Below are 57671 nucleotides of genomic sequence, written 5' to 3' on the forward strand. Positions count from 1 at the left end.
AATCCTGTTAAATTAACGCACTCTTATCGCAGAACTCACCGCCCGCATTTATTCAACTCACCAATCTATTACTTATCCTTAATCTTAGATTCTCATTTTTGGGAATTGAGACCGCTTGTTTTGATGATGTCGCTTCGCGACATCTTTTTTAAGTTTATAGTTTTAAAGGATTTACAAATCACGAGGATTGCGCTTTGCGCCATCCTTCAGAGCTCCGCTCTGAGAATGCAAAAACCAAACAAAAAAGGCCTCAAGCAAGCTTGGGCCTTTTTTGTTTGGTTTTTGCATTCATTCGTGATCGCAGAAGGATTCGAACCTTCGACCGCCTGCTTAGAAGGCAGGTGCTCTATCCAGCTGAGCTATGCGACCTTTGTTTTAAAGCGGTGCAAATATAGTCAGGTTTATCGGGTTTGACAATAACAGATAAAAATAATTTGACAATACCTGTCATTTAAAACTTAAAGCGCTGTGAATCTGATATCTGAAATTTCTTATTCTGACTCAAAATGCTTTTCGATTCTCGATTTGGCAAATTTTCCATAAATCCGATAATTGATTACAACTTATTAACAGAAACATAAATTGAACCCAAGTATTTTGAAAATTCCCTAAATTCGCGCAACACAAACAAAAAAACCATCATGAAGAAAGTAGTTATCGTATCGGCTGTGAGAACCCCGATAGGAAGTTTTATGGGTGCTTTATCTACCGTTGCCGCTCCACAATTGGGCGCAGCTGCCATTAAAGGCGCTTTGGACAAGATAAACCTCAAACCTGAAATGGTCGACGAAGTCCTTATGGGTAACGTCGTACAGGCTGGCGTAGGACAAGCTCCCGCGCGTCAGGCCGCATTGGGTGCCGGTTTGCCGAATTCCGTAATAACGACTACCGTAAATAAAGTATGCGCCTCGGGTATGAAAGCCGTTATGCAAGGCGCGCAGGCCATACAGCTTGGCGATGCAGAAATCGTCGTTGCCGGCGGAATGGAGAACATGAGCATGATCCCGCATTACGTCCAGATGAGGACTGGCGTGAAGTTCGGGGGCGCGAATCTTATCGACGGATTGCAGAGAGACGGTCTTAGCGACGCTTACGACAACAACGCCATGGGTGTCTTCGCCGATGCATGCGCCAAGGAATACAACTTTTCACGTGAAGAGCAAGATGCTTTCGCAATTCAATCATACGAGCGTTCGGCCAAGGCTTGGGATGCCGGGAAATTCGACAACGAGGTCGTACCGGTTGCCGTTCCCCAAAGACGTGGAGAACCTGTAGTGGTTGCCAAAGACGAGGAATACACAAACGTAAAACTCGACAAAATACCGGCATTGAACCCTGCGTTTACAAAAGAAGGAACGGTTACGGCCGCAAACGCCTCTACAATCAACGACGGAGCCGCCGCTTTGGTGTTGATGAGCGAAGACAAAGCCAAAGAACTCGGATTGAAACCGCTTGCCTACATCAAAGGCTATGCGGATGCCGAACAAGAGCCGAAATGGTTCACTACTTCTCCGGCAAAAGCGCTTCCGAAAGCATTGGACAAAGCCGGAATTTCTAAAGACGACGTCGATTTCTTCGAATTCAATGAGGCGTTCTCTGTTGTCGGATTGGCGAACGCAAAAATCCTCGGATTGCCTGCAGATAAAGTAAACGTAAACGGAGGCGCGGTCTCTTTGGGTCACCCGCTAGGTGCGTCCGGAGCGCGTATCATCGTGACTTTGCTCAACGTTTTGGAACAGAACAACGCCAAAATCGGAGCGGCTGCGATCTGTAACGGAGGCGGCGGTGCTTCGGCAATCGTCCTCGAAAGAGCATAATTGGGCGAATCGCTTTTTTGATTTGGACTGAGTTCGTATTTTTGTAGCGAACCCTAGCCCTGATAGCAGCGGATAGCCTTTTGAAAAAAAGTACTGGTTTTGCAAGACGGTGACGGCGACCAACGGAAGCCGGAAGCGACTTTTGCAAAACCGTATTTTTTAAGAAAGCTAGCAGCGAATAGCAGGAAAAAGCTCCTACTAACAAACAACATTTAATGTTCGGAATCTGTAATCTAGCCATCATTCCTTTGCGAGCTGAAAACAGCGATCGCAGCGAAATTGTGTCACAAGTGCTTTTTGGCGAGCATTTCGAAGTGCTCGAGACCAAAAACAACTGGACGCGCATCAAGTTGGCTTACGATTCTTACGAAGGTTGGATCGATACGAAACAATACCAAAAGATTTCGCAGGCCGATTACAAACTTTTGTCGGATACGGCGATCGTGTTGAATTCGGATCTGATCGAATACGTGACGGGTGCGAACAATTTGCTGATGCCGATTCCTCTCGGGGCTTCGCTTTCGTTTTTGAATTCGGAAGAAATCAATACGCAGCAGTTTGATTTTGAAGGTTTGAAGGTTTCGGGAATCCGTCCGAAATCGAATTTGATCCCGACGGCTTTCATGTATCTCAACGCTCCGTATTTATGGGGCGGAAAAACCCCTTTCGGGATTGATTGTTCGGGACTAACGCAAATGGTGTACAAACTCAACGGTTATCAGTTGCCGAGAGACGCGTCTCAACAGGCTTTGGAGGGCGAACCTTTGAGTTTTATAGAAGAAAGCGAGCCTGGTGATTTAGCGTTTTTCGACAATGAGGAAGGCAATATCATTCACGTGGGTTTGATCATGGAGAACAATTACATCATCCACGCAAGCGGAAAAGTCAGGATAGACAGACTTGACCATTTGGGAATCTACAACGCGGAAACCAATCGCCATACCCATAAATTAAGGGTAATCAAGAAATACATATAAAACAAAAACCCGGACGCGAATCCGGGTTTTTTATTGAGTTTTGCAAACTTATTTACCTTGTTGCTTGGCTTTTAGCGCCTTGTACTTATCGGTCATTTCAAGATAACCGTAAACGCTCAATAGGTTGGTCACTACATTGCCGTCTTCTGGAGCAAGCTCGTGGGCTTTTTCAAGATACGGCAATACCGATTTGAAAAGCGCGATACGCTGGGCTTTAAGCTGGTCGTATTTTTTGTTGTCGGCCGCAGATGTTCCCAATTTATTCATTTGCTCGGTCAACGGCTTGTCGGCTGCGAGTTTTACCGCCGAAAGGTTCACGTAAGCATTGGTATAGTTCGGGTCGAGTTTGATGGTTTCGTCGAAATGCTTTTCGGCTTCGGCCATTTTTTTCTCTTGGAACGCCAAAACGCCAAGGTTGTAAGTAGCATTCGGATCACTTGTGTTGGCCACTTTTTTATAGTCTTCGTAATTCGCACTGCTCAAGACCATTTCAGACTGGAGCGTTTTGAGTGTGGCATCGTTAGGCAGGATCGCCATACCTTCGGCCAATGCCTTTTTGGCTTCCTCATCCTTTTTTTGTTGCAGTAGGATACGCACCAGGTTCGAATAAATTTCCGATTGCTTTGACGGTTCCTGCTCTTCTTTAGGCAAAACGTGCGTTCCGAGTTTTACGGCCTGGTCACGTTCCGCTTTAGAATTGAAACTCTCGTACTTGTCATTAAGTTTGCTCTTGGCAGTGTATACGGTTTTCTCACCCGTGTATTTAGCCGCATTCAGTTCTTTGTAATACGAGACTGCATTGTCGTAATCCTGTCCGTTCACCGCATAGCTGGCCGCGTAGTACAACACGTCTACATCGGTTTTATCCATTTCGTAAATAGAATGCAGGATTTTGGCAGCTTCCTTGTTTTTTCCGGCACTGCCTAAACCGACGGCGTAATTCAACAAAGTCGGCCTGAACGAGGTAACGGTCTCCTTAATGTCATCTGTATACACCTTTTTGTTCGTTTTCTCGTAGTCGAGCGTGGCGTTCAACGACTTGGCCAAAAAATCTACTCTTTCTGGCGATAACGCATTCATCACGAATTGTGGATTAGACGCATTTTCCTGTAGACCGATTTCAAGAAGCGGCAACATTCCTTTGTAAAAATTATAGTATACCTTATCTGCTGGTTCCGAAACCAAAGGTTCCGCTTTATTCAAAGCTGCCTTGTATTCGCTTATGTCCTTTGCCGACATCTGCTCGATGGCATACAGTTTCTTAAGTGTCTTAAGCTCATCCTTTTGTGCGCTGGCCGAAAGCGATACCGCCAGAATCGAGGCCAATGCTAAATTGCGTAATTTCATAATAGTTGTGTTTGTTATTCTTGGGATTCGTCGTTGGTTTCATCGGTTTCCACTGAAAGGTCGTCGTTTGCGATATCTTCATCGGAAATCGGACCGTTTGCTTCAACCGTTTCGGCATCCACATCGATGGCTTCTTCTTCCTTCATGACTTTCGTAACGGCCGCGATGGAATCGTTTCCTTTGATGTTGATCAGGCGCACACCTTGAGTGGCACGCCCCATGACGCGCAAATCCTCGACGGCCATGCGGATCGTCAATCCCGATTTGTTGATGATCATCAAATCATCGGCATCGGTCACGTTGTTGATCGAAACCAGTTTTCCGGTCTTGTCGGTGATGTTGAGCGTCTTCACTCCTTTTCCGCCACGGTTTGTGATACGGTAATCTTCGAGCGACGAACGTTTTCCGTAACCGTTTTCGGATACGACCAAAATTTCGGATTCCATATCGTTCACGGTCACCATTCCGATCACTTCGTCTTTGTCGTCGGCAAGCGTGATGCCTCGTACTCCAGATGCTGTACGACCCATCGGACGTGTTTTCCCTTCTTCGAAACGCACGAGTTTACCAGACTTCACGGCAACAAGAACCTGGCTGTTTCCGGTTGTCAATTTTGCTTCCAACAGCTCGTCGTCTTCGCGGATGGTAATCGCTGCGACACCGTTTGTTCTCGGACGTGAATATTGCTCCAAAGACGTTTTCTTGACCTGACCTTGCTTGGTCACCATGATCACGTAATGATTGTTCACGTATTCGGTATTCTTCAGATCCTGCGTACAGATGAATGCCTTGACCTTGTCGTCGTTCTCGATGTTGATCAGGTTTTGGATCGCACGGCCTTTGCTCGTCTTGTTTCCTTCGGGAATTTCGTAAACGCGCATCCAGTAACATTTTCCTTTTTGGGTGAAGAACATCATGTATTGGTGGTTCGTCGCCACATACAGATGCTCAAGGAAATCGGCATCGCGCGTCGCCACGCCTTTTTGTCCGACTCCACCTCTGTTCTGGGTTTTGTATTCCGAAAGCGGCGTACGTTTGATGTAACCCGCGTGCGAAATCGTGATGACTACGCTTTCATCGGCGATCAAGTCTTCTATACTTACGTCTCCGCCCGAATATTCTATCGTAGAACGTCTTTCGTCTCCGTATTTGTCGCGGATTTCTTCAAGTTCCTGCTTGATGAGTTCCATTCGGAGTTCCTTGCTTGCGAGCAAATCCTTCAAGCGTTGGATGAGCTTCATGATGTCTTCGTATTCCGCACGCAACTTATCCTGCTCAAGACCTGTCAACTGGCGCAAACGCATCTCGACGATCGCGCGTGCCTGGATTTCGGACAGGTTGAAGCGTTCGATCAATTTCGCTCTCGCTTCATCTCCGTCTTTCGACGCACGGATCAACTGGATCACTTCGTCTATGTTATCGGAAGCGATGATCAGACCTTCCAAAATATGGGCGCGTTCTTCGGCTTTGCGCAATTCGAACTGTGTACGGCGGACCACCACATCGTGACGGTGCTCGACGAAATAATGGATAAGATCCTTGAGGTTGAGCAACTGCGGGCGTCCGTTAACGAGCGCGATGTTGTTCACGCTGAAAGACGACTGCAATTGGGTGTATTTGTAAAGCGTGTTCAAAACGACGTTCGGAACGGCTTCTCTTTTGAGGATATATACGATACGCATTCCGGTCCTGTCCGATTCGTCGCGGATGTTCGAGATGCCTTCGATTTTCTTTTCGTTTACGAGGTCGGCCGTTTTTTTGATCATTTCGGCTTTGTTGACCTGATACGGGATTTCGGTCACGACGATGGCTTCGCGTCCGTCAACTTCCTCGAAATTCGCTTTGGCGCGCATCACGATCCGGCCGCGACCGGTCTTGAATGCCTCGCGAACGCCTTCGTATCCGTAAATCACACCGCCCGTCGGGAAATCCGGGGCTTTGATGTGGTTCATCAATTCGTCGATCTCGATTTCTTCGTTATCGATATAAGCAAGCGTTCCGTTGATGACTTCGGTGAGGTTGTGTGGCGCCATGTTCGTGGCCATACCTACCGCAATACCGGCAGCACCGTTTATCAGAAGATTGGGAACACGCGTCGGCATGACTTTCGGCTCCTCGAGCGTGTCGTCGAAGTTGAGCTGGAAATCGACCGTTTCCTTGTCGATGTCGGCCAAGATCTCTTCCGAAATCTTCTTCATGCGCGCTTCGGTATAACGCATCGCCGCAGGGCTGTCGCCGTCGATCGACCCGAAGTTACCCTGGCCGTCGACCAAAAGATAGCGCAAGCTCCATTCCTGGGCCATACGTACCATGGTATCATATACAGAAGAGTCACCGTGCGGGTGATATTTACCCAACACCTCTCCTACGATTCTCGCTGATTTCTTGTGGGCGCGATTAGACAAGACGCCCAACTCGTACATTCCGAAAAGCACACGGCGGTGTACGGGTTTTAATCCGTCACGCACATCTGGCAGTGCACGTGACACAATGACCGACATCGAATAGTCGATATAGGCCGTCTTCATTTCATCTTCAATGTTGATCGGGATTAATTTTGATCCGTCTGACATATTCCGTTTGTTAAAATTTACCTTAGTATTAAAATCCCGCTAATATAACGTTTCCGTAGGAGTTTTCGGGACACGCCACACCTAATTTTCCCCTTATTTTATTAACAATTTCAAAGAATTCAAGGTTGATAAATTAGTAGTTGTTTAACTCGATTATTGCTATATTTTTTGTCACTTAGCTGTGATTGGATTTGGGCTGGGAACGGTTTTTGCAATCGGCGTCCGTAATCCTTAACTTTATATACCGAATCCCGCATACTATGGATGATAATTTTTCACCAAGAGTCAAAGATGTAATAACCTACAGCAAGGAAGAAGCGCTTCGTTTGGGGCATGACTTCATTGGCACGGAACATCTTATGCTGGGCATTCTCAGGGACGGAAACGGAAAGGCGATCACGATACTGAACAACCTGTCGGTCGATCTTGAACACCTGCGCCGCAAAGTAGAAATCCTGAGCCCGGCGAATCCCAACGTAGACATGAGCAACGAAAAGAAAAACCTTCACCTGACGCGTCAGGCGGAGCGCGCCTTGAAAACCACTTTCCTCGAGGCCAAAGTTTTCCAGAGCACGTCTATAAGCACGGCACATTTGCTGTTGTGCATTTTGAGAAACGAAAACGATCCTACAACCAAACTGCTGAATAAACTCAAAATCGATTATGACGCAGCCAAAGAACAATACCTGAATATGACGCCAAACGAAGAAGAATTCATGGAAAACCTTCCGAGGAACGAGTCGTACAACGACGATCCCGGACAAGATGACAGCCTGAAAGAAGGCAGTTTCAACAACCCGCAAAGCAAATCGAACAAGAAATCGAAAACGCCTGTACTCGATAATTTCGGACGCGACTTGACCGAAATGGCCGAAGAAGGCAAACTCGATCCGGTCGTAGGACGCGAAAAGGAAATCGAGCGCGTGTCGCAAATCTTGAGCCGACGCAAGAAAAACAATCCGCTTTTGATCGGTGAGCCCGGAGTGGGTAAATCGGCGATTGCAGAAGGTTTGGCCTTGCGCATCATCCAAAAGAAAGTATCGCGCATCCTTTTCAACAAAAGAGTCGTGACGCTGGATTTGGCAAGCCTTGTCGCAGGTACTAAATACCGCGGCCAGTTCGAGGAGCGTATGAAAGCGGTAATGAACGAACTCGAGAAAAACGACGACATCATTTTGTTCATCGACGAGATCCACACCATTGTCGGTGCGGGCGGAGCTACCGGCTCACTCGACGCTTCAAACATGTTCAAACCCGCTTTGGCGCGTGGCGAAATCCAATGCATCGGCGCTACGACTTTGGACGAATACCGTCAATATATCGAGAAAGACGGTGCGCTTGAGCGTCGTTTCCAGAAAGTGATCGTAGAACCGACTTCGGTTGAAGAGACGATTACGATTCTGAACAATATCAAGAACAAATACGAAGATCACCATAACGTAACCTACACGCCAGAAGCGGTAGAAGCTTGCGTGAAGTTGACAAACCGATACATGTCTGAGCGTTTCCTTCCGGACAAGGCCATCGACGCCATGGACGAAGCCGGTTCACGCGTACACATCACCAATATCGACGTTCCGAAACAAATCCTTGAATTGGAACGCCAGTTGGAAGAAGTACGTGAGTTGAAGAATTCGGTGGTCAAAAAACAGAAATACGAAGAAGCGGCCAAATTGCGCGACGACGAGAAACGCCTCGAGAAAGACCTTGCCATCGCCCAAGAGCAATGGGAAGAAGATTCTAAAAGCAACCGTATCGTCGTTACCGAAGATAACGTGGCCGACGTCGTATCGATGATGACCGGAATTCCCGTAAACAGGATCGCACAGACCGAAAGCAACAAGCTTGCGAAACTACCCGATCTGATCAAAGACAAGGTCATCGGACAGAACGAAGCCGTCGCCAAAATCGCCAAATCGATCCAGCGTAACCGCGCCGGATTGAAAGACCCGAACCGTCCGATCGGATCGTTTATTTTCCTTGGACAAACCGGTGTCGGTAAAACGCAATTGGCGAAAGTGCTCGCCCGTGAATTGTTCGATTCCGAAGACGCTTTGGTTCGAATCGACATGAGCGAATACATGGAAAAATTCGCGATTTCGCGTTTGGTCGGAGCGCCTCCGGGATACGTCGGATACGAAGAAGGCGGACAATTGACCGAAAAAGTACGCCGCAAACCGTATTGCGTGGTGCTTCTCGACGAGATCGAAAAAGCGCACCCTGACGTATTCAACATGATGCTTCAGGTGCTCGACGACGGTTATTTGACCGATTCGCTCGGGCGCAAGATCGATTTCAAGAACACGATCATCATCATGACGTCGAACATCGGCGCACGCCAGTTGAAAGATTTCGGACAAGGTGTCGGATTCGGTACGTCGGCAAAAGTCAACCAAGCCGACGAGCATGCCAAATCGGTTATCGAGAATGCACTCAAAAAAGCATTTGCTCCTGAGTTTTTGAACCGTATCGACGACGTTATCGTGTTCAACCCTCTTGATAAGGAACACATTGACCAAATCATCGAGATCGAGCTCAAGAAATTGTACGCGCGTATCGCAGATCTTGGTTACACGTTGCGCCTTTCCGATAAGGCCAAAGCGTTCATCGCCGACAAAGGCTTCGACAAGCAGTTCGGTGCGCGTCCGCTAAAACGCGCTATCCAGAAATATGTCGAGGATGCGCTTGCCGAAGAGATCATCTCGTCTAAAATCGGGGCCGGAGACGAAATCTTCATGGATATCGAAGACGAAGCCTCGGACGAATTGACCGTCACCGTCCAGAAAGCCCAAGAGCCTACGAATTGATTGATAACAATTATTTGATATTGAAACCCGTCTAAATTAGGCGGGTTTTATTTTTTTAGCTGCGAATAACACGAATTTCACCAATTGTTGACTAGTGAAATTCGTGTTATTCGTGGTCAAAAACTACTCATAAAATTCCCAAAAAACATTCGCAGCTCAAAGTCAAATCTTTTACATTTGAATCCAAATACAACCCCAATGCAAGACCAAAAAGTCGTCATCGGAAGCGAGGAATGGTGCTCCTTCCCTGCTCTCGGAATTCCTAAAATAAAAGCTCGCGTCGATTCGGGCGCGAAAACATCGGCACTTCACGCAATCAACATCGCCCCATTCCGCAAAGACGAAGAAAACTGGGTGCGTTTCGACGTGAATCCGATCCAAAAAAACGTAAAAACGGTATTGCATTGCGAGGCGCGTCTCGTCGGAAGACGCATCGTCAAAAGCTCGAGCGGCTACAAAGAACAGCGCTATGTAATTTCGACCGATATATGTTTCGACAACCAAACCTGGCCGATCGAGATGACACTCACCAATCGCGATTCCATGGGATTCCGCATGTTGTTAGGACGAGAGGCGATGATCGGGCGCATGCTCGTCGATCCGAGTCAATCTTACCTATTGGGACAACCGACTTCCGAAGAACTCAAAACCGTCTACCGCGACGCCATTCAAGCCAAAAGCGGATTGCGCATCGGATTGTTGGCAAGCAATCCGGAGCTTTACAGCAACAAACGCATCATGGAAGCCGGAGAAAGCCGCGGGCACGACATGCACTTCCTCAACATCAAGGAATGCTATATGAAACTCGACGGACACAATCCCGAAATCCATTACAGAGGCGGGAAAATCCTTAACGATTTCGATGCGATCATCCCGAGAATTCGTCCAAGTATCACGTTTTACGGATGTGCACTGACACGTCAATTCGAAGCACTTAAAGTATTCTGTCTCAATTCATCGAAAGCCATTACACAATCGCGCGACAAATTGTATTCGCTCCAATTGCTGCTCAATCACGGCGTCGACATCCCGACGACAGGATTCGCGAATTCGCCTCTCGATACGGACGATTTGATCAAGATGGTCGGAGGCACGCCGCTTATCGTAAAACTGCTCGAAGGCACGCAAGGAAAAGGCGTCGTTCTCGCCGAAACCAAGAAAGCGGCCGAATCGGTGATCAACGCGTTCAAAAGCCTCAATGCGAACATTCTCGTACAGGAATTCATCAAGGAAGCCGACGGAAAAGACATCCGTTGTTTCGTGATCGACGGAAAAGTAGTAGCCGCTATCCAAAGGGAAGCCTTACCTGGCGAATTCCGCGCGAATATCCATCTTGGCGGCACGGCATCGATCATAAAACCAACGCAGGAAGAAAAAAGGATTGCGATAAAAGCGGCCAAAGCGATGGATTTGAAAGTGGCAGGTGTCGATATCATCCGCTCGTCCAAAGGCCCGCTTTTGCTCGAAGTGAACTCATCTCCGGGACTCGAAGGCATAGAAGGCGCTACGAATAAAGATGTCGCGGGCGAAATGATCAAAGCCATCGAAAAGAATTTTAAATTGCAGAAAACTTCGTAAAACGATGAATCCGTACGTCGATATCGTATTGAGAAGCACGGCCGTGTATGTGTTCATGGTCGTGGCACTGCGTATTTTCGGCAAAAAAGAACTCTCGCAGCTCAATACGTTCGACGTTATCCTGATTTTACTCATCAGCAATTCGGTCCAGAATGCCATGGTCGGGCCGGACACTTCACTTTGGGGCGGAATCGCCGCGGCTACGGTATTATTCGCGATCAATTTTATCGTAAAAAAACTGTCGTCGCGATCGATGTTTTTCGGAAACCTGCTTATCGACAAGCCCGAAATCCTTGTCCACAACGGGAAACCCGATTTCAAGATGTTGGCCAAGCTCGACATAAGCGCCGAAGAATTGGGCGAAGCGATGCGCGAACACGGCGTCGAACATTATTCGGACGTGAAACTCGCGATGCTCGAGCCAGACGGCAACATCAGTATCATTTCGGGAGAAAACACGTTGAAGCAAACCCATTACAAACGCCGACGAAACCGCAAAAACATCGTATCGGTCTAATTTTTCTTATCGGATTTCTGCCGTTTGTAATTTCTGATTTTGTCGCTGTCGTAAAACAGGAAAGTATTGAATCTGCCTTTTTTATCGGGAGTAAACCTGAATTCGACGCTCGAGCCTTCAAAAAGATAAAATGTCGTTTCGGATGCCGGTATAAACTCGATTTTTTCGTTCGGATTGTTGCCTCCGTAAATCATCAGCTTATCGTTTTCGACCAAAATCGTAATATCCTGGCTTCCGCTTGTCGTGGTGTACGTTCCCACATATTTCTGCAGATCAGAAACGGGTAACGCCACGCGCTTGAACTTGAACTTCGTTTGGGAAAGCATCCAATCATACACACTGTCGTTGCTGTATGTCGCGTCCCAACTGTTGTGATTGGCCTCGGGATACAACGTAAATTTTACGTCTTTGCTGTATTTTTCGAGCGAATCGATCATCACTTGGGATTCGGACGGAAGCACCACATCGTCTTTCGCTCCGTGAAAACACCAAACCGGAATGTGCCGCAAACGATAATTCATCGACGGGTCGCCACCGCCGCACACCGGAGCGATTGCTGCAAATTCCTCGGGAAATTCCTGGGCGATTTTCCAAGTGCCGTATCCGCCCATGCTTAAACCCGTCAAATAAATTCGGTCGGTGTCGATGCGGTATTTCGACTTGAGATCGTTGAGCATCTTCCTGATGATGTCGGGTTTGAAACCTTCGGCCTGCGGCGCCTGGGGCGAAACGACGATCATAGGGAACTTCTTTCCCTGATCGATGAGTTTGGGCGGGCCGTTCACCTTGACTTTATTGAGGTCGTCACCACTTTCGCCCGACCCGTGAAGAAAGATCATAAGCGGCCAGTTTCTGTTCTTATCCGAATCGTATCCGTCGGGCAAATACAACAGGTATTTGGTTTCAAGCACGAATTTTTCCGATGTCTGCTGCGCAAAAACCGAAAGCGCGAACAGAAAGCACAAAGCAAGCAACGATTTTTTCATTTTGTCAAGTTATGACAAAAAAGACGTTGCGTTCCACCCAAATGTTACAGCAATAAAAAACCTGCCGTGAAGCAGGTCTAAAAGTTCAAAAATTACCATCCTGTGTTCGTGTGCGGTTGGTCGCTCGCCGATGAGTGGTTCGAAAACGACCTGTACCTACCTATTCCATAGTGCTTAGGAAAATGCCTCTTTTCGTGGCATTCCTCCTGCTTAAATTCTCCGGATGATTCCCCTTGGGTGAGATTTTCGAATTCCGCATGGTTTTCCGGATTTTGGTAACCGGCGTCCTGATCATCCCGATCGGACGGGTAATTGGTGTGATTAGTTTCCATATTACCTAGTCAAATTGTTCCATAAAAGTACGACGAAACTCCTTGCCTTTGAGCAATTTAAGACAACGTTTGCAGAAATTTGGCAGCTTTTGAAAGTAAAACCCTAATAAAAATTTAATTCCGAAGTCAAAAAAAGAGCCCGAAAGCTCTTAATGATTTTACATATTTCCCGGACCGGTATTCGTAGTCGGCTGGTCATCGGCCGAGGAATGATTCGAATTCGATTCGTATTTCCTGTTGCCGTGGCCTTGGTGAAAACGCCTTTCCTCGCGCCCTTCCTCGACAATATCGTTTCCCGATACATCTTTGTCGGCACCGAGATATTCTTCTTTATTGTCGTTTTCGTTGCTGTGATCGCGTCCATCTTCCCGATGTCGCCAATCGTTTCGGTTGTTTTCCATACTAGTTGCGTGTTATCCATACAAGATACGCATCCCAAAACCGGAACCGAAGACGTTTAGCACAACCTTGACATAAGATGACGTTAATTTTTCGGACGTGATGCGGAACCACGCTCAAAGATTAAACCGCCGGTTCTTGCTGGCTCAAACAATGAAAACTGCCCAATCCCCAAATGATGTCGGTCGAATCGATTCCGATTACTTTTCTCGTCTTGAAACAATCCTGCAGGATCGACAACGCTTTATCGTCGTTCGCATCACGGAAAGTCGGTACGATTACGTTCTCGTTCGAAATATAAAAGTTCGCATACGACGCCGGAAGGATCTGGTCGTCGTAAATCACCGGTTTCGGCATCGGCAACTCAACAATGTTCAATTGCTTGCCCGTTTCCAGTCTAAGTGCTTTCAGGGTTTTGAGGTTTTCCTGAAGGATTTCGTAATTCTCGTCCGATTTGTTTTCCTCGATCACCGTCACGACAGTTTCCTCGTCGGTAAAGCGCGTGATATCGTCAATATGGCCATCTGTATCGTCGCCGATAATCCCGTCGCCTATCCAGAGAATATTGTCCACACCGTAAAAATCGACTAGATACTGTTCGATCTGTTTTTGGTTCAAGTGCGGATTGCGGTTTTTGTTGAGCAGACAGGCCGTCGTGGTCAAAAGCGTGCCTTTTCCGTTGAACTCGACGCTTCCGCCTTCCATGACGATTCCCGGATTGAAAACCGGAAGTCCGAGCGCTTTCCCGATTTCGGTCGGAATCACGTCATCCAGATCATACGGCGGATATTTTCCGCCCCACGCATTGTAACCCCAATCGACTATCGCTTTCTCACGCGTTTCCCTATTCACCAAAAACGCCGGTCCGTGATCGCGGCACCACGCGTCGTTCGTCGGATGGAAATAGAATTTCACGTTGTCCAACAAACTTTCGAGATTGCTCACCGATTTCGCGTAATCCGAATTGTAAAGGCTCAACAACGCAAACTCGCGCATTTGCTCACCGCTTACATTGATGCAGACTTTCTGGTGCGAAGCTACTCTCAAAATAAACTCCGAATACGGGTTGTAGATCGTATGGATTTTGCCCGGCCAAGACGCTTCTTTATGCGGCCAAGACAGCCAGAGCGCGGTTTGTTTTTCGAATTCTGCGGGAAAATGGAAGCCTAGTTGTTTGGGAGTCATGGTTTGTGCTTGAATGTTTAGCCACGAATGACACGAATTTCACTAATCCATTTGTATTTGTGCTATTCGTGTCATTCGTGGCTAACTAATTTTAATCTTCGTCGATGAATCTTCTCGTAATCGGCTGATAGCTGTCGATGCGTCGGTCGCGCAAAAATGGCCAGTGCATCCTGAAGAAATCCGATTGGGATTTGTCGATTTCAACTACAACCGTTTCTTCCTCTTCATGAGAGCCGAGGTAGAGCAGTTTGCCCTGTGCGTTGGTCACGAAGCTTCCGCCCCAGAATTTCATCGCGCCTTCCTGCTCGAAACCGACGCGGTTCACGCTTACTACAGGAACGCCGTTTGCCACGGCATGCGAACGCTGGATCGTCTGCCAGGCATTGTATTGATCTTTGTTAGTTTCTTCGTCCTGGTCGGTCGCCCATCCGATCGCCGTCGGATAGAACATGATTTCGGCTCCCATAAGTGCTGTGATGCGGCTCGCTTCGGGATACCATTGGTCCCAACAAATCAGGATACCAATCGTCGCGAATTTGGTCTTGAACACTTTATAGCCAAGATCGCCCGGCGTGAAATAGAATTTCTCGTAATAGGCCGGATCGTCGGGAATGTGCATTTTGCGGTATTTGCCGAGATACGAACCGTCGGCGTCGATGACCGCTGTCGTATTGTGATACAAGCCTTCTGCCCTTTTTTCGAACAGCGATGCGATGATCACCACACCAAGTTCTTTGGCAATTTCCTGCAAAGCCGAAGTGCTCGGACCCGGAATCGCTTCAGCCAGTTTGAAATTCTCGTAATCTTCTACATCGCAAAAGTAAAGCGACGTGAACAATTCCTGCAAACACACGATCTGCGCGCCTTTTTGGGCGGCGACACGGATTTCGCGTATGGCTTTATTCAAGTTGGCTTGTTTGTCAGCTTCACACGACATTTGCACCAAACCTATCTGGACTTTAGACATAGTTTTTGTTTTTAGGCTGCAAAATTAATCATTAGAAAATTAGTCGATGGAATCGATTAGATAATTTTATGATTGATAAGGTAGATTGTCTGATTATCAGATTTACAGATTATAAGATTTAGATTTTCTGACAATCTGATAATCTGTAAATCTGTGAATCCTTTACAACAATTCCTCCGCAATCCCGAAACTCCTCAAAAACACCTTCGTTTTCTCTATGTCGTAATGCAGGATACGGTCTTCGTTGACGTGCGGAACTTCTTCGCGATATGCCTTTATGAACGTCTCGATGAACTCGCTCGATTTGAGCGGACGCCTGAAATCCAAGGCCTGTGCGGCGTTCATGAGTTCGATCGCTAAAATCGATTCGAGGTTGTCTACGACTCTGAGCACTTTCGTTGCGGCGTTCGAGCCCATACTTACATGATCTTCCTGTCCGTTCGAGGAAACGATGCTGTCCGTACTCGCCGGATTCGCAAGCTGTTTGTTCTGGCTCACGATACTCGCAGCCGTGTACTGAGGAATCATGAATCCGGAATTAAGCCCCGGATTGTCGACCAAAAACGCAGGCAATCCGCGAAGTCCCGATATGAGCTGATAGGTTCTTCTTTCTGAAATATTGCCTAGTTCCGCCAATGCGATCGCAAGGAAATCCAAAGCCAAAGCAAGCGGCTGGCCATGGAAATTCCCGCCCGAGATGATCTGGTCGGCATCGATGAAAATGTTCGGATTATCGGTCACAGAGTTGATTTCGGTCTTGAAAACCTTGTGTACGTACTCGATCGCGTCTTTCGAAGCGCCGTGAACCTGTGGCATGCATCGGAACGAATATGGATCTTGGACGTGCTTTTTCTGTTGTTTTATGATTTCGCTTCCTTCGAGGAAAACGCTGATGCGCGCTGCCGTCACGATCTGGCCTTTGTGCGGACGTACGGCGTGGATGAGTTCGTTGAACGGTTCTTTGCGCCCGTCGAAAGCCTCGAGTGAAATCGTACCGATCAAATCGGACAAATAAGAGAGCTTGTTCGCCTTGATGAGCACGTGCGCACCGTAAGCCAGCATGAACTGCGTGCCGTTCAACAGCGCGAGACCTTCTTTCGACTTCAAGGCGATCGGCTGCCAATTGAAATGCTTGAGCACGTCGGCTGCCTGTTCCTTTTTTCCGTTGTACCACACCTCGCCTTCTCCGATCAACGGCAACGACAAATGCGCGAGAGGAGCCAAATCCCCGGACGCACCAAGCGAGCCTTGGTTATAGACGACCGGCAATATGTTTTCGTTGTAAAAATCGACAAGGCGCTCGACGGTTTCAACCTGAACGCCCGAATTGCCATAGCTCAACGATTGGATTTTGAGCAAAAGCATCAGTTTGACGATGTCCTGAGGCACTTCTTCGCCGGTTCCGCAAGCGTGCGACTTGACGAGGTTTTCCTGCAGTTTCGACAAATCAGCGGTATCGATCTTGATGTTGTAAAGCGATCCGAAACCGGTATTGATCCCGTAAATAGGATCGGTTTGGGAATCCATCTTGTTGTCGAGATATTCGCGGCATTTGCGGATGTTGACCACGGCCTCTTCTGAAAGCTCGAGTTTTTTATCGGAAGAAATGATTTCTGAAAGTGTATCCAGGTTCAGGATATCGGTGCTGATGTAATGGTGGGTTTCCATTTTAAGATTGTTTGGATTCCAAAATTCCACAATGACCTAAAGATACGCAAGCGATTTCGTCGAAACTTTTCAAGACGATCTGAGTCGAAAATTTGCATATCGATAAAAAATCATCTTTTCGAACCAATAGTTAATTTATTATCGAAACAATTCTTAAAATCAATTCATGATTCTTTAAAAATTTACACAACTTATATCCGAAAGGAAAAATCCGTATTTTTGACACATGCCGACAAAATTCACATACACTTCTTCGATCACGGCCTCATGGGTTGCGACTACAGTTGGCACAACCACAACCCTTCGGGGTTAATCTTTGCACATATCAGCCCTTTTAGGCTCCTTTTTTAAGGAGTGACTATCCTTTTCCCTTAACATTTTCATCATGAACGTATTGAAATTCGGCGGGACTTCGGTCGCCAACGCCAACAACATAACACAGGTATGCCAAATCGTGGCCGATAAAAGCAAAGAAGACAAACTGGCCGTGGTCATTTCGGCTTTCAGCGGCGTTACCGACCTGTTGCTTTCCGCTTCGTTAAAAGCCGCGGCAAAAGACGAATCCTATCGCGAATTGCTTTCCGAAATCGAGAAAAAACACTTCGACGCCATTAAAGAATTACTGCCGATCCAACAACAAAGCGCGCTTTTGAGCCATGTAAAACGCATCGTCAACCATCTTGAAACCTTGCTTGACGGTTGTTTCCTTTTGGGCGAGCGCTCGGCGCGGACTTCGGATACCATAATCGGTTTCGGGGAATTGCTTTCTTCGTGCATCGTGGCCGAAACCTTAAAGCAATCGGTTGCGAAAAGTACTTACAAAGACAGTCGCGAACTTATCCGCACCGACGACAATTTCGGAAAGGCCAATGTGGATTTTGCAAAGACAAATGTGTTGATCAAGGAATATTTCGCTTCGACCGATGCACACGTAATCGTGCTTCCCGGATTCATCGGTTCGTCCGAAAACGGCGACAATACCACGCTCGGACGCGGCGGATCTGATTATACGGCCGCCATTCTCGCCTCTGGCCTCAACGCCGATAAACTCGAAATCTGGACCGACGTGAACGGCATGTTTACCGCAAATCCGAAAATCGTGAGGCAAGCACAACCGATCGCGTCCATTTCGTACCAGGAAGCTATGGAATTGTCGCATTTCGGGGCCAAAGTGCTGTATCCGCCGACGATCCAGCCCGCACTTGACAAGAACATCCCAATTTTTATCAAGAACACGTTCGAACCCAATGTATATGGCACATTGATTTCGGCGAATCCGGAGAAATCTCAAAATCCCATAAAAGGCATCAGTCATATCGAAGGAATTTCCCTTGTCACGCTTGAAGGTTCGGGCATGATCGGTGTCGCGGGCTCGTCGAAACGTCTGTTCGAAGTTTTATCGGATAAAGGCATCAACGTCATCTTCATCACCCAGGCGTCTTCGGAACATTCGATTTGCATCGGGATTCTCGACAGCGACTCGGAAAAGGCACAAAAAGCGATCGACAACGCATTCGAAACCGAGATCTCACGTCACCGAATTGAGCCGTGTATCGTTGAGAAAGGATTGTGCATCGTAGCACTAGTGGGCGAAAACATGAAAAACCATCAAGGTTTGAGCGGAAAAATGTTCAGCACTTTGGGAAAGAACAACGTCAACATCAGGGCTATCGCACAAGGCGCTTCGGAAAGAAACATCTCGGTAGTCATTAACGAACGCGACGTTAAAAAAGCGCTCAACACGTTGCACGAACGCTTTTTTGAGGACAATACCAAACAGATCAACCTCTTCGTGATGGGCGTGGGTAATGTAGGCGAGAAATTCCTGGACCAGATCCATCAACAGAAAAAATTCCTCAGGGACAACCTCAAAATCAACCTGCGCGTGATCGCTTTGTCGAATTCGAAAAAAATGATATTCGACGAAGAAGGTCTCTCGCTCAAGGACTGGAAACAGCAACTCGAAAGCGGTGAAAATGCCGACATCGGCCGCTTTGTACAAAACGTGAAAACGCTCAACCTGCGCAACAGCATTTTCGTTGACATTACCACGAATCAGCATGTTTCCGACAGTTATCATCAATATCTCGAGGACAGCATTGCGGTGGTAACCTGTAATAAGATCGCGTGTTCATCGGTTTATGAAAATTATGTCGACCTCAAGAATACGAGCCGGAAATACGGCGCGCCTTTCCTTTTCGAGACCAATGTCGGAGCCGGATTGCCGATAATCGATACACTCAAGAACATGGTCGCTTCCGGGGATAAAGTCAACAAGATACAGGCGGTGTTGTCGGGAAGCCTCAACTTTATTTTCAATAATTTCGATGGAAATTCAAGTTTTCACGACGTCGTAAAAGAAGCAGGTATTCAAGGTTTTACGGAACCCGACCCGAAAATTGATTTAAGTGGCGTCGATGTGGCGCGCAAAATCCTGATCCTGATCCGCGAAAGCGGTTACGAGATGGAAATGCACGATATCGAGAACAAATCGTTCCTTCCGAAAGAATGTCTCGATACCCAATCCGTGCCCGATTTTTTCGTGTCGCTCCTCACCCATGCCAAACATTTTGACGACCTTTATGACCAAGCGAAATCGCAGGATTGCCGACTCAAATACGTCGCACAGTTCGAAAACGGGAAAGCGGCGGTAGGATTGCAATTCATCCCGAAAGACCATCCGTTCTATAACCTCGAAGGAAAGGACAACATCGTTTTGTTTTTCACGGACCGCTATTCGGACCAACCGCTTCTGATTCGTGGCGCAGGTGCTGGTGCGGCGGTTACGGCGAGTGGGATTTTTGCAGACGTGATACGTGCCAGCAATAATTAAAGGAACGCTGAAAACGCTGATTTCCGCAGATTGACACAGACAAAACCAAACAAAATCAACAGAAATCAGGTTATCTGCGCTATCTGTGTTCCAAAAAACCAAAACTATGGATTACATCAAAATATTCTCCCCCGCTACAATCGCGAACCTTTCGTGCGGTTTCGACGTACTCGGACTTTGCCTTGATAATGTCGGAGATGAAATGACGGTTAGGAAAATCGACGAAAAAACCATCCGGATCACCAAAATCGAAGGTGCCGATTTGCCATTGGAAACCGAAAAAAACGTTTCGGGCGTCGCAGCTTTGGCCCTACTTCATGAATGGGATACCGACTACGGGTTCGAAATCGAGATCACCAAAAACATAAAAGCCGGAAGCGGGATAGGAAGTTCGGCAGCCAGCGCGGCAGGCTCGGTTTTCGCGATCAACGAATTGCTCGGCAGGCCGTATGAAAACAAAGACCTCGTAAGATTTGCGATGCAAGGCGAAAAACTGGCATCGGGAAGCGCACATGCAGACAATGTCGCGCCTGCTTTGCTAGGCGGGATCACGCTCGTGAGAAGCTACGATCCGCTGGACATCATCAAAATCGAAGCGCCCGAGGAATTATTCGCGACTGTGATCCATCCACAAATCGAGTTAAGGACGGCCGACGCCCGATCGGTATTGAAACAACACATCACGTTGCAAAACGCCATTACCCAATGGGGAAACGTGGGCGGTTTCGTTGCCGGATTATACACGAGAGATTACGGCCTTATCGGACGCTCGCTCCAGGATAAGATCGTCGAACCCATACGCGGCCTTTTGATTCCCGGTTTCGACCGATTGAAAATCGCGTGCCAGACGCAAGGCGCTTTGGGTTCCGGAATTTCGGGAAGCGGACCTTCTGTATTTGCACTCAGTCGCGGTTTTGAAACGGCTCAAAACGCAGCATCGGCCATGAGCCAGGTATACGACGACATGAAATTGCCATACGAGATCCATATATCGGGAATCAATCCGGAAGGCATTAAAATCCTTGATAAAAAATAGCATGCGATACTTCAGTTTACACCACTATTCTCCTAAAATCGGTTTTCGCGAAGCCGTCATTCAAGGTTTGGCGCCCGATAAAGGTTTGTATTTTCCTGAAATCATTGCGCCTTTGGATTCCGACTTCTTCGATTCGATCGAAACCTTATCGGACTACCAAATCGCGTTTGAGGCGATCCGTCAATTCGTTGGAGACGAAATTCCCGAACACGAACTCAAAAATATCATAAATGAAACGCTTTCGTTCGATTTTCCGATCATCGAAATCGAAAAGGACGTGTATTCGCTCGAGCTTTTCCATGGGCCGACAATGGCTTTCAAGGACGTCGGGGCGAGGTTCATGGCGCGCTGCCTCGGCTATTTCAACAGAGAGCGCACACACGCAAGGAACACCGTGCTCGTCGCGACTTCGGGCGATACGGGTGGCGCCGTCGCAAGCGGATTTCTTGGCGTTCCAGGCGTGGATGTCGTGATTTTGTATCCGAACGGAAAAGTCAGCGACATACAGGAACGCCAACTTACGACGCTGGGCCAAAACATTACGGCTTTGCGCGTGGACGGTGTTTTCGACGACTGTCAGGATATGGTTAAACAAGCCTTCCTCGATAAAGATCTGCAACATTTGAACCTGACATCGGCCAATTCGATCAACATCGCACGTTGGTTACCGCAAATGTTCTATTTCTTCTTCGCCTACAAACAACTCAAGAAAAGCAGGAAACCGATGGTGGTTTCGTGCCCGAGCGGCAATTTCGGCAACATTTGCGCAGGCATTCTCGCTAAAAAGTTGGGATTACCGATTTCGCGTTTTGTAGCCGCGACGAACGCCAACGACACCGTACCGAGATTCCTTGAGAATTGGAAATACGAACCGAAAGCGTCGGTACAGACATTGTCGAATGCGATGGATGTGGGAAATCCGAGCAATTTTATCCGGATACGCGAATTGTATGGAGACGACAAGGCGACATTCGAAAAGGAATTCTCGTCTTATGCGTTTTCGGATGCAGAAACCCGCCAAGCCATGAAAAGTGTTTATGGAAATTCGGGTTATGTATTGGAACCGCACGGCGCAGTCGCTTATCTGGGATTGAAAAAAGAACTTGAAAAACACCCCGAGTCTATAGGTGTTTTGCTTGAAACCGCCCATCCTGTAAAATTCATCGACGTCGTGGAAGATGTCTTGGATTTTACACCGCAAATTCCCGATCAAATCTCATCGATTATAGATAAACAGAAAGTGTTTTCAAACATTTCGTCTTATGAAGAATTGAAAACGCTACTATTAAATAAAAAATGAAGAAAAGCGCACTTGAAATATTCAATGACAATGCATTGAAGTATCAGCATAAATTTATGTATCTGGATTTATACGACGATTCGTACGATGCTTTTTTGAGTAACCTGAAACCAAATGCGCATGTGCTCGAAGTCGGTTGCGGGCCGGGAAACATCACGCGTTATCTTCTCGAAAAACGTCCCGACCTTAATCTTCTCGCCACCGATTTTGCACCCAACATGATCGAACTGGCGCAAGCCAATAATCCAAAAGCAACCTGCAGATTATTGGACGCACGTCGAATACTTGACTTGAATGACCGTTACGACGCAATCGTATGTGGATTTGTCGCGCCGTATTTTTCGAGTGAAGAACTTGAAACATTCATCCAAAACGTTTCGAAGATTTCCAATAACGACGGATCGCTTTATTTGTCGGTGATCGAAGGCGAATATTCCCAGTCAGGCTGGCAGCATTCGAGCGACGGGAAAAGCAGCACGATGGTATATTTATATTCTGAAGCCGATTTGGAAAAAATGCTTTCCCGAAACGGTTTCGAAACCAAACACGTCTTCCGAAAAGCCTACGCCGAATCGACCCATCTTATTTTCGTGGCGGCGATTTCGCGATAGACAGGAACGCTTTTCCTAAATACCGTATCACATCGGAAGCCACGAAATATTCCGTTCCTGTTTCGGGCAATGCCAGATCGGCGGTCAAACCATGCAGGTATACGCCTAATTTCGCGGCATCCAGAGCTTCATATCCTTGAGCCAGCAAGGCCGTGATTATGCCGGTGAGCACATCTCCGGTTCCTCCCGTCGCCAAAGCGGCGTTTCCGGTCGTATTTTGAAAAAGCGAATTGCCATCGGTGATGAACGTAGGTGCGCCTTTCAAAACCAAAATGAGCTTATGCTGCCTGGCGAATCGGATCGCGTTTTCCTTACTGTCTTCTTCCGATGCAAATTCACCGATAAGCCGCGACAATTCTTTGGGATGAGGCGTCAAGATTGTATTTTTGGGCAAAAGTGAAATCCAGTCCTTTTTTTGGGAAAGGATGTTGAGACCGTCGGCATCGACGACCAAAGGTTTTCGTACACGTCTCAAAAATTCATGGAAAGCATGCTGCACACCTTGCTCCTGCCCGATTCCCGGTCCGATTCCGATAGCATTTGGCTCGATCTCGTATTGGATGTTGGACAGATGTTTGTGTCCCATATCGGTAATGACCATTGCTTCGGGAACCACGGTCTGCAAGATTTGATAGCCACATTCGGGGATGAAGGCCGTAACCAGTCCGGCACCCGAATGCAAAGCCGCTTTTACAGACAATGTGATCGACCCCATTTTACCATAACTTCCACCGATAAGCAACGCGTGACCCTGCGTGCCTTTATGTGTTTTCGGATTGGCAGGTCTGTAGATTTTTTGGATGTGGGATTTCGTCAGTCGCGTCGTCTTCATGTTTAAAGTTAGGGATTATTTGCCATTTTAAGGCGAATCACGACCTAGTTACGGCGGACGATGTCGACAGCATCAAAAATTCGTCAATCCGCTAATTATCGCGTTCGGCAATTCCTCATTTTTGACTATTTTAGCGCCGCTAAACCTAAACACTACGAATAATGAAAAATACGGCGCTGACGCACATTCACGAACAACTTGGGGCGAAAATCCTTCCTTTTGCGGGTTACAACATGCCGATCACGTACGAAGGCGTGAATGCAGAACACGAAACCGTGCGTAAAGGCGTCGGTGTTTTCGACGTGTCGCACATGGGCGAATTCTTTTTGGAAGGTCCGAATGCTCTGGCTTTGATCCAAAAAGTGACCTCTAACGACGCTTCTGTGTTGACCGACGGACGCGCCCAATATTCATGCTTACCTAATAACGACGGCGGTATCGTAGACGATTTGATCGTGTACAAGTTCAACGACGAGAAATATCTTTTGGTCGTGAACGCCTCGAACATCGACAAGGACTGGGATTGGATTTCGAAACACAATGATTTGGGCGTGAAAATGACGAATGCTTCGGAAAATTATTCGCTGCTCGCCATCCAAGGCCCGAAAGCGGCGGAAGCCATGCAATCCTTGACTTCGACGAATTTGTCCGAAATCAAATATTACCACTTCGAAGTCGGGAATTTTGCCGGATTCGACGATGTGATCATTTCGGCTACGGGCTACACAGGTTCAGGCGGATTTGAAATCTATTGCAAAAACGAACAAGCCGAAGCGATCTGGAACAAGGTTTTCGAAGCCGGGAAAGCGTGGGATATCAAACCTATCGGATTGGCCGCCCGCGATACGCTGCGTCTTGAAATGGGATTCTGCCTTTACGGAAACGACATAGACGACACGACTTCGCCTCTTGAAGCCGGTTTGGGCTGGATCACGAAATTCACGAAGGATTTCACGAATTCCGAAAACCTTAAAAAACAGAAGGAAGCAGGCGTTTCGAGAAAACTCGTCGGATTTGAACTGATCGAGCGCGGCGTGCCGAGACAAGGTTATGAAATCGTAGACAAAGACGGAAACATAATCGGGAACGTGACTTCAGGAACACAAGCACCGTCATTGAACAAAGGAATCGGCCTTGGTTACGTGACGACGGAATTCGCTGGTTTGGATTCTGAAATCTTTATCCGCATCCGTAAAAACGACGTGGCAGCGAAAGTTGTGAAACTGCCGTTTTACAAGGCTTGACTTTTTGGCCACTAATGACACGAATATTAAGAATACATATTTGTGGGAATTAGTGATATTCGTGGCTTTACAAATTTTGAAAATCTGTTGAAAGCCTTATTTTTGCGCACAGAAATAAAAACCTTCGTGATTTTTAGTCTTGCGTCTAAAGAACAAGGAATAACGAACAACGATTAACGAACTTAGAAGTTTAAATAGAAATGGGAAGAGCGTTTGAATTCCGCAAAGGAAGAAAAATGAAACGTTGGGCAGCGATGGCCAAAGCGTTCACAAGAATCGGCAAAGACATCGTCATGGCGGTGAAAGAAGGCGGACCGAATCCGGAAGCCAATGCCCGTTTGCGTGCCGTAATGCAGAACGCCAAATCGGCGAACATGCCGAAAGAAAACGTCGAGCGCGCCATCAAAAAAGCGACCGACAAAGACACGGCGAACTATAAAGAAGTTTTGTTCGAAGGTTATGCGCCTCACGGTATCGCGATCCTGATCGAAACCGCTACCGACAACAACAATAGAACCGTTGCCAACATCCGCAGCTATTTCAACAAATGCAACGGAACTTTGGGAACTCAAGGTTCGGTTGAATTCATGTTCGATCACACTTGTAATTTCCGCATCGCAAAAGGAAATCTCGATCCCGAGGAATTGGAATTGGAATTGATCGATTTCGGAGCTGAAGAGGTTTTTGAAGACGAGGACGGAATTTTGATTTATGCGCCTTTCGGAAGCTTCGGTTCAATCCAGAAAGAACTTGAAAACCGTGGCATCGAAATCTTGTCGTCCGGATTCGAAAGAATCCCGCAGGTCACAAAACCTGGATTGACTCCTGAACAAGTAGCAGACGTCGAAAAATTGCTTGAGAAAATTGAGGAAGACGACGACGTGATGAACGTGTACCATACGATGGAAGAAAGCGCTGAGTAATTCAGTTCCATACAATAATTTAGAAAAGGGCTTCAGTTTTGAAGCTCTTTTTTTGTAACTCAGATTTCCCCAGATTTTACAGATTTTACAAATTTCTTTTGAAACACGAATCGGAAAACGACTCGGTGCATACTGGTTTTCAGAAGAATTAAATGAAATTCTGAAATCCACAGTCAAAAAAACACTTCACCTTATCACTTAAAAATCAGAGAAAATCTGTGGAAATCTGCGTCATCAGCGTTTCTAATAAAAAAAGCCCCGGAATCCGAGGCTGTATTTTGGATAAGACGATTCATTCTTATTTAATGAATTCGACTTTTTGAGCTTCTTCCGCATTCACGCTGTCGAAGAAACCTTGCTCGTTCATCCATTCGTCGCTGAACACTTTGCTCATATAACGCGAGCCATGGTCAGGAAAAATGGCAACGACCACACTGTTTTCGTCAAATTCGCCTTCTTCGGCATATTGCTTGATCGCCTGCATCGTCGCTCCCGAGGTATAACCAACGAAAAGACCTTCTTTCTTGGCGATTTCACGCGTTACGTGCGCGCTTTCCTCATCGGTGACTTTTATGAACTTGTCGATAAGGTCGAAATCGGTGGCCGAAGGAATCAGGTTTTTACCCAAACCTTCAATTCTGTACGGATAAATTTCCTCGTTGTCGAATTCTTTGGTTTCGTGATATTTCTTAAGCACCGATCCGAAAGCATCGACACCTAGAATACGGATGTTCGGATTTTTCTCTTTAAGGAATTTAGCGGCTCCCGAAATAGTTCCTCCGGTTCCGCTACACGCGACAAGATGCGTAATCTGTCCGTTCGTCTGATCCCAGATTTCGGGACCTGTAGACTTATAATGCGCATCGATGTTGAGCTGGTTGAAATACTGGTTGATGTAAACCGACCCTTGTATTTCTTCGTGAAGCCTTTTGGCTACGTTGTAATACGAACGCTCGTCATCGGCAGAAACGTGCGCCGGACAAACATATACCTTCGCTCCCATAGTTCGGAGCATATCGATCTTGTCTCTTGAAGATTTAGAGCTTACCGCGAGAATACAGTTGTAGCCCTTAATGATGCTGACCATCGCCAGACTGAATCCGGTGTTGCCCGAAGTCGTCTCAATGATGGTGTCGCCTGGTGAAAGAATTCCTTTTTTTTCAGCTTCTTCAATAATGTAAAGGGCAATCCTGTCTTTTGTGGAGTGTCCCGGATTGAAAGCCTCTACTTTAGCGTAGAAATTTCCTTTGAGGTTTTCGGCAACGCGATTCAGCTTGATGAGAGGCGTGTTTCCGATAAGTTCCAGGACATTATTGTAAGCTTTTATTTCTTCTTTCATAAAAAAATAATTAGTCAAGGGCGAGCATGCCGATTGGGCATACCTTGAAACCTTGCAAATTTAACAAAAAAAATCTTTTCACTTCCCAATTTTTTCAAGAGTGAACAAAAAACTGAACTCGCGCGCAAGTTCCTTAAGTGCTTCAAAACGTCCCGAAGCCCCGCCGTGTCCCGCTTCCATGTTCGTATCGAGGAAAAGCAGCTTGTCATCGGTTTTAACACTCCTTAGCTTTGCCACCCATTTTGCGGGTTCCCAATATTGCACCTGGGAATCGTGCAAACCGGTAGAAACATACAAATTCGGATAGTTTTTGGCCTCGACATTATCGTAAGGTGAATACGATTTCATGTATTCGTAATATTCTTTTTCGTTCGGATTTCCCCACTCGTCGTATTCGCCTGTAGTGAGCGGAATATCCTCGTCAAGCATTGTCGTGACCACGTCCACGAAAGGCACCTGGGCAATCATGCCGTTGTACAGTTCGGGCGCCATGTTCGCGACCGCGCCCATAAGCAATCCGCCGGCAGAACCACCTTCGGCATATAAATGTTCGGATGACGTATAACCTTCGGCGATCAGGAATTTCGAAACGTCTATAAAATCGGTGAACGTGTTTTTCTTTTTGAGCAATTTCCCGTCTTCGTACCATTGGCGCCCCAAATCTTCGCCTCCGCGGATGTGTGCGATCGCATAAATGAAGCCGCGGTCGAGCAACGACAGGCGTGTAGACGAAAAATAAGGATCCATCGACGCGCCGTACGAACCGTACGCATATTGCAACAACGGATTGCTTCCGTCTTTTCGGGTCTCTTTCCTATAAACGAGCGAAATCGGGATTTTAGTGCCGTCGTGGGCCGTCGCCCATTTTCGCTCTTCTATATAATTGTCCTTGTCGAATTTCCCTCCGAGTACTTGTTGTTCTTTGAGCACCGTCTTTTCCTTCGTCCTCATATTGAAATCGATCACCGATGAAGGCGTCGCCATCGATTGGTAACCGTAACGCAAAATCTCGGTATCGAAATCGACGTTCGTGGTCGTATAAGCGGTATAAGTTTCGATATCGAACGGAAGATAATATTCCCCTTGCCCATTCCACGGACGAATCCGGATCTTATTCAAGCCGTTCGAACGTTCTTCGATCACGAGATAATCGCGGAAAATATCGATGCCTTCGAGCAAAACCTCATCGCGATGCGGTATCAAGTCGACCCAGTTGTCTTTTGAAGTCGCAGTATCGGGCGTTTTCATGAGTTTGAAATTCGTGGCTCCGTCGGCGTTGGTCATCACGTAAAAACTGTCTCCGTAATGCGAAATGCTGTATTCGAGCCCGCGGATCCGTTTTTGGAAAACTTCGAACTCGCCATCGGGGTTATCGGCGCTCAAAATACGCGATTCCGAAGTCAACGTACTCGAAGAATGGATTACCATGAATTTCTTCGATTTTTCCTTGTGTACCGAAACGTGGAACGTATCATCGACCTCATCAAAAACCACGACGTCAAGCTTGGAATCGGTGCCTAACTTGTGTCTGTAAATCTTATCGGAGCGCAACGTTTTCTTGTCCTGACGTGTAAAGAACAATGTCTTATTGTCGTTTGCCCACACGCAATTCGGCGCGGCATCGGCTATCGTATCGGGGAAAACCTCACCCGTCTCTAAATTCTTGATGCGGATCGTGTAAATCCGGCGCCCTTTTAAGTCGACGCCAAAAGAAGCGTATTTGTTGTCGGGGCTGATGCTCACGCCACCGAGCTGGAAAAATGAATGTCCTTGCGCCATTTCGTTGCAATTGAACAAAATTTCCTCCGGAGCTTCAAGCGTACCTTTTTTCCGGGCATAAATCGGATAATTCTTGCCTGTTTCGTATCGCGTGATGTACCAGTATCCGTTGTAGAAATACGGAACCGATTCGTCGTCTTCCTTGATACGCGCCTTCATTTCTTCGAACAAAGCCTCGCGAAACGGCTCTTCGGACTTGGTCGTTTCCCTGTAATATTCGTTTTCGCGATTAAGATAGTCAATGACTTCGGGGCTTTCCCTGTCGTTAAGCCAATAGTAGTTGTCTATGCGAACATCCCCGTGTTTTTCCAGACGGTGCGGACGTTTTTCGGCAACCGGGGCTTTTATGGGTTCAGGCATTGTTTTGGGTTTTTGAAGCGGCAAAAATAGCGCAAACAACCATGTAAAGCGGTTTTTTAGGCCAGTATTAACGATTGCCGTATGCACGAATTTAGTAAATTCGCGAGCATTTAAAAAATAAAAATCATGTTCGGAGACCTAATGGGAATGATGGGTAAACTTCAGGAAACCCAAAAGAAAATGGAAGCCACCAAGCAACGTCTTGACAGTGTTTTGGTTGACGAGAAAACCGGTGACGGATTATTGTCTGTCACGCTTACGGCCAACCGCAAAATAAAGTCGATACACATAGACGATTCGTTGCTCGCAGACAAGGAACAACTAGAGGATTACCTCATCCTTACACTCAACAAAGCCATCGAAAAAGCGACTTCTGTCAACGAGGCCGAACTTGGTGCGGTCGCAAAAGAAGGCATGCCGAATATTCCGGGGATGGATATGTTTCGATAGTGCTGAAGTGAAGGTGCTGAAGTGCAAAAGTTCAGTATCCGTTTCAGTTCAATACTATTATGTGCCGTCGGAATCACATATTACCAAATAAAAAAGCGAATCTCAATGGACTCGCTTTTAATTTTCTATACAAACTTAAGCACTTTCGCACCTTAGTACTTCAGCACTACAATTCCAACTTCTGCAAAGTCTCCACCACATACGAATGCATCACTTCTCTGTAATCAAGATGGGTCACGATGCGTAATTTGCCCTGTCCCATGCTACTGATGCTGATGTTTTTCTGCTTGAGCTTATCCAGGAAAACCGCTTCGTTTATCCGCGGACTTATCGTAAAGATCAAAATATTCGTCTCTACAGGCTCTACTTTATGCACCCAATTCTTTTGGCTTAGGATGTACGCCAGTTCCTTAGCACGGCGATGATCCTCGGCCAAACGCCCTACGTGATGCTGCAACGCATAGATTCCGGCCGCGGCCATATAACCGACCTGACGCATCCCGCCTCCTAAAATCTTACGGACACGCAACGCCTTGTTGATCGTTTCTTTGTCCGAAATCAAAAGCGAACCTATAGGCGCGCCGAGTCCTTTAGACAGACAGACCGAAATCGTATGGAACGTTTCGCCATACAATCTCGGATTCTCGCGTTTGGCTACCAAAGCGTTCCAGATGCGCGCACCGTCCAAATGGAATTTCAAATTGTGTTTGTCGCACACCTGACGGATCTTTTGCAATTCGGCAATATCGTAACACGCGCCTCCGCCTTTGTTCGTCGTATTTTCGACACAGACCAAAGACGTAAGCGGACTGTGGTAAAAATCGGGAGGATTGATCGCAGACTCGACCTGTTGCGAATTGATCATACCGCGATCGCCATCGAGCAGATTGCAAGAAACGCCGCTGTTGAACGAAACGCCTCCGCCTTCGTAATTGAAAACGTGGGCGTATTTATCGGCTATCAACTGTTCGCCGGGTTGGGTGTGCAGTTTTATCGCGGCTTGGTTGGCCATGGTTCCCGACGGAAAAAACAAAGCGTCTTCCATCCCAAAAATATTGGCCACCATGCGCTGGAGCGCGTTTACCGTCGGGTCTTGCTTGTATACGTCGTCGCCCACGTCGGCCTTGAACATGAATTCGAGCATCTCGGGCGTAGGTTTGGTGACGGTATCGCTGACCAGGTTTATTTCCATAAAAACAGATTCGTTGTTGCGCTGAAAAGCTATGCAAAATACGTCCAAAAAAAATCCTCACGAAACCGGAGGATTTAAAATTTTGGTAAAATTAGCGATTCTATCTACAATTGGCTGACGCCTTGACCGAAGTGATTTTTCCGTCACGGCTCGTAGTCTTGAGACATTCGCCGTCGCGGTTCATCCAAAGCTTATAGGTGTTGCCTCCGTCTTTGACGTCTTTGGTCTCGCTGAACCGGCGTTTCTTGAGCGTCGCATAAGCTTCGGTTGCGGTTCTTCCGACAAGATCGGCATTTCTCAAGTAAGCGGGTTGGGTTGGTTTAGGCTGTGGTTTCGGGTTTGGCTTCGGATGGTTGCCGTGATGCCTTCCGCAACTATTGCCATCAGAATCGACTATAGAAGTCACTTTGTCCGATACGATCGCCACGGTGATGCATCGGTTCGTTTTCCTGTTGTAAAACTGGTTCGTCGCGCGTCTACCTTCAATCATACGATCATAACCTTTCACTTTAAGCTGCGCCTGGACATAGTCGATCCTTTGGCCTATGAGCCGTTTGAATTCGGGCGAAGTCCTTTGGGCAGAAACAATTGTAGTGAAAAGCAAAAACAAGTAAACGGGTAAGATTCGGAGCATCCTGGTCATAAATAAAGGTATTTGAATTGAGTTTTAAAGATAGCCCAATTTTGTTTTTCAAAATAGTATTTTTGCACTTCAATTACCAAATTATGACCAATACCGAACAGGTTAAAGATATTGCCGAACGCGTGTCTGCTTTGCGCGGATATCTCGATATAGACAGAAAACAGATCGAAATCGCGAACGAGGAAGAAAAGACGCTCGCGCCCGACTTCTGGAACAACGCCAAAGAAGCCGAGGCTTTCGTGAAAGTACTGCGCGGCAAAAAGAAATGGGTAGAAGACTACGAGAAAGCGGTTTCCCTATCGGACGAGCTCACGCTTGCGATGGAATTTTACCGCGAAGGCGAACTTACCGAATCTGAACTCGACGAAGCTTACGAAAATGCCAATTCGCACGTAGAAAACATCGAATTGCGCAACATGCTTGCCGACGAAGGCGATTCGTTGAGTGCCGTATTGCAGATCACTTCGGGCGCAGGCGGAACCGAAAGTTGCGATTGGGCCAGCATGCTTATGCGTATGTATCTGATGTGGGCCGAGAAAAGCGGCTACAAAGTCAAGGAACTCAACTACCAGGAAGGCGATGTCGCGGGCATCAAGACCGTAACGCTTGAAATCGAAGGCGATTATTCGTTCGGTTACCTCAAAGGCGAAAACGGTGTGCATCGTTTGGTGCGCATCTCTCCTTTCGACAGTAATGCGAAGCGTCACACGTCTTTCGTTTCGGTTTACGTGTATCCGTTGGTAGACGATACGATCGAGATCGAGATCAATCCTGCCGATATCGAAATCACCACGGCACGTTCAAGCGGCGCCGGCGGACAGAACGTCAACAAGGTCGAAACCAAAGTACAGTTGTTGCACAAACCGACGGGCATCCAGATCCAATGTTCCGAAACGCGTTCGCAGCACGACAACCGTCAACGTGCGCTCCAGATGTTGAAATCGCAGTTGTACGAAATCGAACTCAAGAAACGCCTCGAGCAACGCGCCGACATCGAAGCCGGGAAAATGAAGATCGAATGGGGTTCGCAAATCAGGAACTATGTGCTTCATCCGTACAAACTAGTAAAAGACGTGCGTACTTCTTATGAAACCAGCGATACCGATGGCGTATTGAACGGAGAAATCGATGAGTTCCTGAAGGCGTATTTGATGATGATGGGACAGAAAGAGGAATAAGAAAAAACGACAAAAAGCGAATCCATATAGGTTCGCTTTTTGTTTTATTCCTGACTTGGAATTTCTCTCAAGGCTTTATTTTCCCTTGGACAGAATCGTCATAGGTCTCTCCTACCGCCGCGCCGTACAAGCGTTTGGCCAAAGCGACGAGCATGTTGTGCTTCGTGTCCCAGTAATAGCCTTCGGTCGGGACGATTTTCAATACGGTAATCCTCGGATCGTCCTTTCCTTCGGTGAACCAGGTTTTCATCGTGGCATCCCAAAGCTCGTCTATCATTTTAGCATCGCGCGAAATTTGGGCTTTTCCGTAAATCGAAAGAAAATCGCTGTAACTCGATCCCTGGAACAACAACTGTACCGACGGATCTTTTTCCAGTTCGATGTTCTTATGGCTGTCGTTGGCGCTCAGGAACCAGAAATTACCGTTTTCGTCTATCTTTTCGGGTGCCATCGGTCGGGCCGAAAAACTCCTTCCCGTCTCGATTTTGGTACACATGAAGCAAGATCCGGCTTTCGAGGCCATCGAACGGATTTTCTCTATCGCTTCGGGTCCGAACAAATCTTCATGATTGTCTTCGGGCTGATTTTTATTGATACTGTCCATAGTAGTTGTGTTTAATCGTTTGAGGTTTAAAGTTAAACATCGGTTCAGGCATCAGGCTTATAATATTGGCTGTGTTTGTTACAGCATTTCCGAAAAGGATTCCGAATCCTTATCTTTGGAAAAACCTAAATCTCATGAAACTTCGCTTCTTTTTCCCCATGCTCCTTTTATTGATGAACAACGTCCAAAGCCAGGCCGTAAAAGTGATGTCGTACAACATACGTGTCGATTTTGGCGGTGACGGAGAAAACAATTGGGAATTCCGACGCGATTTTTTGGCCGACCAGATTTCGTACAACAATCCGGATTTCATTGGAACACAAGAAGGAAAACTGCACCAGCTCAAGTACCTCGACAGCGCGCTCGTCGATCATGAATGGATCGGACGCGGACGCGACAATTCTGAAACCCAAGGCGAATACAGCGCGATTTTCTACAACAAGAAAAAATTCAAACTCATTTCACAAAATACTTTTTGGCTTTCGGAAACGCCCGATGTGCCCGAATCCAAAAGCTGGGAAACGGCTTATCCGAGAATCTGCACGTACGGGCTTTTTGAGGATCTCAAATCGAAAAAGAGATTTTATGTCGTCAACACCCATTTGGATCACATCAGCGAACCGGCGCGTGAGAACGGCACGAAACTTATCTTGGAACGCATCTCGAAACTCAACACCAAGCGGCTCCCTGTTATTTTGACAGGCGACTTCAACAGCGAAATGAGCAGCGGTGCTTATAAAACAATCGTTTCCCAAATGAACGACGCACGTAACATAAGCAAAACCAAGCCTTTCGGGCCATCGGGAACGTTCAGCGGATTCAAGTTCCACGAGCCGGTCACGTTGTTGATCGATTACATCTTCACGTCTAAAGGCAATATCGAAGTATTGAAATTCGCCGTGCTCAGCGATTCCAAGAACTGCAAATACCCTTCTGATCACTTACCTGTTTTGGCCGAACTGAAAATTTAAGATTATTTACAGTTTTTCTGTAAGACGAATACTTCAAATTGTAGTATCATTGCGCGAACCAAAACAAACATTTATGAATCGATTTTTCGCAATGCTATTGCTATTGCCATTTGCCTGTATAGCACAGGTCCGTTTTGAAAAAGGATATTTCATCGACAACCACGGCCAGAAAACAGAATGCCTAATCCGCAACAAAGGTTGGAAAAACAATCCCTCCACATTCGATTACAAATTATCGGAAAATGCCGAAATTCAACAGAGGGCAATGGAAATGACCTCGGAATTTGGCATCGAAAACGTCCTGCAGTATGTACGTGCAACTGTACCGATGGAACGTTCTTCTACCAAAATCAACAACCTGCAAAAAGACGCTCAGTACAAACTTGTCGAAGAAACACACTTTTTCAAACGCATTTTTGAAGGCAGTCATTCCCTTTATGTGTTTGAGGAAAGCGGATTGCTCAAGTTTTTTGACCGCAAACCGTCGGGAGAGTTCAACCAGTTGATTTACATAGAATACCTGGACACCAACCGCAACATAAGACATTACAACCAATACTACACACAATTGCTCAATGATTTCTCATGCCCGGATGCTACGTTGGAATCGTTCTCTAAACTTAAGTACACCGAATCCAGTCTTTTGGAATACTATCACAATACCGCAAATTGCAAAGGAGAAAAAACGGTTCAGGTAGAGAGAAAAACCGGAGAATTCCACATCAGGCCGTTTGTTGGGCTCAAGAGCATGAAAGTAAGTGCCGATGCGCTTTCGACACTTGTCCCGAATGCCGAAGTATCTGAGTTTGGTGCGGCTTACGGTCTCGAATTAGAATATTTGTTGCCTACGTTCCAGAAAAAATGGGCCGTATTGCTTTCGGTTGAGCACAACAAAATAGAAGGTGATTACGACTTACCCGATGGCAGCAATGGACAGGATCGCTACGTTACGTTGTCTTATTCGGCTATACAGATTCCTGTGGGAATGCGCTATTACATGCACCTGAACCACGATTTCAAACTTTTCGTCAATCCACTTTTCGTCGCCAATTTCGTCAAAGATGAAACTACGGCGAGCTATCATCCGGCCGGGACAGCCTCAAACAATCTGGTTGCCGAGAAAAATTCGTATAACTTTGCTGTCGGCGCAGGTCTCTCTTATAAGAAATTCAACGCCGAAATACGTTATTATACGTCACAAGGGCTTTTCGAATATGCCGATGGTGATTTTAACAAGATCTCATTTACGGTCAGTTACGCTATTTTCTGATGAAAAAACACATCGCCCTTTTACGCGGAATCAACGTCAGCGGTCAAAAACTGATAAAAATGGAAGTTTTGCGCAAGGCGATGCAGGAACTAGGATTACAGGATGTTTCCACTTATATACAAAGCGGGAACATCCTTTTCCAATCTGATGAAACCAATCCAAAAGTTCTTGAACACAAGATTAGCGGGAAAATAATGGAGGCTTTCGGTTTCGACGTTTCGGTCATCGTGGTTACGCCCGAAGATTTGGAAACGGCCGTTCGCGAAAATCCGTTTGCGGCAAAAACCACAGACGATTCCACACAACCCTATATCGGTTTCCTTTCCGAATCGCCATTGGCGGAAAACCACGAAATCTTGAAAGCGACCGATTTCAAAGGAGACGAATTCGCAATTATCGGCAAACGCATCTATCTATGGTATGCCGATTCTGCAGCGAACACCAAGCTCAACAATGCGGTGATTGAACGCAAACTCAAAGTGGTTTCCACGGCCAGGAATTGGAAAACCGTGCGCAAGCTCATCGAACTTTCCAAAGCATAAAAAAGCCGCTGTATTCGAGCGGCTTTTTTATATGTTATTCTATCAGATGAAAATCTTAAGGATGTAGTAGAAAATCCCCGCGATGACGGCCGACACGGGAATCGTAAGTATCCAAGCCCAAAGCAGGTTGATCGTCACGCCCCAGCGCACGGCAGAAATCCTTTTGGTGATTCCGACTCCGATGATACTTCCCGTAATGGTGTGTGTAGTCGAAACGGGAATACCCAAGTGTTCGGTCAAATACAATGTCGCAGCACCTGCAGTTTCGGCAGCTACTCCTTCAAGAGGCGTAACTTTGGTGATTTTGGAACCCATCGTCTTGACGATCTTCCAACCTCCGGACAAAGTTCCGAGACCGATCACGACGAAACTCGCAAGAGGCACCCACCACCAAAAACCGTCGTTTACGAACAATTTGAAACGCTCGGACGAATCCGCGGCAACGAAAGCCGCATCGCCCATATCGAGTTTATAACAAATTACGGCCGCTCCGATGATCCCCATGACTTTCTGGGCATCGTTGCCTCCGTGTCCCAAACTGAAAAGGGCCGATGATACGAGCTGCAGTTTCTTGAACCATTTTTCGGCTCTGTTCGGATTGGCCTTTCGGCACACGTTGAGAATCAGTACCGTTATAAAATAAGCCATGATCATACCGACCAGAGGCGCACAGAATATGAACAGGAACGTAGGGACGACTTTTGCGTAGTTGATCACGTCTATTTCCTTTCCGTCGACCATGTCGCTCAAGGCTCCGGCGTGCGCCAATGCCGCACCCATAAAGCCTCCGAGAAGCGTGTGTGACGAAGAAGAAGGGATTCCGAGTTTCCAGGTCGCCAAGTTCCAGATGATCGCGGCCACGAGTCCGGCGAGGATCACTTCGAGCGTAATGAAATGCTCGTCTACCGATTTGGCGATCGTGTTTCCGATCTTGAATTCCCCAATCCAGAATTTAGAGATGAAATAAGCCGCGAAGTTGAACATCGCCGCCCACAAAACCGCCTGAAATGGCGTGAGCACTTTGGTGGCCACGATGGTCGCGATCGAGTTGGCCGCGTCGTGGAAACCGTTGATGTAGTCGAAAATCAGCGCAAGTACGATGATGATGATCAGTAAGGTAAGATCCATGTGTCGGTTTACGTATTACTTAGGAGTGTTTTACCGCGATCTGCTCGATCACGTTGGCTACGCTCTTACACTTATCTGATGCCGATTCAAGAGCCGAAAGCACTTCTTTGTACTTGATGATGTTCTTGGCATCGGTCTCGTTCTCGAAAATGTCGGCTACGGCCTTGTCGAAAACCGTATCGGCCTTGCTTTCGAGTTTGTTTATTTTCTTGCACACATCGGCGATGCTGCGGTGGTTGTTCAAATCTTTGAGTTCCTTGATCCCGATTCCGATAAGCTGGCAAGCCTCAAGGTTGATTTCGGTGAGTTTGCGGATGGATTTCGTGATTTTCTCCACTTGGTACAAACGCATACGGCTCGCGGCACCGTGCATATAATCGGCAACGTTGTCGATGGCTTTTATCAGGGAATGGATATCTTCGCGGTCGAAAGGCGTGATGAAGTTCTTACTCAATTCGAGGTGTGTCTTGTGTGTGATTTCCTCGATACGGGCTTCCAGCTCCTCGATTTTGCGGAAATATTCCTCGCGTTGTTCTTTTGGTACATTTATGGCTTCGTGCAGCGCCTCGGCCAACAATATAAGACTGAATGAAGCTTGTTCGAACAGCGGGAAGAATTTCTTATCTTTTGGGACTAAAAACTGGAAAATGGAGTTAAGGTTCATTTAGCTGATTTTGATGGTGCAAAGGTAGACATCCAATGTTAAGAGAATATTAAGTTTAACAGGCCCGGGATGTACGGATTTCCTTGCGAATATTGCCATTTCAATCGTTTTCGTACTTTTGCCGACAACATTCAAACGCACAAACTTTACACATAAGACAACCCGATTTCACCCATGGATCTCACCTTCAACCAAAACGAAGACCACAATAAGCTTTTACTCTCTTCCCTTAAACAGAAATTCGCCAAAATCAAGCTCGGCGGAGGCGAAAAACGCATAGCGAAACTGCATTCCGAAGGCAAGATGACCGCTCGCGAACGCATCGATTATCTTTTGGACGACAAAGGTTCTTCGATCGAGATCGGCGCATTCGTCGGTGACGGCATGTATGCGGAACACGGCGGTTGTCCGTCTGGCGGTGTCGTCGTGAAAATCGGATACGTAAAAGGCAAACAGTGCGTGGTCGTGGCCAACGATGCCACGGTGAAAGCGGGCGCCTGGTTTCCGATTACCGGAAAGAAAAACCTGCGCGCACAGGAAATCGCGATGGAAAACCGTCTTCCAATCATTTATCTCGTAGACAGCGCAGGCGTTTATTTGCCTATGCAGGACGAGATTTTCCCCGATAAGGAACACTTCGGACGCATCTTCCGCAACAACGCGATCATGAGCAGCATGGGCATTACCCAGATCGCAGCCGTCATGGGCAGTTGTGTGGCCGGCGGCGCGTATTTGCCAATTATGTCGGACGAAGCACTTATCGTCGACAAGACCGGAAGTATTTTCCTGGCCGGAAGTTATCTCGTAAAAGCCGCCATAGGAGAAACCATAGACAACGAAACGCTCGGAGGCGCGACCACGCATTGCGAGATTTCGGGCGTGACCGATTACAAAGCCAAAGACGACAAGGACGCACTCGATACGATCAAAAATATCGTTTCCAAAATCGGCGATTACGACAAAGCCGGGTTCAACCGTGAAAAACCGCAAAAACCGGCCGCTGACGAAAAAGACATTTACGGGATCATTCCCAAATCGCGTTCGGAGCAATACGACATGATGGAAATCATCAAACGCTTGGTCGACAATTCCGAATTCGACGAATACAAAGCCGGTTACGGGCAAACCTTGATTACGGGATACGCCCGAATAGACGGTTGGGCTGTCGGCATCGTCGCCAACCAGCGCAAGGTCGTCAAATCGAAAAAAGGCGAAATGCAGTTCGGCGGCGTGATCTATTCGGATTCGGCAGATAAGGCCACGCGCTTCATCGCCAACTGCAACCAAAAGAAAATCCCACTCGTTTTCCTCCAGGACGTCACCGGATTTATGGTCGGTTCGAAATCGGAACACGGCGGAATCATCAAGGATGGCGCGAAAATGGTGAATGCGGTATCGAATTCGGTCGTTCCGAAATTTACCGTCGTCGTCGGAAATTCGTACGGAGCCGGAAATTACGCCATGTGCGGAAAAGCATACGATCCGCGCCTGATCTTCGCCTGGCCGAGCGCGGAACTTGCCGTCATGGGCGGAACGCAGGCTGCGAAAGTACTCATGCAGATCGAAGCCTCGGCTCTCAAAGCAAAAGGCGAAACCGTAGACGAAGCCAAAGAAACCGAACTTTTCAATAAAATCAAGGCGAGATACGACGAACAGGTTTCTCCCTATTACGCCGCGGCACGGCTTTGGACCGATGCGATCATCGATCCTTTAGAAACACGCACGTGGATTTCTATGGGAATCGAAGCGGCCAACCACGCTCCTATCGAGAAGAAATTCAATTTGGGCGTCATCCAAGTCTGAAAAATACATCATGGATTAAGCGCTATTTCTAATCGGGATAACGCTTTTTTTATTTTCTTGCAGTAGCAAATCGCACGCTATGAAAACAGTCTTCACCCTTATTTTGTCGGTTTTGTGGATGCAGGTCGGCCTGTCGCAAGAATCGGCGACCGCCATGGAAAAAGAAAAAGTGAAGGGCAAACTGTCGGTGTCGATGTTGCGCGAATTGAAATCATCGCTAAAGACGAACTACGGTAAAGACCTCGACAGCCTCAAGATACTTTCGATCTATTATTACCAACCGAAAGCGAACTGCCCGAATTCGGACGTTTATAAATTCATCAAACCCGAAAAGGAAGAGCCGAAAGACAAAAAATACCTCAAATCGGATTTGCTGTATTTGTGCTTCGAAAAGAACGTCGTGAGCAAATATGTCAAGAACGATATCGCAGCTTCTGTTTATAATGCTTTTTTTAGCGAGAACAGAGGTTGTGAAGGTTCGGTTACGGTCACTTCAGACGGAAATTACTTGTTGGTCAAAGACCCGTGCTTCCGTTTCCACACTCAACAAATTCATCGGGGAACTGCAAGCAAAACCGTGATTTCCCGTTTCGGTTGTAACATATCCCGATCTTCGTCCACTAATCACAAAAAACTACTTCCAAGATGAAAACAGCTGTTGCCGCTTTATTCATATCCGCTTTCACTTTTTCGGTTTCGGCCCAGGAAACCTTTACGCGCAAAGATTCGCTCCACGGCGGATTGCGTCCCGAACGCACGAGTTACGACGTTCAGCGCTACGATCTGGAAGTCAAGATAGATCCGGATGCCAAAACCATCGTCGGCCATAACGATATCACGTTCAAGACGGTCGAACCTACGAGCAAGATCCAAATCGACCTTTTCGAGAACATGAGCATCGACAGTATCGTGTTCGACAACAAAAAACTGCAATATAAACGCGACAATAACGCCGTTTTCGTGCAATTCCCGTCCGAATTGAAAAAAGGATCCGAGAATATCGTAAAATTCTATTATTCGGGAAAACCGATTGCCGCGCCAAGAGCGCCGTGGTCGGGAGGTTTTGACTGGAAAAAAGACAAGAACGGAAAGCATTTCATTGGCGTTGCGGTACAAGGAACGGGTGCGAGCTTGTGGTATCCGGTCAAGGATTCCCAAACTGACGAGCCCGACAAAGGCGCGACCGTAAAAGTTGCCGTCCCTAACGGTTTGATGGATGTTTCCAACGGGCGTTTCCTCGGCTCTAAGGATTTAGGCAACGGTTATACGCGATGGGACTGGGAAGTCAAGAATCCGATCAACACGTACGACATTACCGTGAACATTGGCGATTACGCACACATCCACGACAATTACAAAGGGTTGGATCTGGATTATTACGTGCTTAAATACAACGAGGAAAAAGCCAAACAACACTTCGAGGAAGTCAAGACAATGATGGATTGCTTCCAGTCTAAATTCGGGAAATATCCTTTTGCCGACGACGGATACAAACTCGTCGAAACACCTTATCTCGGTATGGAACACCAAAGCGCCGTCGCGTATGGCAACTGGTACCTCAAAGGGTATAGAGGAAGCGATTTGTCGGGCACGGGAATCGGTTTGACGTTCGATTACATCATCATCCATGAAACCGGGCACGAATGGTTCGGAAACAGCATCACGTCTCAGGACATAGCCGACATGTGGATCCACGAAGGCTTCACGATGTATACAGAAGCCGTATATGTAGAATGTACGTTGGGTTACGACAAGGCCGTACAGTATATGAATGGCATCAAGAACAACATCCACAACTACGATCCGATCATCGGGCATTTCGGCGTGAACCACGAAGGTTCGGGCGATATGTACCCGAAAGGTGCATGGTTGCTGCATACGATGCGTCACGTGGTCAACGACGATGCGAAATGGTGGAAAATGCTTTACGATTATTCCGAAAACTTCAAACACAAGATCATCACGACGCAAGATGTGGACGATTTCTTCAGCAAGCGTATGAACATGGACCTGACGCCGATTTTCAATCAATATCTGCGTACGACGAAAATCCCGGTACTCGCATTTTCACAGGAAAATGGCAAAATCTTCTATAAGTACGAAGACGTCGAACCCGATTTCGCGCTTCCGGTCGACATTGCGATCAACGGAAAAAATATCCGCATTACGCCTACTTCATCGAAACAACAGCTCGATACCAAAGCCAAACTTTCGGATATTAAAGTACGCACCGACCATTTCCTGATCAACACCAAGGGAATTTAAATTTTTCGCAATTTCTTACATGACATTTTAAATAGTTGTAAATTAGAGTACTAATTTTAAACCAAATAGTCATGTACAATGTAAAAAGCCTAAACAAATGGGCCAATGCGCACACGAGTTATCCTTTGGATGCGTTGCGTATTGCCTTAGGAGTGTTTTTGTTCATTACCGGCGTGCTTTTCATCAAGAACAGCCAGGCCGTGGCCGATGTGGTTTCCCAACTCAGTAATTTTGACGGCGGCATGTTCGCTTTTCACTACGTGGCGGCGGCCCACATCATGGGCGGCATCATGATCGTTTTCGGATTGTTGACCCGATGGGCGATAATCGCGCAGCTTCCGATCTTGGTTTGCGCCGTCGCGTTGAATTTCATCGTAGAGATGAGCGTGAGGAATTTGCTGTTCTCCTCGATAGCCCTGATTATTTGCGTGTTCTTCCTGTTTTACGGAAGCGGCAAGCATTCGGCCGATTATTACTTCAAGATGCAGAAATAAAAAAAGCCCCGTCGTTTCGGGGCTTTTCTTTTATTGTTTTTGCATTTCCTTGCGCTTGATCTTGCCGCTTCCGGTTTCGGTGAAATGAGGCACGAACCGCACTTCTTTGGGCTTTTCGTATTTGCCCAATCCCGCGAAAACATCTTCTGCCATGGGTTGTTCTTTTCCCTCGACGAACAATACGAGTTTTTCGCCCAACGTCTCATCGGGAATTCCCGCTACAAAGAAACGCGCGTTGATTTTACCCGCAAGCTTGGCTTCGATCTGTTCAGGAATGAGTTTGATACCGCCGCTGTTGACTACATTGTCGCGTCTTCCGAGGAAAACGAACTGGTTTTCGTTGACGAGTTCGACCAAATCGTTGGTCACGATCACATCATCTGAAATACGCGGCGCATGGATCACGAGGCAATTGTTGTCGTCGTACGAGATCGTCACGTTGGGCAAAACCGTAAACGCGCTATCTCCTACTTGCTTGGCCGCGATATGCGTAATGGTTTCGGTCATTCCGTAGGTTTCGTAAATTTTGGAATTGACCTTTTCGAGTTTCTTTTCGAGCATCGGGTTGATTTTCGCGCCTCCGATGATGATTTTCCTGATGTTGCCCAAACGCTTTAACGAATTCTCGGCCTGCAACGGAACAAGAGCCGCGAAGTCATAACGCTGGTCGTCGTATTTAAGCGGATTGGCGCTTGGGGCGGCGAATTCCATGTCCAAACCAAGGATGAAACCACGCACGAACATCATTTTCCCCGCTATATATTTCGTCGGAAGACAGTGCAACGCCTTGTCGCCGGGCTGCAAGTCGAAGAAATCGCCCGTGGCCAATGCCGAATTCACCATCGCCTGCTTGCTTACACGGATCGTCTTTGGAGTTCCCGTCGTACCCGAAGTGTTGATTTCTATATCGGTTTTGTCGTCGAACCAATCGAGCAGGAACAAACCGCAGTGTTTTTCGTAATCATCGCCTTCTTTTATGAAACTGTACGCGATGCGACACAAGTCGTCCCGATCGAGCGGAAAGCCGTTGAGTTTGAACCTGTGGTGTACGTTATGATAAGTGGGAATATTCGTCATGGCTGATGGTTTTTGGTTCGACCTTGCTGACCTTTCCGAACAGTTTCTCGCGCCAGCCTTTCCATTTGTACTTCTTCCCTAAAATTAGCAAAATAAGCGGATATGTGATCACGATCGAGACAATCATTTCACTTAACATGTCACCGCTGTCTTTTTGGGCCGTGTACCGAAAAACCGCATCGGTCTGCAAAGCCGAAAAATCGGAAGTGACAAGCAAAGCAGCCATGAGATTGTTGCCCAAATGGAATCCGAGAGCGAGTTCGAGGCCTTCGTCCATAAGTGTCATGATACCTAAAAGGAAACCGGTTCCGATGTAGAACACCATGACACCCGGCCCCATTTCACCCACTTCGGGATTGGCGCTGTGAAAAAGCCCGAAAAGGATGGACGTGATGACGAACGGCACGGCACGACTCGCCGTCGCGACTCCGATCTGCTGCATCAAAAAACCGCGGAACAAATATTCCTCGAACGCGATCTGGGCCGGAAAAAGCAGCACACTCAAAACAAGCAGCACACTGAACTTGAACGGGTCGAAATTCCATACCAAATCGGAAGGGTCGATTTCGTAAGAGATCCAGAACGTCCCGATCGTCAACAATACGATAAACGTGAAAGAGAAAAAAATACGTCCGAAATCAATCTTCTTTCTAGAGGTTGTCAACGACAATAGGCTTCTTTCATGAAGCGCGCGCACCATGAGGAACAGCAATCCCAAAAGCAACGCGAACGGAAAGAGATTGGCCACGAGCATCACATTTTTGGGAGTCGTTTTGAGCATGTCGTACATCTGGTCGACTTCTGTAGCCGACAAAAAGAAGAACACATACATGAAGTTGACGATAAAAATCCCGGTGGTGAGCAACGTGGTAAGGGCGACTTTCCAAGGTGTGTTGTCGCCTTTGTAGGCTTGTTCTATGAACATTTCTCGAGTTGTTGTAGGGTTGACTTACTGATTTTAAAGGCATTGCCATCAGTAAAATCGTCCTGAGGCGCATCCACTAATTTAAACTAATTTTGCGGCGCCCGAATCAAAGGCGTCATTTTTTATGCTTCAGATCTATCACAACAACAGATGTTCGAAATCGCGCGAATGCGTCGTATCGTTGGACGCTTCCGAAACGCCGTATGAAACCATCGATTACCTCAGGAATCCACTCAAATTCAGGCAAATCAAAGCCTTGCTCAAAAAACTGAAACTCAACGCAATAGACATCGTGCGCACTAATGAAACCGAATGGGCCGCCTACAAAGGTTTGGAATTGTCGAATGACGATATCGTACGCATTTTGGCCAAGCATCCGATATTGATGCAACGCCCGATCGTAGTCAACGGCGACAAGGCGGTGGTAGCCAGGCCGTTGGAAAAAATATCCGAAATAGTGTAACAAATCGCGTTTTTGGATTCAAATAGCCAGCATTGGCGCGACATTGCCGTTGCCTCAGTTTAACAAAAACTTGTGATTTGCCGCCTAAACCATAGGCTAATTTTGCAGTCCAATAGCTCAAAACAAAACCAATCTTATATGAAATTGTTCCAATGGCTCTGCGCCACGATCGTATGCTTCGGCTTTTTGTCGGCCAATGCCCAAAAGGTGACCGTTACCGGAAAAATCGCCGATAAAACCAGCAAGCAGCCTCTCGAATACGCGACGGTCACTTTCGTCAAACCCGGCGATACAAAGCCAGTGGCGGGCGGAATCACCGACTCGAAAGGCGAATACAGCATAGAGGTAAATTCGGGAACATACGACATAAAATTCGAGTTCATCTCGTTCAAGGGATTCGAACTCAAAAACCAGGCGATTTCCAAAAACATCAGGCTGCAGAACGTAGAACTGGCCGAAGACGCCCAATTGCTCAACGAAGTCGTGGTGCGCGCCGATCGTACGACTGTAGAAATCAAACTCGACAAGAAAGTGTACAACGTCGGGCAGGATCTGATGGTCAAAGGCGGAACGGTCAGCGACGTTTTGGACAACATCCCGTCCGTTTCTGTAGACCAGGACGGAACGATCAGCCTTCGCGGAAACGAAAACGTGAGGATTTTGATCGACGGAAAGCCTTCGAACGCGATCAACATTACCGAAGCGCTGCGCATCATTCCGGCGGACGCCATCGATAAGGTCGAAGTCGTGACCAACCCATCGGCGAGATACGATTCCGAGGGCGGCGGCGGCTTGCTCAACATCATCCTCAAAAAAGGCAAAAACCAAGGCATCAACGGAACTTTTATCGGTACGGTTGGCGATCCTGACAACTACGGACTTTCGGGCAACCTGAATTTCAAGACCGACAAGATCAACGTTTTCACGACTACGGGTTACAATTACAGGCTCAATCCGGGGAATTCGCTTACCGATACGCGTTATCTCGACGACAACGACGTCACGACGGGTTATATAAACGAAAGACGCAACAACGACCGTCTCAACAAAGGATACAATTCGAATTTCGGGTTCGATTACTACATCGACAAAAGCCTCACCTGGACGAACGCGATCAACCTGAGACGCAATTCGAACGAGAATCCTGAAATCGTAAAATATTTCAACTACGACGAAAACCACGATTTTACGGGTGTCGACACCCGATTCAACGACCAACGCGGAAAAAGCGAGAACTTCGAATACTCGACCACGATCGTCAAGGATTTCAAGAAAGAAGGACACAAACTGACGATCAACGGCGCGTTTTCGATCAATAACGACAACGACTTCTCGGACATCAACGACGGGGACGAAACCACCAAAAACATACAAGAACAAAACCGCAACGTGATCCAGGCCGATTACGTGCTCCCGCTTGGCAAGAACAGCCAGTTCGAGGCCGGTTTCAAAGGCGAATACAACCGTTTGCTCACCGATTATTTCGTGGGTATACTCGATCCGGTTTCCCAAACGTATATTTCGGATTCACGCTATTCGAACAAACTCGAATACAAGGAAAAAGTGAACGCGCTTTACATGCAATACGGATCTAAAATCAACAAGTTCTCGTATTTGCTGGGCTTGCGTTGGGAAGATTCGAACATAGACGTGAACCAGCTTTTCACTCAGGATTTCAACAACAAACGCTACAACAATTTCTTTCCGAGCGCTTTCCTGACGTATGAATTGGGAGACGAAAGCAACATCTCGCTTAGCTATAGCCGACGCATTTCACGTCCGCGCGGCCGACTGATCAACCCGTTCTCGAATTACTCGAGCAACATCAACATCTTCCGCGGAAACCCCGATTTGAATCCCGCGTTCAGCGATGCGTTCGATATCGGTTATTTGAAACGTTGGAAAAAACTCACGTTCAGCACTTCGATGTATTTGAACCACACGAAGGATTCGTTCCAGTTCATCAGGACGGAATCGGGCGATTTCGCACAGGTTTCGGAAGGAAGCCCGCTTACTCCGGTAATCCTTACGACTCCGGTGAATTTGGGTGACGAATACCGCTTCGGATTTGAGTTCACGTTCAACTACAATCCGTTCAAATGGTGGAAGCTCAACAGCAACTTCAACTTCTTCCGCAACCAGACCGTAGGCGAATATTCGTATACGACATCGGGTGGAGAGCTTGTGGTGGAAGATCTCGACAACACCGCTTATTCATGGTCGACCCGTTTGACTTCGAAAGTAACCTTGCCATACAAAATCGATTGGCAGACCAACTTCAATTACAATGCACCCCAAAAGAACGCCCAAGGTGAAAGCCGCGGCATCCCGAGCATGAACCTAGGATTCAGCAAGGATTTCCTAAAAGACAAGGCGACATTGGCACTCAATGTACAAGACGTTTTCAATTCGCGCAAACGCATCAACGAGACGTATTTGCCGGGCGTTTTGGAATCGTACAGTGAAATGCAGTGGAGAGTGCGCCAGATCACGCTTTCGCTGACCTATCGCTTCAACAAAGCCAAAACCGATCGTGACAGGGATCGCAACCAACAACGAAACAACAACGACGGAGGCGGGAACGACGATTTCCCAGGTTAACACGTATCTTACTTAAAGCGAAAAACGTCGGATCCATAAGTCCGGCGTTTTTTATTTTTAGTCGCTGATGCGAATATCGACTAAAGCTATTCGTGAAATCCGTGTCATTCGTGGCCTAAATACAAAAAGGAAGCCCGAAGACTTCCTTTCCTAAAATCGGTTTCTAGATTACCGATTTACTGATTACTTAGTTTTTTCGCGGCGCGCTTCTCTTTCCAAAGCTCCCAGCTCGCTCCTGCAACCCAGTAGAATACGAAGTTGACCAAGAAGATCATGAGCCAGAAACCTGTCGTGAAGATGCACAGGAACAGCAAAAAGCCTAAGTACTGTTGAAATTCAAACATGTTTTCCGGAATTTTTTGAATTATACGCAAATGTAACGATAGTATTTTTGCTGTCCAAGTGCGGGTTTCATTTTTATTAACAAAGATTTCGGCGTAAATTTGGGCGGCTTCAAAAACTTCAATATTCGTTATTCGTTGCTCGTTGTTCAACATTCAGAAGAACTGACGAATAACACAATTTGAACAACGAATATTGAATGACGAACAACGAATATTGAACTTACCAACATAATTAACAATGGAATACAGAATAGAAAAAGACACCATGGGCGAAGTGAAAGTTCCCGCAGAGAAATACTGGGGCGCCCAAACCGAACGTTCGCGCAACAACTTCAAGATCGGGCCGTCGGGATCGATGCCTAAAGAAATCGTCGAAGGTTTTGCCTATCTCAAAAAAGCGGCGGCTTATGCGAACCACGATTTAGGGGTTTTGTCGGTCGAAAAAAGAGATGCGATCGCAGCGGTTTGCGATGAAATCCTCGCCGGAAAACTCGAAAGCGAATTCCCGCTCGTGATCTGGCAAACCGGTTCGGGCACACAATCGAACATGAACGTGAACGAAGTCATCGCGAACCGCGCACAGGTTTTGGCCGGATTCAAGATCGGCGAAGGAGAAGCGGTCGTAAAAGCCAACGACGATGTGAACAAATCGCAGTCTTCGAACGACACCTACCCGACCGGCATGCACATCGCGGCGTACAAAGCGGTTGTCGAGGTGACGATTCCCGGTGTCGAGAAATTGCGCGATACATTGAAAGCGAAATCGGAAGAGTTCATGAACGTCGTCAAAATCGGGCGTACCCACTTGATGGATGCGACCCCGCTTACACTTGGACAGGAACTTTCGGGTTACGTCGCCCAATTGAACTACGGATTGAAAGCCGTAAAAAATACATTGGCCCACCTTTCTGAAGTCGCACTCGGCGGAACTGCCGTCGGCACAGGTTTGAATACACCAGAAGGCTATGACGTGAAAGTGGCCGAATACATCGCGAAATTTACAGGCCATCCGTTCGTGACGGCTCCTAACAAATTCGAAGCCCTCGCCTCTCACGACGCTATCGTGGAAACACACGGCGCCTTGAAACAACTGGCGGTTTCTTTGAACAAAATCGCAAACGATATCCGTATGATGGCTTCGGGGCCACGTTCGGGAATCGGCGAAATCTTTATTCCCGAAAATGAGCCGGGCTCGTCTATCATGCCTGGTAAAGTGAATCCTACCCAATGCGAGGCGTTGACGATGGTTTGCGCGCAAGTCATGGGTAACGATGTCGCCATCACTATCGGCGGAACGCAAGGCCATTACGAACTCAACGTATTCAAGCCTTTGATGGCTGCAAACTTCCTGCAATCGGCGCGCTTGATCGGTGACGCATGCGTATCGTTCGACGAACATTGCGCACAAGGTATCGAACCGAACCACAAACGCATCAAGGAACTCGTAGACAATTCGCTTATGCTCGTGACGGCTTTGAACACCAAAATCGGATATTACAAAGCGGCCGAAATCGCTCAGACGGCACATAAAAACGGAACGACGCTTAAAGACGAGGCCGTTCGTTTGGGTTATGTTTCTGCGGAAGACTTCGATGCTTGGGTGAAGCCTGAAGATATGGTCGGAAGCTTGAAGTAAGTTTCGCTTAACACGCTATAAACAATAAGTTTTAGCCACGAATCACACGAATGTCACGAAATATGATTGTGAAATTTGTGTGATTTGTGGCTATTTTTTTTAATCTGAGCGGTGTTTGAACCACAGTTTCGCGTTAGGGATTTTAGCGAAAATCCTTTTGCTTGTGCAACAAAGCGAAAGATTGTAGCGGAAGCCCGGCGACGGCCTTTCGACAATTCTTTGTCACCAAAAGTTCTTCCGGCCGGCGCAACGCCAAAAACAAATAAAAAAGCCCCGTGTTTCCACGAGGCTTTCTATCATTGACGATAAAGAATTACTTCTTCTCGTTCTTCTCCATTTTAGCTTTCAAGCCAGCAAGGATCTCGTTGTTATCTCCAAGTGTTGGCGCCGAAGCGTTGTTGTTTGAAGAATTGTCTTGAGCCTGACGTACGTTTTTCTCTTCCTCTTCACGGAAAGTAGCCGTGTGGGAAGCGACAACGCGCTTGAATTCTTTGTTGAACTCGATCACTTTGAAATCGGCAACTTCGCCTTTTTTCAATTTCTTGCCGTCTTCTTTTTCAAGGTGACGTGCAGGAATGAACGCTACAACATCGTCTCCGAAGTCTACGGTAGCACCTTTGTCTACGATCTCGGCGATAGTTCCGTTGTGTACGGTTCCAACTCCGAAAGCAGCCTCGTGCTTATCCCATGGGTTCGGTTGTGTTTGCTTGTGACCCAAAGAAAGTTTACGTCCGTCAACATCAAGTTCAAGAACAACAACTTCCAATTTATCACCTACATTCACGAATTCAGATGGGTGCTTCACTTTTTTGGTCCAAGAAAGATCAGAGATGTAGATCAATCCGTCGATTCCTTCTTCCAATTCAACGAATACGCCGAAGTTAGTGAAGTTACGAACGATACCTGTGTGCTTAGAACCAACTGGGTATTTAGACGTAATGTCTGTCCAAGGATCTTGAGACAATTGTTTGATACCCAAAGACATTTTGCGGTCTTCGCGGTCAAGAGTCAAGATTTGTGCTTCAACAACATCTCCGACTTTTACGAAATCCTGAGCCGAACGCAAGTGCGTAGACCAAGACATTTCAGAAACGTGGATAAGTCCTTCAACACCTTCAGCAACCTCGATGAACGCACCGTAGTCAGCGATAACGACAACTTTTCCTTTCACTTTGTCACCAACAGCGATGTTAGCGTCAAGAGCATCCCAAGGATGAGCGTTAAGCTGCTTCAAACCAAGTTGGATACGAGTTTTCTCATCATCGAAGTCAAGGATTACGACGTTCAATTTCTGATCAAGCTCCAATACTTCGCTCGGGTGGTTGATACGTGACCAAGAAAGGTCTGTGATGTGGATCAAACCGTCTACGCCGCCAAGGTCGATGAATACTCCGTAAGAAGTGATGTTTTTGACGACACCTTCGAGAACCTGACCTTTTTGCAATTGTCCGATGATCTCTTTCTTCTGTACTTCGATATCTGCCTCGATAAGCGCTTTGTGCGATACGACAACGTTCTTGAACTCGTGGTTGATTTTCACAACTTTGAATTCCATCATTTTGTTTACGTATACGTCGTAGTCACGGATCGGTTTGACGTCGATCTGAGATCCTGGCAAGAACGCCTCGATTCCGAATACATCTACGATCATACCACCTTTAGTGCGGCATTTCACGAATCCGTTTACGATTTCGCCTGTCTCATGAGCGTTGATAACGCGATCCCATGATTTGATAGTTCTGGCTTTTCTGTGAGAAAGTACAAGTTGTCCTGTCTTGTCCTCGCGAACGTCGATCAAAACTTCTACTTTGTCTCCAACCTTAAGGTTCGGGTTGTAACGGAATTCGTTAAGAGAGATAACGCCTTCAGATTTAGCGTTGATGTCTACGATTACGTCACGGTCAGTAAGGCGAACTACAGTTCCTTCCACTACTTCTTCCTGATCGGTTGCGATGAAGGTTTTTGAAACGAGATCCTCGAATTCCTGCAAGTTTTTCTCGTCTACTGCATCAATTCCCTCTTGGTAATTGTTCCAGTTGAAGTTTTTCAAAAAGTCTTCTTGTGTTTTTAATAATTCAGACATGCTGATTAATCATTTGTATCCTGCTTTTACCGGATTTCTACTCAGAATAAAAACAGAAGTGGTTTCTTTTGTGTTTTTACATATCACCTTTCCGGAAATCCTATCTGTCAAAAAGGTGCGCAAAATTAAGCCTTATTTATTTATCTACCAAACCAATAACCTAAATATTCTCTTAAATGTTAAATAGGAAAGTCCATCGTTATTTTTGCGTAAATTGTCCAACAACAAATTGCTGATGAAAACGTGGAAAGACAACTACTTTTTTCCCGAAATATTGCTATTCTATCCAGGACCATCCTGCTCCTGCCCCATCTTCTGCTGATATTCCTCTTCATGCCGAATACGGTCTCGGCGTCTAAAATTTTGCCGCCCCAATTAGTGGTGACCAAAGTGGACGAACTTTGCGACGGAGGCGGGATCATCAACTGCAGCCTGTCCGATCCGACACCTGGCGGAACGGTGATTTTTAGGGTTTACCTGCTTCCCAACACTACGAGCCCGATTGCCGAACTTACCGCAAACGGACAAGTCACGGGCCTCGACGCGGGCACGTACCAAGTCGTCGCGATTGAAACCGTGAACGGGAACGCCACCACGTTGCCTGCGCAAAACGTCACGATAGAAAACCATATAGAACCGCTCGATTTCGAGATTTCACATACAGACGAACATTGCGGCGACGGCACGATGACCATTAACGTGACATCGGGTTATGCCGTCGATTTCTTACTGTTCGACGGTCCGGAAACGACGACTTTGCCACATCCTTTAAATTTCTTTGGAGATTTGGAAGACGGTACTTATATCGTCCATGCGATAGACGCTTGCGGAAACATCAAGGCACATTCGTATACCGTTCCGCATAACGAAGCGCCGTTCAGCGTAGGCTCTATGGGCTTCTTGCCGGAACTTCCTGCGTGCGACCAGATCACGCTGACGCATCCGGTGACCATAGACGATATGGAAGACGACGATTTGCTGTTCCCGCTCACGTTCATCTATACGGTATATCCGCCCGACGGCTCTGCACCAATTACGGTAACGTACACCGAAGTCACGGGCAACCCCGACAATTTCCCGGCAGCGCATACCGTGCCGTTCTGGTACGATCAATTGTATTTTTACGATTTACAGGTCATAGACAAATGCGGTCAATCGCACGGATGGAACCACGCACCTATCGATCTTTCGCTTTTTGCCGCTCTTTCCCCTGAATTGGGCGATTGCGGACAGTTTTTCTTTTCAATATCACCTTCGGTTTTCGTCGCTCCGTATTTCATCAATTTTACGGAAGTACCCGCAGGCTTCAATCCGACCGATTTCAATCCGGGCCATCCCGGACCGTTCACTTCTCTTCAGACGTATTACGGAACGACGAGCAATACCGTTCCCATGGGCAATTACGCCGGAACGCTGACCGACGCTTGCGGACATACGGTGAGTTTCGAGCAGGACATCCAGCCTAACGAGTTCCCTCCGCAGTTCACGCCGTATCCGCAACCGGGTTGTTTGTCGACGACTTCAGATTTGCAGATACAGACGATCAGTTACGAGATCGATCACGTCGTGGTGACGGGCGCACCTCCGGAATTCACCGAAACGTTGCCGTATACGATTCCCGCAGTGCCAAACCAACAAGGACCGAATGAAATATGGCTTTTCGATTTGCCCGCCGGAACGTATTATTTCACGATTTACGATACATGCGGAATTGCTCACGAGGAAGAATACACCATCAATCCGAGCTCCATATTCAACCTGCCTTCGAGTTCGACTTTCGCCGATTGTGAGGAAGGTTTTGGCGGCATCCGTATAAGAGGCGGCAATTCGACGATACTTACATCGGTGGTCATTACCTCGGCTCCGGCCGCGTATACCGAGACATTGCCTCAGGATGTATCGATCCACATCGGGGCATCGGGTATTTTTTCGATGGAACACCTTCCGCCTGGCGATTACGGCTTCCATCTTATCAACGGTTGCGGCAACGAATACGACGAAGTGTATCCCGTGATCGGTTATGAAACCCAGGCCACTATAGACGTTACGAAACATTGCGCGGCGTTCGATGTCTATCTTTCGGATGTATCGAACGCCACCGCTCCTAATTTTTGGTTGCAGAAACTCAACGAGACCACGGGTCAATGGATGCATCCGAATACCGGCGCCATTTATGTAGAAGGTACAACGTTGGGCACGACGAACGCCATCCAACTCACGAACGGCATCAACAACATCAACCAACTTTTCCTGGGGCATTTCAGGATCGTCAAAACCTTCCAGGCATATCAGAATGGAGAAATCGGACCCGGATCTACAAAAGTTTGCATCATTCCGCTGCAGGAATTCGACAATACGGGAGAAGTACGAATCATAGACATCATCAAACTCACCTGCGACGGAGCATTGGCCAGCGTAAAAGTAATAGCCGACGGTGTCGAACCTTTCCACTTCAAGATCATCGAAAAGAACGGCCAGCCTTTCGTCATCGATAACGGCAGCAACGATACGTTTATCGATTTGGAACCGGCCGTTTACAAGTTTTCGGTAGAGCACTTCTGCGGACAGGCCGTCGTCAAAATCGTCGATATCGCCACGCTTCCTTCTCAAATTGCAGCCGTACAACCTACAATTCCTCTAATAGAATGCGATTCGGACGACAACGACGGCAAAGCCGATTTCGACCTTTCACAATTCGACGCGACGATTATCGGTAGCCAGAATGCCAGCGATTTCACACTTACTTATCATGCGACGGAAGCCGACGCGAATTCGGGAGCCAATGCGTTGCCACAACCTTATTATTCGGCTACAGCTACTTTGTACGCGCGTTTGAAACTGAATTCGGGCGATTGTTACGACGTGGTGACCGTAGAGGTGATCGTGAATCCTTACCCTGTTTTGCAGATGCAGTTGCGTTATCCGATTTGTCCGGATTCGTCGCGAACCATCACAGCCGATAGCGGAATGGACAGCTACTCGTGGTCGACCGGTGCCAATACACAAAGCATCACAGTGACGCAAGCCGGAACGTACACGCTTACCGTAACCAAAGATTATCAAGGCATCACGTGTACGGGCGTTTACCAGATCGAGGTTTTCCCGCTTGTGGCACCGACGATCCATCATGTAGAATACCAGGATTGGACCGATCACGACAATACGCTTATCATCCACACGAACGAACCCGACACGGGCGATTTCCTGTATTCGATAGACGGAGGCGTCACTTTCCAGTCGTCGAATACGTTCAACGGATTGTTGCCCGGAATTTATCAAGTCATGGTCAAAGATCTCGGCGACTGCGGCCATGACGACGAAGAGGCGCACTTGCTTATGTATCCGCGATTCTTCACCCCTAACGGAGACGGCTATAACGATTATTGGAAAGTGAAGTTCGACGAACTCGAGCCCGGCATCCAAACTTATATTTTTGACCGCTACGGCAAACTGATCACAGGCTTCCCTGTTGGCGGCCGTTGGGATGGCACTTATAACGACAAGGAACTTCCGTCTACCGATTATTGGTTCGTGGTCATACGACAGGACGGTCGTGAAATGCGCGGACACTTTTCGATGAAGCGATAGTCTGAGTGTCAATTTCGGATGTGGGAGAATCGATTCCAAATCTATCTGGCGAAATCTTTCATAATCAAAAACAAAAAACCATCCTAAGCGGATGGTTTTTCTATTTTATAAGTCAAAAGGTTTCAGGCATCAGTGCGAGATGTTCGCCACTTCGGCCGGATCGTGCTTGTGCTTGAACATGAACGCAAACGCGATCGCGATTACCAAAGCATAAGCCGCGAAAGCCAACCAGATGTTCGGCCAATCTTTCATTTCGACGACGCTGCTCAAATTTCCGTCGGCCAAAACCGAAGCGCCTTTTTTCTTGACAAATCCGAGGAAATGCTCGTTCGCCACATCTGTTTGCAGATGCGTCGCCAAATCGGTGGCTTTCGTATAGGCTTTCGTAAAATAGTTTTGGATTACCCAGCCCGAAATCACGCTTCCCAGAACGGCGCCTACTCCGTTGGTCATCATCATGAACAAACCTTGGGCAGACGAACGTGTCTTGGCGTCTGTATTGCCTTCTACGAAAAGCGAACCCGAAATATTGAAGAAATCGAACGCCATTCCGTAGACGACGCACGATAGTATGATCATCCACAGACCGCCGACCGGATCGCCGAAAGCGAACAGACCGAAACGCAACACCCAAGCGAGCATACTGATGAGCATCACCTGCTTGATGCCGAAGCGTTTCAGGAAGAATGGAATCGCTAAAATGAACAAGGTTTCCGATATCTGAGAAATCGACATGATGATCGTCGAGCGTTCCACCACGAAAGAATCTGCATATTTGGGGAAATTCTCGAATTCGCTGAGGAACACGTCCCCATAAGCGTTCGTGAGCTGCAACGCACCTCCGAGGAACATAGAAAACACGAAGAACAATGCCATTTTATAATCAGCGAACAATTTGAAAGCCGATGTCTTCTTACCTTCGGACGAATCAAAAACCGAGTTGTATTTCGGCGGACACTTCGGCAACGTGAACGCATACAAACCTAAAACCACAGCCGCGATTCCCGCAATGTAGAACTGGTTAGCCGACGCTTTGCTGTCGGTGAGGTTCGTAATCCACATGGCGACGATGAATCCGATGGTTCCCCAAACGCGGATCGGCGGAAAATCCTTTACGATGTCGCTATTGCTTTGTTTCAAGGCCGTATACGAAATCGAATTGGAAAGCGATATCGTCGGCATATAGCAACACATGGCCAGAAACATCACATAAATGAAAGTCGTCGGATCGCTCACCATCGGCAAACAAAAAAGCACCACGGCGTACAGAATGTGCAGCAAACCGTAAAGCCTTTCGGCATTGACCCATCGGTCGGCGATGATTCCGGTAACGGTCGGCATGAAAAGCGAGGCGAATCCCATCGTCGCGAATACGAGACCGAATTGCGTGCCGTCCCATTGCTTGGTGCCGAACCAATAATTGGCAATCGTGATCAACCATGCGCCCCACACAAAAAACTGCATGAAACTCATGACCGTAAGTCGTAATTTAATACTCATAAATGGTTTTGGTTGGTTATGCGGTAAAACTAGTGAAATCGATTTAGATTTGATGCACAAGCGCGAGCACTTTCTCGAGCTGCTGCTCACGGCTCAGATGTGAATTGTCGATTTCGATGGCGTCGTCTGCCTTTCGCAAGGGAGAATCTTCGCGGTGCGTATCGATATGGTCGCGCTGTTCGACATTTTTGAGTACCTCATCGAACGTCACTTCAAGGCCTTTGTCTATGAGTTCTTCATAACGTCTTTTGGCGCGAGTATCGGCACTTGAAGTCATGAAAATCTTGAGTTCCGCATCGGGAAAAACGACGGTTCCTATGTCGCGTCCGTCCATGACGATGCCTTTGTTGCGGCCCATTTGCTGCTGCTGTTCGACGAGTTTGTGGCGCACTTCGGATATTTCAGCCACCTTGCTCACGAAATTCGAAACTTCTATCGTACGGATTTCCCATTCAACATTGCGGTCGTTGAGATACATTTCGCCGAATCCGACTTCGGGATTGAAGATGAAATTCAGATTGATCTTCGGAAGGTCGTCCACCAATTTCCGCACGTCGAAATGATGGCCGTCTATGTAGTGGTGCTGCATCGCGTATAATGTCACGGCTCGGTACATCGCGCCCGTATCCACATATACATATCCGAGAATCTTGGCCAACTGCTTGGCGATGGTACTTTTTCCCGTCGAGGAGAAACCGTCAATGGCTATCGTAATTTTTTTCTTCACGTCAATAATCTTCTCCAAAATTGATGGTAAGCCCGAAAAGACTCGTATTGGCCGCCAAGGTATAGCGCGAATACGAATAATTGAACTTCAGGCGTCGTATTTTCAGCCCGAAC

General features: G+C 47.2%; 46 protein-coding genes and 1 tRNA gene (1 of these 47 only partly in view). 24 read left to right on the forward strand and 23 right to left on the reverse strand.

The window, feature by feature from the left end; genetic code table 11:
• Positions 1 to 295: 295 nt before the first annotated feature.
• Positions 296 to 369: transfer RNA gene (locus HZF10_RS03725), tRNA-Arg, on the reverse strand.
• Between the two features lie 269 nt (positions 370 to 638).
• On the opposite strand from HZF10_RS03725, the gene HZF10_RS03730 reads away from it, so the two are divergent.
• Both HZF10_RS03730 and HZF10_RS03735 read left to right on the forward strand, forming a co-directional pair.
• Complete coding sequence (locus HZF10_RS03730; protein ID WP_317171588.1) at positions 639 to 1817, forward strand: acetyl-CoA C-acyltransferase; 1179 nt, start codon at positions 639 to 641, stop codon at positions 1815 to 1817.
• Positions 1818 to 2032: 215 nt separating this feature from the next.
• Positions 2033 to 2794: a C40 family peptidase gene (locus tag HZF10_RS03735; RefSeq protein WP_176004832.1), complete on the forward strand. Its 762-nt coding sequence runs from the start codon at positions 2033 to 2035 to the stop codon at positions 2792 to 2794.
• A gap of 48 nt (positions 2795 to 2842) precedes the next feature.
• On the opposite strand, the gene HZF10_RS03740 is transcribed toward HZF10_RS03735, so the two are convergent.
• Together HZF10_RS03740 and gyrA are read right to left on the reverse strand one after the other, a co-directional pair.
• Positions 2843 to 4141 (reverse strand): tetratricopeptide repeat protein, encoded by a 1299-nt coding sequence (locus tag HZF10_RS03740; protein ID WP_176004833.1) that lies wholly within the window; start codon positions 4139 to 4141, stop codon positions 2843 to 2845.
• A gap of 14 nt (positions 4142 to 4155) precedes the next feature.
• Positions 4156 to 6714: a DNA gyrase subunit A gene (gyrA, locus tag HZF10_RS03745; RefSeq protein ID WP_176004834.1), complete on the reverse strand. Its 2559-nt coding sequence runs from the start codon at positions 6712 to 6714 to the stop codon at positions 4156 to 4158.
• 260 nt (positions 6715 to 6974) lie between these two features.
• Between gyrA and HZF10_RS03750 the strand changes: the two genes are divergently transcribed.
• The 3 genes from HZF10_RS03750 (at position 6975) to HZF10_RS03760 (ending at position 11616) form a co-directional block, all read left to right on the forward strand.
• Positions 6975 to 9521 carry an ATP-dependent Clp protease ATP-binding subunit gene (locus tag HZF10_RS03750; RefSeq protein WP_176004835.1) on the forward strand — a complete coding sequence of 849 codons (2547 nt, stop codon included), beginning with the start codon at positions 6975 to 6977 and terminating at the stop codon, positions 9519 to 9521.
• A gap of 198 nt (positions 9522 to 9719) precedes the next feature.
• Entirely contained in the window at positions 9720 to 11099 is a 1380-nt protein-coding gene (rimK, locus tag HZF10_RS03755) for a 30S ribosomal protein S6--L-glutamate ligase (RefSeq protein ID WP_176004836.1), read from the forward strand.
• A gap of 4 nt (positions 11100 to 11103) precedes the next feature.
• Complete coding sequence (locus HZF10_RS03760; protein ID WP_176004837.1) at positions 11104 to 11616, forward strand: DUF421 domain-containing protein; 513 nt, start codon at positions 11104 to 11106, stop codon at positions 11614 to 11616.
• Here the strand turns inward: HZF10_RS03760 and HZF10_RS03765 are convergent.
• From HZF10_RS03765 to hutH, 5 genes are all read right to left on the reverse strand, one after another.
• On the reverse strand, positions 11613 to 12602 hold the full coding sequence (locus HZF10_RS03765; protein ID WP_176004838.1) for a carboxylesterase family protein: 990 nt from the start codon (positions 12600 to 12602) through the stop codon (positions 11613 to 11615). The two genes, HZF10_RS03760 and HZF10_RS03765, sit on opposite strands and share 4 nt — an antisense overlap.
• A gap of 490 nt (positions 12603 to 13092) precedes the next feature.
• Positions 13093 to 13335, reverse strand: a complete 243-nt coding sequence (locus HZF10_RS03770; protein WP_176004839.1) for a hypothetical protein — start codon at positions 13333 to 13335, stop codon at positions 13093 to 13095.
• A gap of 121 nt (positions 13336 to 13456) precedes the next feature.
• Positions 13457 to 14518: an agmatine deiminase family protein gene (locus HZF10_RS03775; protein WP_176004840.1), complete on the reverse strand. Its 1062-nt coding sequence runs from the start codon at positions 14516 to 14518 to the stop codon at positions 13457 to 13459.
• 91 nt (positions 14519 to 14609) lie between these two features.
• On the reverse strand, positions 14610 to 15485 hold the full coding sequence (locus HZF10_RS03780) for a carbon-nitrogen hydrolase (protein ID WP_176004841.1): 876 nt from the start codon (positions 15483 to 15485) through the stop codon (positions 14610 to 14612).
• A gap of 162 nt (positions 15486 to 15647) precedes the next feature.
• Positions 15648 to 17153 carry a histidine ammonia-lyase gene (hutH, locus tag HZF10_RS03785; RefSeq protein WP_176004842.1) on the reverse strand — a complete coding sequence of 502 codons (1506 nt, stop codon included), beginning with the start codon at positions 17151 to 17153 and terminating at the stop codon, positions 15648 to 15650.
• A gap of 385 nt (positions 17154 to 17538) precedes the next feature.
• Here hutH and thrA point away from each other — a divergent pair, with 385 nt between their 5' ends.
• From thrA to HZF10_RS03805, 4 genes are all read left to right on the forward strand, one after another.
• A complete protein-coding gene (gene thrA / locus HZF10_RS03790) occupies positions 17539 to 19986 on the forward strand; it encodes a bifunctional aspartate kinase/homoserine dehydrogenase I (RefSeq protein ID WP_176004843.1) in 2448 nt (815 codons plus the stop codon).
• A 106-nt stretch (positions 19987 to 20092) separates the two neighbouring features.
• Positions 20093 to 21022, forward strand: coding sequence for a homoserine kinase (locus HZF10_RS03795; protein WP_176004844.1), 930 nt, complete (start codon positions 20093 to 20095; stop codon positions 21020 to 21022).
• A 1-nt stretch (position 21023) separates the two neighbouring features.
• The gene (thrC, locus tag HZF10_RS03800) at positions 21024 to 22322 is read left to right on the forward strand and encodes a threonine synthase (protein WP_176004845.1); all 1299 of its coding nucleotides are present in this window, start codon (positions 21024 to 21026) and stop codon (positions 22320 to 22322) included.
• Complete coding sequence (locus HZF10_RS03805) at positions 22319 to 22933, forward strand: class I SAM-dependent DNA methyltransferase (protein ID WP_176004846.1); 615 nt, start codon at positions 22319 to 22321, stop codon at positions 22931 to 22933. The genes thrC and HZF10_RS03805 overlap by 4 nt, the downstream gene beginning before the upstream one ends.
• Here the strand turns inward: HZF10_RS03805 and HZF10_RS03810 are convergent.
• The gene (locus HZF10_RS03810) at positions 22905 to 23765 is read right to left on the reverse strand and encodes an NAD(P)H-hydrate dehydratase (protein WP_176004847.1); all 861 of its coding nucleotides are present in this window, start codon (positions 23763 to 23765) and stop codon (positions 22905 to 22907) included. The genes HZF10_RS03805 and HZF10_RS03810 overlap by 29 nt on opposite strands.
• Positions 23766 to 23926: 161 nt before the next feature.
• On the opposite strand from HZF10_RS03810, the gene gcvT reads away from it, so the two are divergent.
• Entirely contained in the window at positions 23927 to 25009 is a 1083-nt protein-coding gene (gene gcvT / locus HZF10_RS03815; protein WP_176004848.1) for a glycine cleavage system aminomethyltransferase GcvT, read from the forward strand.
• A gap of 200 nt (positions 25010 to 25209) precedes the next feature.
• A complete protein-coding gene (locus tag HZF10_RS03820) occupies positions 25210 to 25932 on the forward strand; it encodes a YebC/PmpR family DNA-binding transcriptional regulator (protein WP_176004849.1) in 723 nt (240 codons plus the stop codon).
• Positions 25933 to 26230: 298 nt separating this feature from the next.
• Here the strand turns inward: HZF10_RS03820 and capA are convergent, their stop codons facing one another.
• Positions 26231 to 27271, reverse strand: coding sequence for a cysteate synthase (gene capA, locus HZF10_RS03825; RefSeq protein WP_176004850.1), 1041 nt, complete (start codon positions 27269 to 27271; stop codon positions 26231 to 26233).
• A gap of 78 nt (positions 27272 to 27349) precedes the next feature.
• The gene (locus tag HZF10_RS03830; RefSeq protein ID WP_176004851.1) at positions 27350 to 29410 is read right to left on the reverse strand and encodes a S9 family peptidase; all 2061 of its coding nucleotides are present in this window, start codon (positions 29408 to 29410) and stop codon (positions 27350 to 27352) included.
• Positions 29411 to 29536: 126 nt separating this feature from the next.
• Between HZF10_RS03830 and HZF10_RS03835 the strand changes: the two genes are divergently transcribed.
• Positions 29537 to 29860, forward strand: coding sequence for a YbaB/EbfC family nucleoid-associated protein (locus HZF10_RS03835; protein ID WP_176004852.1), 324 nt, complete (start codon positions 29537 to 29539; stop codon positions 29858 to 29860).
• 166 nt (positions 29861 to 30026) lie between these two features.
• On the opposite strand, the gene HZF10_RS03840 is transcribed toward HZF10_RS03835, so the two are convergent.
• Positions 30027 to 31052 carry a threonine aldolase family protein gene (locus HZF10_RS03840; RefSeq protein ID WP_176004853.1) on the reverse strand — a complete coding sequence of 342 codons (1026 nt, stop codon included), beginning with the start codon at positions 31050 to 31052 and terminating at the stop codon, positions 30027 to 30029.
• Between the two features lie 100 nt (positions 31053 to 31152).
• Positions 31153 to 31695: a hypothetical protein gene (locus HZF10_RS03845; RefSeq protein WP_176004854.1), complete on the reverse strand. Its 543-nt coding sequence runs from the start codon at positions 31693 to 31695 to the stop codon at positions 31153 to 31155.
• A gap of 83 nt (positions 31696 to 31778) precedes the next feature.
• Here HZF10_RS03845 and prfB point away from each other — a divergent pair, with 83 nt between their 5' ends.
• Positions 31779 to 32873 carry a peptide chain release factor 2 gene (gene prfB / locus HZF10_RS03850; protein WP_176004855.1) on the forward strand — a complete coding sequence of 365 codons (1095 nt, stop codon included), beginning with the start codon at positions 31779 to 31781 and terminating at the stop codon, positions 32871 to 32873.
• 67 nt (positions 32874 to 32940) lie between these two features.
• Here prfB and HZF10_RS03855 read toward each other — a convergent pair whose 3' ends face one another.
• Positions 32941 to 33477, reverse strand: coding sequence for a pyridoxamine 5'-phosphate oxidase family protein (locus tag HZF10_RS03855; protein ID WP_176004856.1), 537 nt, complete (start codon positions 33475 to 33477; stop codon positions 32941 to 32943).
• A 134-nt stretch (positions 33478 to 33611) separates the two neighbouring features.
• Here HZF10_RS03855 and HZF10_RS03860 point away from each other — a divergent pair, with 134 nt between their 5' ends.
• From HZF10_RS03860 to HZF10_RS03870, 3 genes are all read left to right on the forward strand, one after another.
• A complete protein-coding gene (locus HZF10_RS03860) occupies positions 33612 to 34448 on the forward strand; it encodes an endonuclease/exonuclease/phosphatase family protein (RefSeq protein WP_176004857.1) in 837 nt (278 codons plus the stop codon).
• 73 nt (positions 34449 to 34521) lie between these two features.
• A complete protein-coding gene (locus tag HZF10_RS03865) occupies positions 34522 to 35718 on the forward strand; it encodes an outer membrane beta-barrel protein (protein ID WP_176004858.1) in 1197 nt (398 codons plus the stop codon).
• Positions 35718 to 36260 carry a DUF1697 domain-containing protein gene (locus tag HZF10_RS03870; RefSeq protein WP_176004859.1) on the forward strand — a complete coding sequence of 181 codons (543 nt, stop codon included), beginning with the start codon at positions 35718 to 35720 and terminating at the stop codon, positions 36258 to 36260. Before HZF10_RS03865 ends, HZF10_RS03870 begins: the two co-directional genes overlap by 1 nt.
• Before the next feature lie 42 nt (positions 36261 to 36302).
• On the opposite strand, the gene HZF10_RS03875 is transcribed toward HZF10_RS03870, so the two are convergent.
• Positions 36303 to 37388 carry an inorganic phosphate transporter gene (locus HZF10_RS03875; protein ID WP_176004860.1) on the reverse strand — a complete coding sequence of 362 codons (1086 nt, stop codon included), beginning with the start codon at positions 37386 to 37388 and terminating at the stop codon, positions 36303 to 36305.
• A gap of 19 nt (positions 37389 to 37407) precedes the next feature.
• The gene (locus HZF10_RS03880; RefSeq protein ID WP_176004861.1) at positions 37408 to 38052 is read right to left on the reverse strand and encodes a DUF47 domain-containing protein; all 645 of its coding nucleotides are present in this window, start codon (positions 38050 to 38052) and stop codon (positions 37408 to 37410) included.
• A 174-nt stretch (positions 38053 to 38226) separates the two neighbouring features.
• Here HZF10_RS03880 and HZF10_RS03885 point away from each other — a divergent pair, with 174 nt between their 5' ends.
• The 4 genes from HZF10_RS03885 (at position 38227) to HZF10_RS03900 (ending at position 42614) form a co-directional block, all read left to right on the forward strand.
• A complete protein-coding gene (locus HZF10_RS03885; protein WP_176004862.1) occupies positions 38227 to 39855 on the forward strand; it encodes an acyl-CoA carboxylase subunit beta in 1629 nt (542 codons plus the stop codon).
• 79 nt (positions 39856 to 39934) lie between these two features.
• Entirely contained in the window at positions 39935 to 40504 is a 570-nt protein-coding gene (locus tag HZF10_RS03890) for a hypothetical protein (protein ID WP_176004863.1), read from the forward strand.
• Entirely contained in the window at positions 40501 to 42120 is a 1620-nt protein-coding gene (locus HZF10_RS03895; RefSeq protein ID WP_176004864.1) for a M1 family metallopeptidase, read from the forward strand. Before HZF10_RS03890 ends, HZF10_RS03895 begins: the two co-directional genes overlap by 4 nt.
• 71 nt (positions 42121 to 42191) lie before the next feature.
• Positions 42192 to 42614, forward strand: a complete 423-nt coding sequence (locus HZF10_RS03900) for a DoxX family protein (protein ID WP_176004865.1) — start codon at positions 42192 to 42194, stop codon at positions 42612 to 42614.
• A gap of 30 nt (positions 42615 to 42644) precedes the next feature.
• Here the strand turns inward: HZF10_RS03900 and HZF10_RS03905 are convergent, their stop codons facing one another.
• Positions 42645 to 43691, reverse strand: a complete 1047-nt coding sequence (locus HZF10_RS03905) for an AMP-binding protein (RefSeq protein ID WP_176004866.1) — start codon at positions 43689 to 43691, stop codon at positions 42645 to 42647.
• Positions 43666 to 44616 carry a CPBP family intramembrane glutamic endopeptidase gene (locus HZF10_RS03910; protein ID WP_176004867.1) on the reverse strand — a complete coding sequence of 317 codons (951 nt, stop codon included), beginning with the start codon at positions 44614 to 44616 and terminating at the stop codon, positions 43666 to 43668. Before HZF10_RS03910 ends, HZF10_RS03905 begins: the two co-directional genes overlap by 26 nt.
• A 124-nt stretch (positions 44617 to 44740) precedes the next feature.
• Between HZF10_RS03910 and HZF10_RS03915 the strand changes: the two genes are divergently transcribed.
• Positions 44741 to 45079, forward strand: coding sequence for an ArsC/Spx/MgsR family protein (locus HZF10_RS03915; RefSeq protein WP_176004868.1), 339 nt, complete (start codon positions 44741 to 44743; stop codon positions 45077 to 45079).
• Between the two features lie 138 nt (positions 45080 to 45217).
• Complete coding sequence (locus tag HZF10_RS03920; protein ID WP_176004869.1) at positions 45218 to 47680, forward strand: TonB-dependent receptor; 2463 nt, start codon at positions 45218 to 45220, stop codon at positions 47678 to 47680.
• Positions 47681 to 47856: 176 nt separating this feature from the next.
• Here HZF10_RS03920 and HZF10_RS03925 read toward each other — a convergent pair whose 3' ends face one another.
• A complete protein-coding gene (locus HZF10_RS03925; RefSeq protein WP_176004576.1) occupies positions 47857 to 48177 on the reverse strand; it encodes a hypothetical protein in 321 nt (106 codons plus the stop codon).
• 85 nt (positions 48178 to 48262) lie between these two features.
• Between HZF10_RS03925 and fumC the strand changes: the two genes are divergently transcribed.
• Positions 48263 to 49660 carry a class II fumarate hydratase gene (fumC, locus tag HZF10_RS03930; protein ID WP_176004870.1) on the forward strand — a complete coding sequence of 466 codons (1398 nt, stop codon included), beginning with the start codon at positions 48263 to 48265 and terminating at the stop codon, positions 49658 to 49660.
• 313 nt (positions 49661 to 49973) lie between these two features.
• Here the strand turns inward: fumC and rpsA are convergent, their stop codons facing one another.
• Positions 49974 to 51743: a 30S ribosomal protein S1 gene (gene rpsA, locus HZF10_RS03935; protein WP_176004871.1), complete on the reverse strand. Its 1770-nt coding sequence runs from the start codon at positions 51741 to 51743 to the stop codon at positions 49974 to 49976.
• A gap of 333 nt (positions 51744 to 52076) precedes the next feature.
• Between rpsA and HZF10_RS03940 the strand changes: the two genes are divergently transcribed.
• Positions 52077 to 55331 carry a T9SS type B sorting domain-containing protein gene (locus HZF10_RS03940; RefSeq protein ID WP_176004872.1) on the forward strand — a complete coding sequence of 1085 codons (3255 nt, stop codon included), beginning with the start codon at positions 52077 to 52079 and terminating at the stop codon, positions 55329 to 55331.
• Positions 55332 to 55460: 129 nt separating this feature from the next.
• On the opposite strand, the gene HZF10_RS03945 is transcribed toward HZF10_RS03940, so the two are convergent.
• The 3 genes in view from HZF10_RS03945 to porQ are tightly spaced (at most 43 nt apart) and all read right to left on the reverse strand, a layout consistent with a single transcriptional unit that may run on beyond the window.
• Positions 55461 to 56831 (reverse strand): nucleoside permease, encoded by a 1371-nt coding sequence (locus tag HZF10_RS03945; protein ID WP_176004873.1) that lies wholly within the window; start codon positions 56829 to 56831, stop codon positions 55461 to 55463.
• A gap of 43 nt (positions 56832 to 56874) precedes the next feature.
• A complete protein-coding gene (gene cmk, locus HZF10_RS03950; RefSeq protein ID WP_217703338.1) occupies positions 56875 to 57576 on the reverse strand; it encodes a (d)CMP kinase in 702 nt (233 codons plus the stop codon).
• On the reverse strand, positions 57560 to 57671 hold the end of the coding sequence (gene porQ, locus HZF10_RS03955; protein ID WP_176004874.1) for a type IX secretion system protein PorQ. The gene runs 917 nt beyond the window's last position; only the last 112 of its 1029 coding nucleotides appear in the window; its start codon lies off the right edge, out of view; the stop codon is at positions 57560 to 57562. Before porQ ends, cmk begins: the two co-directional genes overlap by 17 nt.

Origin of the sequence: Flavobacterium agri (genome assembly GCF_013401995.1) — a bacterium.
Lineage (GTDB): Bacteria > Bacteroidota > Bacteroidia > Flavobacteriales > Flavobacteriaceae > Flavobacterium > Flavobacterium agri.

Excerpts from the sequence above, each read along its gene's own strand:
- HZF10_RS03735 (WP_176004832.1), top strand. The coding sequence starts at position 2,033 with ATGTTCGGAATCTGTAATCTAGCCATCATTCCTTTGCGAGCTGAAAAC.
- HZF10_RS03740 (WP_176004833.1), bottom strand. The coding sequence starts at position 4,141 with ATGAAATTACGCAATTTAGCATTGGCCTCGATTCTGGCGGTATCGCTT.
- gyrA (WP_176004834.1), bottom strand. The coding sequence starts at position 6,714 with ATGTCAGACGGATCAAAATTAATCCCGATCAACATTGAAGATGAAATG.
- HZF10_RS03750 (WP_176004835.1), top strand. The coding sequence starts at position 6,975 with ATGGATGATAATTTTTCACCAAGAGTCAAAGATGTAATAACCTACAGC.
- rimK (WP_176004836.1), top strand. The coding sequence starts at position 9,720 with ATGCAAGACCAAAAAGTCGTCATCGGAAGCGAGGAATGGTGCTCCTTC.
- HZF10_RS03760 (WP_176004837.1), top strand. The coding sequence starts at position 11,104 with ATGAATCCGTACGTCGATATCGTATTGAGAAGCACGGCCGTGTATGTG.
- HZF10_RS03765 (WP_176004838.1), bottom strand. The coding sequence starts at position 12,602 with ATGAAAAAATCGTTGCTTGCTTTGTGCTTTCTGTTCGCGCTTTCGGTT.
- HZF10_RS03770 (WP_176004839.1), bottom strand. The coding sequence starts at position 13,335 with ATGGAAAACAACCGAAACGATTGGCGACATCGGGAAGATGGACGCGAT.
- HZF10_RS03775 (WP_176004840.1), bottom strand. The coding sequence starts at position 14,518 with ATGACTCCCAAACAACTAGGCTTCCATTTTCCCGCAGAATTCGAAAAA.
- HZF10_RS03780 (WP_176004841.1), bottom strand. The coding sequence starts at position 15,485 with ATGTCTAAAGTCCAGATAGGTTTGGTGCAAATGTCGTGTGAAGCTGAC.
- hutH (WP_176004842.1), bottom strand. The coding sequence starts at position 17,153 with ATGGAAACCCACCATTACATCAGCACCGATATCCTGAACCTGGATACA.
- thrA (WP_176004843.1), top strand. The coding sequence starts at position 17,539 with ATGAACGTATTGAAATTCGGCGGGACTTCGGTCGCCAACGCCAACAAC.
- HZF10_RS03795 (WP_176004844.1), top strand. The coding sequence starts at position 20,093 with ATGGATTACATCAAAATATTCTCCCCCGCTACAATCGCGAACCTTTCG.
- thrC (WP_176004845.1), top strand. The coding sequence starts at position 21,024 with ATGCGATACTTCAGTTTACACCACTATTCTCCTAAAATCGGTTTTCGC.
- HZF10_RS03805 (WP_176004846.1), top strand. The coding sequence starts at position 22,319 with ATGAAGAAAAGCGCACTTGAAATATTCAATGACAATGCATTGAAGTAT.
- HZF10_RS03810 (WP_176004847.1), bottom strand. The coding sequence starts at position 23,765 with ATGAAGACGACGCGACTGACGAAATCCCACATCCAAAAAATCTACAGA.
- gcvT (WP_176004848.1), top strand. The coding sequence starts at position 23,927 with ATGAAAAATACGGCGCTGACGCACATTCACGAACAACTTGGGGCGAAA.
- HZF10_RS03820 (WP_176004849.1), top strand. The coding sequence starts at position 25,210 with ATGGGAAGAGCGTTTGAATTCCGCAAAGGAAGAAAAATGAAACGTTGG.
- capA (WP_176004850.1), bottom strand. The coding sequence starts at position 27,271 with ATGAAAGAAGAAATAAAAGCTTACAATAATGTCCTGGAACTTATCGGA.
- HZF10_RS03830 (WP_176004851.1), bottom strand. The coding sequence starts at position 29,410 with ATGCCTGAACCCATAAAAGCCCCGGTTGCCGAAAAACGTCCGCACCGT.
- HZF10_RS03835 (WP_176004852.1), top strand. The coding sequence starts at position 29,537 with ATGTTCGGAGACCTAATGGGAATGATGGGTAAACTTCAGGAAACCCAA.
- HZF10_RS03840 (WP_176004853.1), bottom strand. The coding sequence starts at position 31,052 with ATGGAAATAAACCTGGTCAGCGATACCGTCACCAAACCTACGCCCGAG.
- HZF10_RS03845 (WP_176004854.1), bottom strand. The coding sequence starts at position 31,695 with ATGACCAGGATGCTCCGAATCTTACCCGTTTACTTGTTTTTGCTTTTC.
- prfB (WP_176004855.1), top strand. The coding sequence starts at position 31,779 with ATGACCAATACCGAACAGGTTAAAGATATTGCCGAACGCGTGTCTGCT.
- HZF10_RS03855 (WP_176004856.1), bottom strand. The coding sequence starts at position 33,477 with ATGGACAGTATCAATAAAAATCAGCCCGAAGACAATCATGAAGATTTG.
- HZF10_RS03860 (WP_176004857.1), top strand. The coding sequence starts at position 33,612 with ATGAAACTTCGCTTCTTTTTCCCCATGCTCCTTTTATTGATGAACAAC.
- HZF10_RS03865 (WP_176004858.1), top strand. The coding sequence starts at position 34,522 with ATGAATCGATTTTTCGCAATGCTATTGCTATTGCCATTTGCCTGTATA.
- HZF10_RS03870 (WP_176004859.1), top strand. The coding sequence starts at position 35,718 with ATGAAAAAACACATCGCCCTTTTACGCGGAATCAACGTCAGCGGTCAA.
- HZF10_RS03875 (WP_176004860.1), bottom strand. The coding sequence starts at position 37,388 with ATGGATCTTACCTTACTGATCATCATCATCGTACTTGCGCTGATTTTC.
- HZF10_RS03880 (WP_176004861.1), bottom strand. The coding sequence starts at position 38,052 with ATGAACCTTAACTCCATTTTCCAGTTTTTAGTCCCAAAAGATAAGAAA.
- HZF10_RS03885 (WP_176004862.1), top strand. The coding sequence starts at position 38,227 with ATGGATCTCACCTTCAACCAAAACGAAGACCACAATAAGCTTTTACTC.
- HZF10_RS03890 (WP_176004863.1), top strand. The coding sequence starts at position 39,935 with ATGAAAACAGTCTTCACCCTTATTTTGTCGGTTTTGTGGATGCAGGTC.
- HZF10_RS03895 (WP_176004864.1), top strand. The coding sequence starts at position 40,501 with ATGAAAACAGCTGTTGCCGCTTTATTCATATCCGCTTTCACTTTTTCG.
- HZF10_RS03900 (WP_176004865.1), top strand. The coding sequence starts at position 42,192 with ATGTACAATGTAAAAAGCCTAAACAAATGGGCCAATGCGCACACGAGT.
- HZF10_RS03905 (WP_176004866.1), bottom strand. The coding sequence starts at position 43,691 with ATGACGAATATTCCCACTTATCATAACGTACACCACAGGTTCAAACTC.
- HZF10_RS03910 (WP_176004867.1), bottom strand. The coding sequence starts at position 44,616 with ATGTTCATAGAACAAGCCTACAAAGGCGACAACACACCTTGGAAAGTC.
- HZF10_RS03915 (WP_176004868.1), top strand. The coding sequence starts at position 44,741 with ATGCTTCAGATCTATCACAACAACAGATGTTCGAAATCGCGCGAATGC.
- HZF10_RS03920 (WP_176004869.1), top strand. The coding sequence starts at position 45,218 with ATGAAATTGTTCCAATGGCTCTGCGCCACGATCGTATGCTTCGGCTTT.
- HZF10_RS03925 (WP_176004576.1), bottom strand. The coding sequence starts at position 48,177 with ATGTTGAACAACGAGCAACGAATAACGAATATTGAAGTTTTTGAAGCC.
- fumC (WP_176004870.1), top strand. The coding sequence starts at position 48,263 with ATGGAATACAGAATAGAAAAAGACACCATGGGCGAAGTGAAAGTTCCC.
- rpsA (WP_176004871.1), bottom strand. The coding sequence starts at position 51,743 with ATGTCTGAATTATTAAAAACACAAGAAGACTTTTTGAAAAACTTCAAC.
- HZF10_RS03940 (WP_176004872.1), top strand. The coding sequence starts at position 52,077 with ATGCCGAATACGGTCTCGGCGTCTAAAATTTTGCCGCCCCAATTAGTG.
- HZF10_RS03945 (WP_176004873.1), bottom strand. The coding sequence starts at position 56,831 with ATGAGTATTAAATTACGACTTACGGTCATGAGTTTCATGCAGTTTTTT.